Source organism: Halomonas elongata (assembly GCF_029081005.1).
GTDB lineage: Bacteria > Pseudomonadota > Gammaproteobacteria > Pseudomonadales > Halomonadaceae > Halomonas > Halomonas elongata_B.
The window spans coordinates 115343-161836 of the sequence record NZ_JAJQTQ010000008.1; the positions used below are offsets into that span (position 1 = coordinate 115343).

Here is a 46494-nt window from a genome sequence, read left to right on the forward strand (position 1 = left end):
TATAAGTCCACACCCCCTGGCCATCTTCCGCCACGCCATTGGTCTCGAGCAGCGCGCCAAAGAAGACCGCCCAGGTCGAGATCGGAATCAACACGCTGATGGGCGCCGCCGTCGAATCGATGACATAGGCCAGCATTTCCCGGGACGTCTTGAATCGATCGGTGACCTTGCGCATCGAGGTGCCAACGGCCAGTGAGTTCAGGTAGTCGTCGACGAACAGGATGATGCCCATGATCCAGCAGCCCAGCAGTGCGCGAGGCTTGTTGGTGGTATAACGCATCAGCTTGTCCGCAAAGGCCCGGGAGGAGCCGGACTTGAGCAGTAGCGCAATGATACTGCCCATGAGGCCGCAGACCATGATGACCCAGGCGACGTCCTCATTGGTCATGACCGAGAGCAGGTCACCGGTGAGGCTGCTCAAGGCATTGCCGGGGTCGATCATCAGGGTGCCGATGAAGGCCCCCAGGACCAGGGGTTCGAGGGCCCTGCGTGTCCACAATGCGAGTATCAGGACGATTGCCGTGGGCAGCAGGACAAGGGGATTGTCATATTCCATCGTGTCTTACCTCAGCGGAATTGTTGTTGTACGTTCGTGAAGGAAACACTGCACAAATGTCTATGTTCAGCGTCTCCTGAATGACGGTAAGTAGCGGTTATTTGAGTTTTTCGAGCAGTTGGTAGTACCACATGCCGGCCGCGAGCAGCGTGTTGCCGAGACGGTCATCGAGCGGAATGCGAAGGTGTCGAACCTCGGCGAAGGCGTCGAATTCCTCGAGGGTTCCGGAAACGGCGTTGGCCATGATCTCGCCGACGATGTGCGAGGTTGCAATGCCGTGGCCCGAGTATCCCTGGGCGTAATAGACATTGCGGGAAAGCTTGCCGAGCTGGGGAATGCGGTTGATCACGATGCCCGCCATGCCTTGCCATTGAAAATCGATGGCAATGCCCTTGAGTTGCGGGAAGGTGTGCTCCAGACGCGGGCGTAGTTCGCCTGCGATATCCGCCGAATCGCGGCCGGAGTAGTTGGCCCCACCGCCGAAGAGAAGCCGCTTGTCGGCGGTCAGCCGGTAGTAATCGAGCACGAAACGCGTGTCGTAGACCGCCAGATCCTGTGGGTCGATGGCGTTCACCTGCTCGGGTGTCAGTGGCGCGGTGGTCACGATGCCCAGCGATGCCGGAAACAGCTTGCCCTTGAGCTGCTTGCGCTCGAGGCGATGGTAGGCGTTGCCGGCAAGGATCACGCTGTCGGCCGTCACTCGGCCGTGCTCGCCGACCACTACCGGCGTATCGCCATGCTCGATATCGACCACCGGCGAGTTTTCGAAGATCAGTGCTCCCAGGCTCGCCGCCGCGCGCGCCTCGCCCAGGCACAGGTTGAGCGGGTGCAGGTGCATGTTGTAATCGTTGCGGATCGCACCGTGGTAAAGGCTCGTGCCAATGACGCCGCGCAGCTCGTCGGCGTCGAGCCAGTGCACGTGCTCGCCGATGGCATGGTGCCGTGATGCTTCGAAATCCTGGCGCAATGCCTTGATGTGGCTGGGCTTGTAGGCCGCCTGCAGATGCCCGTGCTTGAGGTCGCAGGGAATCGCATACTTCTCGACGCGCTGCCTGATGATCCGATGCCCGCGCCAGCGCAGGTTCCAGACGAATGCCTCGGCCTCATCGCCCAGCGTGCGTCGCATTTGCCGGGTCATGGCGTCCTGGCCGGAGAGGCTGCCGGTCACCTGCCCGCCGTTGCGCCCGCTGGCCCCCCAGCCGATCCTGTTGGCCTCGACGATAGCGACACGGTAACCGCGCTCCGCCAGTTCGACCGCCGTGGACACACCGGTAAAACCGCCGCCGATGATGGCCACATCGGCCCGATGCTCGCTCTCCAGCTGCGGATAGGCAGACTCCTCGACCATCGAGGCGGTGTAATAAGAAGCGCAGCGTTCTTGTGTCATTCCTGCTCCTTAGAGGCGTGTCAGATAGGTCTGGTGGTCGATATCGGTGACCCTGGCCAGCAGGCTCCTCGCTTCGTGTCGCTTGACCCTGGCGTAGAGGTCCCGATAGGCCAGACCGAAGGTGTCGGCCATTGCCGGCGAGGCGGCGAAGCGCTCGAGGGCGGCCAGCCAATCGTGGTTGAGCCATTCAACGTGCGGCGAACCGGTATCGTCCTCGATGGGAGGCGGTGGCGCGATACGCTGCTCGAGCCCATGCAGGACGCCGCCGAGCAGCGCGGCGGCGACCAGATAAGGGTTGGCATCGGCACCGGCCACACGATGCTCCAGGCGCGCCCCGGCTCCACGCCACTCGGGGACGCGCACCGCCGCACCACGATGATCACGGCCCCAGTTGCACTCGATCGGAGCGAAGCTGTCCGGCTGAAAGCGCCGGTAGGAATTGGCATGAGGAGCGAAGATCGCCTGGGCGTCGAGCAAGCTGTGCATCACGCCGCCGATGGCCGCTTCGAGGTGCCCCGCACCGTTGTCCTGATCGAAGATATTGTTCCCTTCCGCGTCGATGACGCTGACGTGCAGGTGCATGCCTGATCCGGCCTGATCGCTGTACGGCTTGGCCATGAAGGTGCTGGCAAGGCCGTGATGCTTGGCGGCCTGCGCGACGAGGCGCTTGAAACAGAGCGCATCGTCGGCAGCGGCCAGGGCATCCGCGCGATGCCAGAGATTGACCTCGAACTGCCCTGGCCCGAACTCGGCAATCAGGGTATCCGCCGGGATCTGCTGGGCATCGGCGAACGTGCGGATGGTATCGAGAACGGGGGTCATGGCATCCATGGTGTCGAGCGCGTAGAGCTGCTGACCGCCGAGACGGCCCCCGGGACACAGGGACGCGGGGGGCATGGGCTTCAGCCTGTGCCGCTCATCCGCGTCGAGCAGGTAGAACTCCAGCTCGATCGCGAGTACCGGCGTCCAGCCATGACGATGGAAGCGCTCGATGATGGCCGCGAGGATGGCACGAGGATCCATGAAGCTCGGCATGCCGTGAAGATCGTTCAGGGTGGTCAGCACCTGGTAGCCACTCGCCCACGGCAGTGGCATCAAGGTGCGCTCGTCGGCCCGGCAGACGCCGTCGGGATCACCGATCGATTGGGACAGGCCAGTAAGCGCATCGTTGTCGTCACCCCAGATATCCAGCGACTGGGTCGAGAGCGGCAGACGGACCTGCCCGGCCAGCACCTTGTCGAGCTGTGCGGCCGGGACCCACTTGCCGCGCGGGATACCATTCATGTCGATGCAGAGGACGTCGATGCGCTCCGTGGCCTTATTGTCGTGGGTATGTTCGGTGCTGTTGGAACAGGGAGTCTGCGACATGGATGACTCTCGATCTTGTCATGATTATGTGTGATCACACTGGATGTGATCACAGTAGCAGCCACCCATGAAGCGCACAAGGCGCACCAGGGTTCGTGAACCGTCAAGCGAGTTGGGGTAAGCTGAAAGCCTATCCCGGCCCCTCACCCAGCAACAGGCTATGGCACCCTGAATGACCCCGGAACCGACCACCAGTCGCAACACTTTTTCGCCCGACACCGCCTCGACCCGACTGCATCGGGCCCTGCGCGTGCGTCTTTGCGAAGGGGGATTCACGCCCGGCGAGGTGATCTCGATTCGGCGCATTGCGTCGGAATACGATACCGGCACCATGCCGGCACGGGAGGCGGTACGCTGGCTGGTCACCGAGGGGGCGCTGATGTTTTCCGACAGCCGCAAGATCATCGTGCCCGAATTGAGCCACGACCGTTTCCACGAAATATTGTTTGCGCGAAAGAACCTGGAAACCGAGCTGTCACGCCATGCCTTCGACAATATCGTCGAAGCTGATATAGACGCCCTGGAACGGATCGATCAACGGATCAATGCCGCCATCGCCCAAGGCGATCTCGTCGACTACATGCGCGACAATTACCGGTTCCATTTCCATATCTATCGTCTCAGCCAGTCCCGGGTACTGCTGCCATTGGTCGAGATCCTGTGGCTGCAATATGGGCCGAGCATGCGCTACATCTGCACCCGCTGGGGGGCATCGAGCATCGCCGACGATTATCATCGTGAGGTGACGCAGGCGCTCAGGAATGGGGATCGGGAAGGGTTCTGCCAGGCGATCGCCGCCGATATCGAACAGGGCATGATGCTGCTGGAGTAGCCGTTCGCGCTGTCATGGGCTTCGGCTGTCGTGGTCGTCTTGCATCGCCGCCATGGCGGCGCGTGGGTCGCGGGGGTAGAAACGCTCGGGCTGGCGCGCCACGTGGGGGAAGAAGCGGGTGTCCTTGTAGGGCATCTTCATGAAGCCCGAGACGCCGAGCCCTTCGATCAATCCGACCGCATCGAGGATGTCATCGAGTCGTTGGCGAAATTCCGTTTCTCGGGACGGGTCGAGCAGGCGATAGTGGCTATGGATCTTGAGGTGCTCGGGCAACGCCTCGAAGATGATCATCCCGGTGTGGTGGATCCCGTTCAGGGCCTCGAGCGAGGTGATGATGGCCTCCGGCAATACCAGGAACTCGTCCGGGTCCGGCCCATCCTCGAAGTAGCTGTGCAGCCGGGAGCGGTCTTCCAGCTCGGGGACGGCACTGACCTCGTATTCGAGCCGCAGGTCCGGCGTGATCACGAAGGGACGATCCGGCCCCTCGCGCTCCAGGTGGAGGGTATCGCGGGCATTGAACAGGCAGCTCTTGAAGATGCCGCGCCGGTGAATGGCCCGGGCCAGGCTGACCATGTTGTTGACGGCGGCGACGAAGGCCGGCTTGAGCGAGGGATCGTGCAGGTTGAGCGAGGTGTCGATGTAGACGCCCTCGGCCTCCCAGCGGACCGCCAGGCCCCCCACGACCGGATAGTTGCCCAGTCGGCTCACCGCCGCCAGAAAGGCCTTCTCGGTCTCGCCCATGCCTTGCATGAAGTTCTTGTAGTAGCGATCGAGCTGGACATCATTGACGTCGCTCAGGGTTTCGCGACCGCCCTCCTCGCGCAGGAAGGACTTGCGCGAGCTATAGACCACGGTGTCGATCTCGCGACCGGCGGCACGGCTCCACACCGGCACCAGCGGCGTCTCCGGGGGCTCCGGCAGGTCGAGCATGACGAGCCTGGCCAGGCGCGGCATTTCGCGGGTGAAATGGTCTCCCGCCCGGCGTCGCACCTCGGGGTCCGGATCCAGCATGCCGTCGAGCATGCGGGCGAACTCCCGGGGAAGCCCGAGCGAGGTGGCCGGAATGGCCCGGTGGCCGAACCGGCAGGATTGGGCCGAGGCCAGCGCATAGAGCGTGCCGGCCGTGCCCTGCTCGTCGAAACGCGGCGATGACAGGGCACCGTTGAGTTGTTCCTCACCGATGAAGTAGACGTCGCCCAGCCGGGCATTGGTCTGTTGCAGGTTGTCCGACATCAGCTCCATGACGTTGGCGGCGACGAACTGCTGATTGGCATCGAGCTGAGCGAACACCGAAGAGCCCCAGTCGATCAGCGCGATCGTCTCGGCCTGCTCATCGAAGACCAGGTTGGAGGGCTTGATGTCGCCGTGCACCACCGGGCGCCCCGCCGGCCCGGTCTCGCGGCGCAACGCCCGCAGGATGCCGGCGAGTTGATCGGCGATGTGCACGATCAGCCGGGGTGGCAGGCGCCCTTCCCGCAGCGAGAGCTCTTCCAGATTGATGCCCGGCGCACGTTGCATCACCAGGATCGACTGGTTGCGCACGCGCTGGAAGACGATCAGCTTGGGAATCCGGGGATGGGCGACCTGCTCCAGCATGAAGGCCTCTTCCTCGAGGCGGTCCTGGATTCGCTGGGACAGGTTGACCCGGGTGAACTTGAAGACATACTGCTCACCGAGCGCGGTCACGCCGGCGAACACGAAGCCATAGGCGCCCTTGCCGATCAGTTCGATATCCCGGTAGCCGAGCTGCTCGAGCTGCGCCTTGCACAGCGCCACCCATTCGCGCAGCTTGCGCGCGTCGTGGTGGCTGAGCAGATAGACCGACTGGTCCTCCGGAATATAGAACTGCTGCAGGGGCGCCTGGGTCATCGGCGTTTCAAGGCAGGCCCTCTCAGGCCACCTCCAATGGTTTTGCCTTTTCGATGCGTTCGCGCCGCTTCACATCATGGGTCGCTTCCCAGAGATCCGACTTCTGCTGCAGGTTCAACCAGAATTGTGCAGAGTTGCCGAAGACACGACCCAGCATCAGCGCAGTATCGGCGGTCACGGCCCGCTTGTTACGACATAGCTCATTCACCAGACGAGGCGACACTCCCATCCGTTCGGCCAGCTTGGTCTGACTCAAGCCTAGTGGCTCGAGAAACTCCAGAGTCAGTACCTCCCCGACCGTCGTGGGCTTGCGGTTGGTCAGGATCATGATGTTCACCTGTAAGTATGGGGGTCTAGATAGAGGTCGTGGGCCTTCTCACCATCCCATTCGAAAATCAGGCGGTATTGCCGATTCACGCGAATGGAACACTTGCCCGCCAGTTTTCCCTCCAGGTATTCGAGGCGATTGCCTGGCGGGACCCGCAAATCGCCAAAATTCGTGGCGGCGTCGATGATATCCAGCTTTCGCATGAGCGCTGTCTCGATGGTGCCGGGGATTTTCTTATGCCACGTACCATCGACGAAAAACGCCTCAAGCCATGGATCACGAAAGCTGCCGATCATGCCAACCTCTTTTTTACACTATACCACCATACGGTATAGATTGCATCAACGACAGCGACCGCTCCATGGACAAAGCTTTCCCAGTCACAGCGGCATCCCTGCTAGCGCAACTCCAGCAACATCGTCTCCGGATCCTCCAGGAAGCCCTTCCAGACATTGCAGAACCGGGCGATGGTGCCGCCGTCGATCAGCCGGTGATCGCCGGCCCAGGTGGCGGTCATGATGGCCCGCGACACCACGTCCCCCTTGTCGTCGAAGCGCGGCAGCCACTGGGTCTTGCCGATGGCGACGATGGCCACCTCGGGGGCGTTGATGATCGGCGCGGCATAGGTGCCGCCCAGGGCCCCGATGTTGGAGATGCTGATGGTGCCATCGCGCAGGTCCGACTGGGTCACACGGCCGTCTCGTGCATCGGCGGTCAGCCGCTGGACCTCGCCGGCGATCTCCAGCAACGAGCGGTGCTCGACGCGCTTGACGTTGGGCACCATCAGGCCGGCCTTGCCGTCGACAGCCATGCCGACGTTGCAGTGCGGCAGGTAGTGGATCTCCTCCGCCTCGGCGTCGAGCCGGCTGTTGAGGATCGGATATGCCTCGACCGCCAGCGCCAGGGCCTTCATGAAGAAAGGCATCAGCGTCAGGCGCGTCTCGCTGGCCTCGGCACGCGGCTTGAGTCGCTCCCGCAGGGCCAGCAGCTCGGTGACATCGATCTCCTCGCCGTACTGGAAATGCGGGATGGTCGAGGCGGATTCCACCATTCGCCTGGCCATGGCGGCCCGTACGCCGCGCAACGGCTCGATCCGCGTTTCGGCCCTGACCTCGTCGGTGCCGAGCGCTGTTGCCGCGGACCTGGCGGTCGCCTCGTCGCCCCCCGTCTCCAGATAGGCCAGCACATCGCCCTTGAGCACCCGGCCATCCTTGCCGGAACCGGGTACCTGCTCCAGGCGCAGGTCGTTCTCGCGCAGCAGTCGCCGCACGGCGGGACTGGCCGGTATCCGGCCGTAGGCGCCCTGCCCCTTGCCCCGGCCACCGTCATCTCGACGCTCACTCGGAGACGGCCCGGCGCCGCGGGACGGTTCGGCGGCGTGCCCCGCCCGGGTCGATCCCGCCTTCCGTTCGGGTTCCTGTGACGTCTCCGTGGCATCGGCGTCCGGCATGTAGGCGAACAGCGGCTCGTGGACCCGGGCAGTCTCGCCCTGGGCAACATGCAGACGGCTCACTCGGCCCGATGCCGGTGCGGTGATCTCGACCATGGCCTTGTCGGTCATCACGTCGACCACCGGCTGATCCTCGTCGATGGTATCGCCTTCCTTGATGCGCCACTCGACGATCTCGCATTCGACGATGCCCTCGCCGATGTCCGGCAGGATGAATTCCCGGACCGGGCCTTCGGCTGCCGGAGACGCCGGCTCGCCTGACGCCACCTCCTGCTGCGACGGAACATCGGCATCGTTTCGATCGCGCGTTTCTCCCGCCGCCTCATCGTCCTCGGACTCATAGGCGAACAGGGGCTCATGTACCCGCGCGGTCTCGCCCTTGGCCACATGCAGCCGGGTCACTCGCCCCGTCGCCGGCGCGGTGATCTCGACCAGCGCCTTGTCGGTCATCACTTCGACCACCGGCTGGTCCTCGGCAATCTCGTCGCCTTCCTGGACACGCCACTCGACGATTTCACACTCCACGATACCTTCGCCGATATCGGGCAGCTTGAACTCGGTCATGATATTTCTCCCGTCCTTAATAGTTCACGCTGGCGCGGATGGCCTCGTGGATCTTGAGGTGGTCCGGCAGATACTCCTTCTCCAGGGTCAGCGGGAAGGGTGTATCCAGGCCGGTCACGCGCATGACGGGCGATTCCAGGTACAGGAAGCAGCGCTCCTGGATGGCGGCGGCGATCTCGCCGGCGAAGCCGCCGGTGCGCGGCGCCTCGTGCGTCACCACCAGGCGACCGGTCTTGAGTACCGAATCGGCCACGGTGTCCTCGTCCCAGGGCAGGATGGTGCGCAGGTCGATCACCTCGCAGGAGATCCCGTCCTTCTCGGCAAGCTCCACGGCACGGTCGATGACTTCCATCTGGGCGCCCCAGCCCACCAGGGTGACATCGGTGCCCTCCCGGGTGACCTCGGCCTCGCCGAGAGGCAGTTGATAGTCTTCCTCGGGCACCTCACCGGTGGAGGCGCGATAGAGCCGCTTGGGTTCGAAGAACAGTACGGGATCCGGATCGCGGATCGAGGCCAGCAGCAGACCCTTGGCCTCGTAGGGGTTGCGCGGTATCACGACCTTCAGCCCGGGCGTGTGCGCGAAGTAGGCTTCCGGCGACTGGGAGTGATAATGGCCCCCCGAGATGCCGCCACCATAGGGCGCGCGAAGGGTCAGGCCGCCGACATTGAACAGATCGCCCGAGCGATAGCGGAACTTGGCGGTCTCGTTGACGAGCTGGTCGAAGGCCGGAAAGATGTAGTCGGCGAACTGGATCTCCGCCACCGGCACCGAGCCCTGGGACGCCAGGCCATTGGCAAAGCCGACGATACCCTGCTCGACGATCGGTGTGTTGAAGCAGCGGGCGTGCCCGTATTTCTCCTGAAGATGGCTGGTGGCGCGAAAGACGCCGCCGAAACTGCCCACGTCCTCGCCGAAGCACAGTACCCGCTCGTCCTCGGCCATGGCGATATCCAGGGCGTTGTTGATGGCCTGCAGCATGTTCATGTTCGGCATTTCAGACCCCTCCCTGGTCGGTCGATGCACCGGCACTGCCCTTCACGTCCGGGTCCAGTGAACTCGCCCCCTTGGGATAGGCATCGGGATAACGACGGATATGCGCCTCCAGGGCATCGAGCTGGCGCTGCAACGCCGGGGTGACATCGGCGTAGACATCGGTCACCAGGGTCCCCAGGGCGGGTGGCGGACGTTTCTCGGCACGCTTCATGGTCTCCAGCACCTCGCGACGCAGTTCCTCCTGAAGCGACTGTTCCTCATCATCGCTCCACCAGTCGCGCTCGACCATCCAGTGCTTCATGCGCAGGATCGGGTCCCTTTCGCGCCAGGCCTCTTCCTCCTTCTTCGAGCGATAGCCGGATGGATCGTCGGACGACGAATGTGCCGCCAGGCGATAGGTCATGGCTTCGATCAGCACCGGCTTGTTCTGCTCCACCGCGATGCGACGCGCCTCTTCGGTGGCTCGGTAGACCGCCAGGATGTCGTTGCCGTCGATGCGGATCACGTGCATGCGATAGCCCAGGGCGCGGGGCGCCACGCCGTCGGCGGCAAACTGCTCGACGGTGGGCGTGGAAATCGCGTAGCCGTTGTTGCGGCAGAAGAAGATCACCGGGGCCTCGTGCACCGCCGCCATGTTCAGGGCGGCATGGAAATCGCCCTCGGAAGCGGCACCCTCGCCGAAGAACACCAGGGTGCACAGCCCCTCCCCGGCCAGTTTCTGGCCATAGGCATAGCCGGTAGCCTGGGGAATCTGGGTGCCGAGCGGCGACGAGATGGTCATGTAATGCAGCTTGCGGGAGCCATAGTGGACCGGCATCTGCCGACCCTTGCCATAGTCGAGCTCGTTGCCGAACAGCTGGTTCATGAACTCGTCGAAGCTGAAGCCCCGATAGACCAGTGCCCCCTGTTCACGATACTGGGCCATGATCATGTCGGCATCGTCGAGTGCTGCCGTGGCACCGACGACGGCGGCTTCCTCGCCGGTACACTGCATGTAGAAACTGAGCCGCCCCTGGCGCTGCGCCGCCATCATGCGCTCGTCCATCACGCGGGTGGCGAGCATGGCCTGATAGATGCGGTGCGCCTGATCCCGCTCGAGCGCGGGTGCATCGGCGCCCTCGATGAGCCGACCGTCCTGGGACAGGACGCGATAGGTAGGAATGCTGTACTCGTCCCCGGCCAGAAATTCCAGCGCGGAGGTTTCTCGCGTTGTTGTCATCGTCATGGTCCTTACCCCTTTTGAGGGCAGTGTTGTCTCTCCGGAAGCACTGATTCATTGCTGCGCTCGATATGCCGGCCGCTGGCGGTACTCGCAGTCCTCATTGACTGCCATGTAAACTCCGGATGCTGTGTTCCGGCGACGACCGGCCTCCCATCGCTCGCGACATCAATCAGTGCTTCCCTACTTCCTACAGCACCAGGGGATTGCCCCGGCACTGATCAACGCATCAATTTGACGTTAACGTAAACTGTCATTCAAGGATAGCCTCCCAAAGGACAATCGACGTTGTCTTCAGGATAGCGCATGACGACATCGGCCTATCGTCTTCGGCGGCGCCGCTTGCCCTGCCGCCCCTGGCTTTCGGCCGGTCACCGGCCTTGTGCGGACAAGTGCTCCACCAGCCGACGCGCCGGTAGCGGCAGTGTCGCGAAGGCTCGAAAACAGATCACCTGGTGGCGCATGGCCCAGTCATCGCTGAGCCGCACCCGGACCGTAGCAGTATGGCGTCGATATCGGCGGGCCGCCGACTCCGGCATGATCGCGAGTCCGACCCCATGTCCGACCAGGCGGCAGAGCGCCTCGAAGCCACTCATTCGCACCCTGAGCTTGAGACGTCGCCCGAGTGCCGCAGCATGGCCATCGAGATGCCCCTGCAAGGCGCTGCCGGCACGCAGCCCGACGAACGTCTCGTCCACCACGTCGGCGAAGGCCACTCGACGCCGCACCGCCAATGCATGAGTCTCCGGTACCACGAGTACCAGCCTGTCGACGTGGAAAGGCAGGAACTCCAGTGTCGACAGGCCAGCCTCCAGACCCGCCGCCTCGCTCACCACGCCGATGTCGGCCCGATTCTCGATCACCGCACGCACGACGTCCCGGCTTTCCCGCTCCTCGAGGGCAATATCGATACCCGGATGGTCGGTCAGGAACCCTGCCAACGGGTCGGGCAACGCTTCGGTCATCACTGCCGTATGGGCCATCAGCCGGACATGCCCCCGCAGGCCGAGCGAGAATTCACCCAGCTCACCATGCATGGCCTCGATTTGATGCAGAATGCCGCGCGCATGGTGCAGCAGCGAAAGCCCCGCCGGCGTGGCCGTTACCCCGCGACGGCCACGCTCCAGCAGGGCGCTGCCGAGCATGGATTCCATGCCGGCGATACGCGCGCTGGCCGACGGCAGTGCCATCGCCACGCGACTGGCCCCATGGGTGATACTGCCGGCTTCGGCCACCGCGACGAACAGGCGCAGGTCGATCAAGTCGAAACGCATCGTGCATGCCCCTTCATGCCTTCGTGGCATCCGAAGGCTGGCTCTGGATCTTCCAGATTGCCGGACGCCATGGCACGGCGCAATATCGCCCCATGACCGATCTCCTCGCACTCCCCACGCTCATCACCATCACCCTGGTCTTCCTGCTAGCGGGAACCGTCAAGGGCATCGTCGGCCTGGGCCTGCCCAGCGTGGTGATCGGGCTGTTGGGGCTGATCATGCTGCCGGCCGAGGCCGCCGCGCTGATGGTGCTTCCATCGCTGCTGACCAATCTGTGGCAGAGTGCCACCGGTCCCTCGCTCACACGCTTGAGCCAACGCCTGTGGCCTTTCCTGGCCGCCATCGTCGTGGGGGTACTGGGCATCGGTGCCTTGCTCCCGGGGCACGACCACGGCTGGGCGACCAACCTGCTCGGGATCGCCCTGTTCGCCTATGCGCTGTTCGGGCTATCGGCATCCAGCTGGCGTATCGGCGAGCAGGCGGAAGGCTGGCTTGGTGGGCTGGCCGGCATCCTGACAGGGGGGATCACGGCGATCACCGGCATCGCGGTGATGCCGACAGCCCCTTACCTGCAGGCCATCGGCCTGACGCGGGATGACCTGGTGCAGGCGCTCGGCCTGACCTTCACGATCTCGACACTGGCTCTCGGCGGGATATTGCTCGGTGGTCCCTTGACGGCATCGACGGCCACCGTCTCGCTGGTGGCCTTGTTGCCGGCGATGCTGGGCATGCGACTGGGCAAGTGGCTGCGCCAACGCATCGAGGCGCGGCGTTTCCGTGGCCTGTTCTTCATGTCGCTGATGCTGCTCGGCCTCCATCTCGCCCTGCGCGGCCTCGGCTGACGGCGACATGCCCGGCGTCCGCGGGGCTTCCGACCACACCGTCAGGCAGTCGACACCGGCTGCAGCCGCGCGAACAGGCTGTCCACGCTGAGCGCCAGCAGGCCGATCAGCAAGGCACCCTGCAGGACGTAGGCGGTATTGCCGTTGACGATGCCGGAGATGATCGGGTCACCCAGGTTACTCGCCCCCACCGTCGCCCCGATGGCAGCCGTGGCGATATTGATGGTCACCGACGTACGGATACCGGCCAGGATCACCGGGGCGGCCAGCGGCAGTTCGACCTGGCGAAGGCGCTGCCCTCCGGTCATGCCCATGCCGCGCGCGGCCTCGGTCACGCCGGGGTCGATGCCTTCGAGCCCGGCCAGGGTATTGCGCACGATCGGCAGCAACCCGTAGAGCAGCAGGGCCACGATGATCGGCAATGTGCCGAAGCCCAGTACCGGCACGGCGAGCGCCAGCACGGCCACGGGCGGGAAGGTCTGGCCGATGGAAGCCAGTTGGCCGACCAGGGGCAGGAAGTCGCGCCCGCCGGGGCGAGTCACGGCCACCGCCCCGCCCACGCCCAGCAGGATGGCCAGCAAGGCGGCTATGCCCACCACCAGCAGATGACGTCCCAGCAGGACGAAGAAGTCGGCCCGATCATAGATCACCGCCTGACTATCGGGTTCGACGAGGCGAAACAGCCCTTCCAGCCACCCCATACCCAGGCAGGCAAGCAGCAACAGCGACAACCACACCAGGGGAGCGAGCCAGCCATGCCGGCGCGACAACCGTGCACTACTCATGGCCCCGGGCTCCGACCAGGCGACGCAGGGACAGCTCACCGATGGGGATGTCATCGTCATCAACCACGGCAAGGTGCTCGACATGGCGCCATAGCATGATCGACAACGCCTCGCGCAAGGTGGCGTTCTGGGCGACACGTTCCTTGGCTACCAGGCGCGGGCCGAGCGGCGACATCCGCTCGCTGACGGGCAGCAGCGCGGCTTCCTTGAGGCCACGGTCCTCGCCGCCGAGCAGGGATTCGACGAAGTCGTCGGCAGGCTCGCGCAGCAGTTCGATGGGATGGCCCTGCTGGATGATGCGTCCCTGATTCATGACCACCAGGCGATCCGCCAACCGCAGCGCCTCGTCCATGTCGTGGGTGACGAAGACAATGGTCTTGTGCAGGCGGGCCTGCAATCGGGCCAGCTCGTCCTGCAGCGATTCCCGGGTGATCGGATCCAGGGCGCCGAAGGGCTCGTCCATCAGCAGGATCTCGGGGTCGGCGGCCAGCGCCCGCGCCACGCCGACACGCTGGGCCTGGCCGCCGGAGAGCTGGCTCGGGTACTTGTCGGCGAATTCCGTCATGGAAAGATCGAACAGGGCCATCAGTTCCTCGACCCGCTCGCGCACCTGACTGGCCGGCCACTTCAATAGCCTCGGCACCAGGCCGATATTGCGCTCGACGGTCCAGTGCGGAAACAGGCCGGTACTCTGGATGGCGTAGCCGATGCGTCGACGCAGCACTTCCTCGCGGAATTCCCGTACCGGTTGGCCATCCAGATGGATCTCTCCATCGCTGTGTTCGATGAGCCGATTGATCATGCGCAGGGTCGTGGACTTGCCACAACCGGATGTGCCGACCAGCACGCACAGCTCGCCCTTGCCCACGCTCAGCGAGACATCATCCACCGCCACGGCATCGCCGAAGCGTTTGGTCACGTGGATCAATTCGATCATGTCGCCCCTCCCGGGCGCAGCAGGTCGGTCAAGGCACCCAGCAGCGCGTCCGCCGCCAGCGCCATGACGAGAATCGGCAAGGCGCCGAGCAGCACCAGGTCCATGGCGGCCTGCCCGAGTCCTTGAAAGATGAAGGTGCCAAGGCCACCGGCACCGATCAGGGCCGCCACCGCCGTCAGGCCGATGGCCTGCACGGTGGTGATACGAATGCCCTCCAGGATCACCGGCAGCGCCAGCGGCAGGCGAACCTGTCGGAACACCTGGCCACGACTCATGCCCATCCCCCGCGCCGCGTCGATGACCTCCGGGGCGACCTCGTCCAGCGCCACATAGGTATTGCGCACCATGGGCAGCAGGCTGTAACCGACCAGCGCCAGCAACGCCGGCGCCCAGCCGATGCCGCTGACACCGAGCGCAGCCAGCCAGTCGAAGCGGCTCGAGAGCCAGGCCAGCGGGGCCAGAAGCAGGCCGAACAACGCCAGGCTGGGAATCGTCTGCAGGAAGTTGAGGATCGCGAAGCCGACTCGCTGCGCCCGAGGCCAGTGCCGCATCGCCATGGCCAGGCCGACGCCCAGCAAGAGGCTGAGGGAGACGGCCACGCCGACCAGCAGCAGGTGTTCGCCGATGGCCGACAGGAAGGCCGCACTGCGCCCCTGATACTCCTGGCGCAGCGCCAGGGGCTCCAGCCCGAACGCAAGACAGGCGGCGAGACTCGCCAGGGGGACCAGCAGCAGCGCCCAACCCAGCGCACGGGACATCGCCAGGCGGTTACGCAGTTCGATCAACGCCAGCAGCAGCAGGAACAGCGTCGCCCAGATGCCTCCGCCGATTCCCATGCGCGCCTGGGGCATGTCCGAATCGACCGTGAAGGCCGCCGCGACGATCAACCAGACCGGCAATGCCGAGAGCATCGCCACCACCAGTCCCACCGACCATCGCAAGCGGTTCGGCGTCGGGCGCCAGGCCAGTCCCAGGACGACGAGCAAGGGGGCGACGCTCACCGCCACCCCACCCCATCCAGCGACCCCGAGGGCATCGACGCCACGCCCGGGCACGATACGGTTGGGCGCCACGCTCACCGCATCGAGCCCCAGCCAGACGACCAGGGCGGCAAGCAACAGACTGATCAGGACAATGTTTGGCTGCATCGCCTCCCTGCGCACATCCGACCTCAGCTATCCAGGTTGTCGAGGAAGTCGGACGCCACCTGGGCCGGGTCGAGCCCCTTGACCGCCACGTCGCCATTGAGGCGCTGCAGGGTGTCACGGTCGAGGGCCTCGAAGACCGGTGCCAGCAGGGTTTCGATCTCGGGGTGCGCGTCCAGCACGCTCTCGCGCACCACCGGCGTCGGCTGGTAGACCGGCTGCACACCGAGGGTGTCGTCCATCACGACCAGATCCAGGGCCTTGAGGCCACCATCGGTCCCGTAGGTCATGGCGGCATTGACGCCACTGGTCTGCTGGGCGGCGGCCCGCATGGTCGCGGCGGTGTTGCCGCCAGAAAGTACCAGCAGCTGATCGTCGGCGAGATCGAAGCCATAGGCTTCCTGGAATGCCGGCAAGGCCTGGGGCGACTCGACGAACTCCGCGCTGGCCGCCAGCTTGAAGTCGCCACCCTCGTCGAGATAGTCCGCCAGGTCCTCGAGACTCGCGAGGTCATGTTCGCGAGCCAGCTCGCCCCGCACGCTGATCGCCCAGGTATTGTTGGCCTCCGCTGGGGTCAACCAGACCAGGCCGTTGCGTTCGCGATCCGCATCCTTGACCGTCTGGTAGGCCTGCTCGGCATCCTTCCATGCGGCGCTGTCGGCCATGTCGAAGAAGAAGGCGCCATTGCCGGTATATTCCGGATAGAGGTCGATTTCCCCTGCCGTGAGCGCCTCGCGCACGATACTGGTGGTGCCGAGCTGCAGGCGATTTTCCACCTCGAGGCCGCCATTCTCCAGGCGCTGCAGGATCAACTGACCGAGCACCGAGCCCTCGGTATCGATCTTGGAGGCCACCACCACCGGCGAATCATCGGCCTGGGCCACGGACAGGGTCATCAAGGTACCGGCCGCCGCGGCGGCGAGACGCGTCAGTACAGGGTTCATCATTAGCACCTGCTGGCTGTGTATGTATCCTGAGAGTATAAGGCCCGACTCAACGGACTGTCAGAACGGCATCTCAACGCCGTAGCGAGGGCGCATGCCACCCCACGATACCGACTTCCTGGAACACTGGCAGCACCCTCTGGTCAGGGATCTGGCCTGGTTGCTGCTGGCCCCGGACCTGCTGGCCCTGGCCTGGCCGGGCCGTCCGACTCGGGCGGCGCTCGGCCTCGGCAGCATCGAGGCGCTACGCGGCTACCTCGATACCCAGGCGGCCCTTCCCGAGGCCCTCGAGACCAAGGCCGGCGCTCCCGGCGCGACACGCCTGGGACACTACCACGAACGACTGTGGCAGCACCTGCTGGAGACCGCCCCGACGACTCGACTGCTGGCGCATAACCTGCCGATCGCGCGCGAACGCCGCACTCTGGGCGAACTCGACCTGCTCTACCGGAATGACGGCGATCGCACGCCTGTGCATCTCGAGGTGGCCATCAAGTTCTATCTGGGTCTGCCGGAGGGACCCGGCGAGGCGCACGACCAGGCTCGCTGGATCGGTCCCGGTGGCCTCGACAGCCTGGCCATCAAACGAGCACACCTGGAGCGCCATCAGTTGCCCATGGCGGACATGCCGGAGGCGCAGCTCGCCATGTCGCAGCGGCTCGGCGTGGCCTTCGGCGGTCGACTGCATCAGCGGCTGGCGATGCCCGGCGTGCTCTTCTACCCCTATCGACACCAGGTACCGGCGCCTCGTCAGGCCCATCCCGCGCATCAGCGCGGGCTATGGCTGCACTGGCGAGACTGGCCGTCCATTGCCGCGACACTGCCTGCGCAGACGCGAGGCACCTGCATGGGCAAGCCACACTGGCTGGCCCCGCCTCGCCAGGAAGCACTGATGCCACTCACGGCGCTGTCGGCCTGGCTCGACAGGCACTTCGCCAGCGGCGGCGCACCGCGCCAGATCGCCTTGCACGACCCTGTCCGCGGCTGGCGACGCCTCTTCGTGGTCGACGACGCCTGGCCACGCCAGGTGCCGCTGCCCCCCGGCCCCTCTTGAACCGCGACGGACAACGTCCTTTCCCCTCGAGCACCAACGCTCTGCTCCTGGTAAAAGCTCTCCAGCAGACAAGCCAAAAGAAGGTGCCCATGGCATGGGGCAGAAGGCTCGACACAGGGTCGGCGTGATGGGCGATATGGGGCGCGACTCTCAATCGCCGGCAGAGCGACGAGACCATGAGCGTTCCAGGACACCGAAAGCCAGGGTGATCAGGCCGGCCAGGATCAGATAGATCAGGGCCATCAACAGCAACGGCTCATAGACCAGGTAGGTCTCCTGCCGGATACGCCCGAACACGGCATAGGTATCCACGGCGGCAATGGTGGCGACCAGCGGCGTGGCCTTGAGCTGGATGATCAGCTCACCGTTGAGAGTCGGCAACACGCGCTGCACGGCCCGAGGCAACCAGATGCGCCGCAGGATCGCCAGCGGGTGCATGCCGAGCGAGCGTGCCGCCTCCAGCTCGCCTCTCGGCACACCGGCGAAGCCACCGCGCATCACCTCGCCCTCGTAGCCGGCGAACGACAGTGTCAGGGCCACGAAGGCGTAAGGCCAGGCCTCGGTGAGATAGGGCCACAGCCAACTCCCGCGCACACCTGGCAGGTAGGGAAACAGTGAGCCGAGTCCGTAGTACAGCAGCCAGATCTGCAGCAGCAACGGAGTGCCACGAATCAGGGTACAGAAACAACGGGCCAGCCAGGCCAACGGACGGGGCCCCGTTGCCTGCACCAGCCCGAGGGGAATCGCCAACAGGAACCCCGCCACGCTGGTGGTCACCAGCAGCACCAGGGTCAACCAGAGTCCGCCCAGAATGGCGTCACGGTAGTCGAGCAGCCAGTCCCAGCGCATTTGCAGCGCCATCATCGTGACACCCAGCACAACGATGGCGATCAATACGAGACGATGCGGTGGCAGGCGACGTTCAGCCATGTGACATCCCCCTGGTGGCACGGTGCTCCAGCGCCTTGAACACAAGGTTCGAGATCAGGGAAACGAGCAGGTAGAGCACACCGGCCGCACACAGAAACAGCAGATGGTGTTTGGTGGCGCCGGCCGCCTGACGCGCTGCCAGGGTCAGTTCGGTGAAACCGACCACCGCCAACAACGCCGTATCCTTGGTGGCAATCAGCCAAAGATTGGAGAGCCCCGGCAACGCCCCCGGCAGCATGGCCGGCAAGGTGATACGCCGGAAGGTCTTGGCGGCCGACATACCCAGAGAGTAGGCCGCCTCGATCTGGCCATCGGGAATGGCGCGAATCGCGCCGCGCATCACCTCGGTGGCATAGGCCCCCTGAACCAGGGCAATCACCGCGATGCCGGCGGCAAAGGGACCGATTTCCACCTCTCCCTGCCCGACCATGACCAGCAGCTGGTTAAGTGCCTCAGGCACGGCGAAGTAGAGCAACAGGATCAGCACCAGTTCCGGCACCGCACGAATGACCGTGGTATAGCACGCCAGCAGATCGCGGGTGACGGGGCCGCCGGAGAGCTTGCCGGCAGCCCCGGCCATGCCGATCAGCAGCCCCAGCAGATAGCCGCCCCCCGCCACCTGCAGCGACAGCCATAGCCCGTCGAGCAGAACGCCGCCCCAGCCGGGCGGCGCCAGCGCGAGCAGCTCCGCCATGCTCATGTCGCGATAGTTCATGGCTCAGAACGACTCCTTGCCAGATCCGTCATCACCCTCCACCTCAGGCGTCGGGCTCACCGTAGATATCGAAGTCGAAATAACGGGCGGTAATCTCGTCATAGGTACCGTTGGCCCGAACCTCGGCGATCCCTTCGTTGAGCCGGTCACGTAGAGCGTCGTCTTCCTGGCGGATCCCGAAGCCGATACCTTCTCCCAGGGTCTCCGGGTCCTGGGCTACATTGCCCTTCATCTCACAGCACAGTTGGCCTTCATCGCTGGCCAGAAACTGCTCGACGATCAGGCGATCGGCCAGGGTGGCATCCAGGCGCCCGGCGAACAGGTCCTGATTGGCTTCATCCTGGGTCTGATACTGCCGCAGGGTTGCCTCGGGGAAATGCGCCTGGGCATAGGCCTGGTGGATGGAGGCGGACTGCACTCCGAGCGCCTTGCCGGCGAGACCTTCGGGCGTTGCCTCCAGCGCGACACCCTTGGCACCGGCCAGCGCCGCGGGCGTCTGGTAGTACTTGTCCGAGAAGGCAATGGTCTCGCGACGCTGGTCGGTAATGCTCAACGACGCAGCGATGAAGTCGATCTTGTCGCCGGTCAGGGCGGGGATCAGGCCATCCCAGGAGGTCGTGACGATCTCGCACTCCAGCTCGGCGGCTTCGCAGACCGCCCGGGTGATGTCCACTTCCCAACCATGCAGATCACCGCTCGCATCCAGCGTGGCGAAAGGCGGGTAGGGTTCGGTCGCGAAGCCGACACGGGTCACCTCGGCATGCGCCAGCGGGGCCAGGCAAAGCGAGGTCAGGGTAGTCGTCAGCAGCAGTCGTTTCATTGTCATTCTCCTTGGGATGGACTGACCGAGCCCAGGAAGCGCTGCAGTCGCTGGGCAGTCGGGGCGCCGAACACCTGTCCGGGCGGCCCCTGTTCGGCGATCTCCCCCTGGTCGAGGAAGATGACCCGGTCCGCCACATCGGCGGCGAACGCCATTTCATGGGTCACGATGATCATGGTGCGACCCTCCTTGGCGAGGTCGCGTATCACCGTCAGCACCTCCCCTACCAGCTCAGGGTCCAGCGCCGACGTGGGCTCGTCGAACAGCAGTGCTTCGGGGCCCATCGCCAGGGCCCGGGCAATAGCACCACGCTGTTGCTGGCCACCGGAGAGTGTTGTCGGATAGGCCTCCCGGAGGTGGTAGAGGCCGACTCGTTCCAGCAGGGCCCGGGCCTCGTCGCGCGCTTCGGTTCGCGAACGCTTCAGCACCTGGATCGGTGCCTCCATGACATTGGCCTCCAGAGTCATGTGTGGCCATAGGTTGAACCCTTGGAAGACCATGCCCAGGCGTGCCCTCAGGCGACGCAACTGCCGGCGATCGGCGGGTTCATGCCGTGCCCCCTGGCCACGGAAGGGAATCGTTTCCCCCAACAGGCGCAGCGATCCGGAGGTGGGCGTCTCGAGCAGGTTGAGGCAGCGCAGTAGCGTGGACTTGCCCGAACCGCTGCTGCCGATCAGCACGACGACGTCCCCCCGTCCGGCGGAGAGATCGATGCCCTTGAGGACCCGGTCGTCGCCATAAGCCTTGTGCAGATTCTCGACCTCGATGACGGCGTCGCTGTGGAAGGCGGTAGTGGTCGATGAATCGCTCACATCGGGTCTCCGGGATTGTGCCTGTTGTTATGCGGTTGCATAAACTATGCATCTGTATAAGATGCGAGTCAACGATCCCAACCTGCCATGGAGCCTGCCCATGTCCCGCTATGGATGCCAATCGATGGCCGCCCCCATGACCCGCGTGCTGATGCGCCGTCCCGGAGCGAGCCTGAAGCGAGCCGACCCCGCGGAATGGCATTACAACGACCATTTCGATGCCGACAAGGCAATCGCCCAGTACGATGCCTTCACCGAACTGGTGCAGGCCTCTGGAAGCGAGATCGTATGGATCGAGGACGATGGCGATGGCCTCTCGGATGCCATGTTCACCCGCGATGCCTCGCTGATCACACGTGCCGGCGCCGTGCTGTTCCAGATGGGCAAGCCTCTGCGCGCTGCGGAACCCGAACTTCACGGGCGCCATTACGAGGCGGCGGGCATTCCGGTGCTCGGACGCTTGACCGGCGACGCCTGCATCGAAGGGGGCGACACCCTCTGGCTCGACGACAGCACCCTGGTCGTGGGCATGGGCTTTCGCTCCAATCGCGAGGGCGTACGCCAGTTGAATGCGCTGCTCGGCCCGCACGGCATCGAGGTGCTGGGCTTCGACCTGCCGGTATGGGATGGCGAGGCTGCCTGCCTGCACCTGATGTCGGTCATCTCACCGCTCACCGACGACCTCTATCTGGTCCACCCCAAACTGATTCCGGCTGCCCTGTGGACCCTGATGAAGGCCCGTGGTATCACCCTGGTGACGGCTCCCGAAGCCGAATTCCATGACTCCCTGGGCCTTAACCTGAACGTCATGCCGCTCGCGCCCGGCGATTGCCTGATGATCGACGGTTTCCCTGGCACCAGGGCCGTGATGGAGCGGCACGGGATTCGAGTACGTACCTTCGCCGGTGATGCCCTGTGCATGGCCTGCGAGGGCGGCCCCACTTGCCTGACCAACCCGATCCTGCGCGAGGCCTGACCCATGGCGACCCGGCGTACCGGCAACGACCGCGAGAGCGTCCTGATCGACGCCACCCTCACCTGTATTGCGCGGGAGGGCATCTCTGCAGCCACGGTACGCAACATCGCCGATTATGCCGGCGTCACCAACGGCCTGATCCGCTTCTACTTCAAGAGCAAGGATGGCATTCTCCAGGCCGCCTACCGGCGCTTCCTGGAGCGCCTCTTCGAGGCAGCCCACGGCACCATCGGCGGCGACATGACGGCGTGCGAGCGTCTCGAACGCTACCTGCTGGCCAACCTTTCGCCGCCCATCGTCACCCCGGACAGCCTGCTGCTGTGGGCCAACTTCCTGCCCCTCACCCATTACGATGACGCCATGGCCGACATCCGTCGGCACTGGTATACCCGCACGACTCTCGCCTTCCGCGACCTCATCCACGGGGCACTGGAAGAACACGGTCATGCACCGAGCGACACCGAGCTGCGCCGACTCTCCGTCGCCGTCAACGGTCTTATCGACGGCCTGTGGATCGAGGGCTCCCTGTCCACCGAGACCCTCGACATCAACGAGCTTCAGACCATCGGGCTTGATGCCACCTCGCGACTGCTGGACATCCCGGCCTCCCATTCGCCGAAAAGGTAAGCATTGTCGCGCGTCACCTCCGGGACACGCACCGGTGACGGCCCACGGTCGTTGATCGCCGACAGGGACGCTCTCACCGAGCCTTCATCCGCCCGCCGTGCCTTTCGGTGACTGGTTGAACGAAGAACAATTAAGAAACAGTGTTTGCAAACAGTGTTTTTATACTACTCTGAAAGGCAAGGGTCGAGGGCTGAGCCGGTCCAGCACCGGGTATGTGCCCACTCTCACGCCCTGATACATGGCGAACGAGAATCGCTTGCCATGACCGTCAAGCCGTTCGGAGGGATGCAGTATGAACCCGGTATCGCTGTTGCCCCATCTTCCCATTGGGAACCACACCCTGCCCAGAGCGCGCCCCATGCGTCGAAACGCACGCATCGAGCTGCTCCACCGACCACGTCCCCGTGCTCATGACAAAGTGGAAGTCGGCTGCCTCTCCCATACCCCTCACGAAGATCTGGGGCCAATGGATCTGGTCAATGCCAAGCGTAGGCTCGATTTCTACTCACGCTGGCACGGGCTGGAAGAGCCTCGCCTGCAGATATGGAAAGCACCCTGAACTCTCGCTCAGCACGAGTCGCCGACGAAGGAGGGACGTGCTCATGAACACCGGAACGTCACTCGCCCCGCGCTGGCAGCATGTCCACGCCGATTGGTGGCAGGACGATCGGGGCAACGACATCCATCGCGTCGAGATCGACGATGATGCTCTCTACCACTGCCACCTTGCCGGATCGCCACTGCCGTGGAGCGCAGTAACCAGAAGCCTGGACGAAGCCATGGGCATCGTCGACGAAGGGCCGAGTCCTTCCTCTCTCGACGGCGCCAGAGGCACGGCGGCTTCCCTTTCCGAAACGCAGCGAAGGTCCCGTCTCTTCAGCCGATCAAACAGTCAGGCATGACATTGGCCCGGCATGCATCATGTCGGGTTACTCGCGCCCCTACGCCAACAAATCACCTGCCTGCGTCAGCGTGGGGCGGGCGACAATCAACGCGATCAGGTGAATTCGACTTTGATTGTCATGTTGACAGCATTCAGCCACCGGGCGCCTCGAACACCCAAGTGGTGCCTTCACGGCTATCCTTGAGCACGATGCCGAGCGCGGCCAGTTCGTCGCGGATGCCATCGGCGCGGGCGAAATCGCGGGCCTTCTTGGCCTCGGCACGCTCGGTGATCTTCGCCTCGATCTCGGCGTCGGACAACGGCAGCTCACCGGCGCCTCCCTTGAGGAAGGTGGTCGGGTCCTGCTGCAGCAGGCCGAGCACACTGCCCAGTCGCTTGAGCTCGGCGGCCAACGCCGGGGCTTCGTCCGGCGACTCCTTGCGTGCCCGATTGAGCTCGCGGGCCAGGTCGAACAGCACCGACATCGCCCCGGCGGTATTGAAGTCGTCGTCCATGGCCTCGGTGAACCGACGGTCGAAACTCGGATCGACCGCCGTGCCCCCGAGCTCCACGCCGTCGAGTGCCAGCCCTTCGAGAGCATTGTAGAAACGCTCCAGCGACTTGCGGGCATCGGCCAGCGAGTCCGGGGCGTAGTTGATCGGGCTGCGATAGTGGCTGGCCACCAGCAGGTAGCGCACCACTTCGGGATCGTGATGCTCGAGCACCTCGCGGATGGTGAAGAAATTGCCCAGTGACTTGGACATCTTCTCGTGCTGCACGCGTACCGCGCCGGCGTGCATCCAGGTGTTCACGTACGGCTTGCCGGTGGCCGCCTCGCTCTGGGCAATCTCGTTCTCGTGGTGCGGGAAGGTCAGGTCGGGCCCGCCGCCATGGATATCGAAGGTCTCGCCCAGGCAGCAGGTGGACATCGCCGAGCACTCGATGTGCCAGCCCGGCCGCCCCGGCCCCCAGGGCGACAGCCAGTCCGCCTCGCCCGGCTTGGCAGCCTTCCAGAGCACGAAGTCGAGGGGATCTTCCTTGTGCTCTTCCACGTCGACCCGGGCCCCGGCACGCATGTCGTCGGGGTCGCGGTTGTTGAGCTTGCCGTAGTCGGCGAACCGGCGTACCCGATAATAGACGTCGCCATTGGTCGCCGCGTAGGCGTAGCCCTTGTCGATGAGCGTCTGGATCATGGTGACGATCTCATCGACATGCTGGGTGGCACGCGGTTCGGAATCGGGCCGCAACACGCCGAGGCGCCCTTCGTCCTCGTGCATGGCATCGATCATGCGGTCGGTGAGCGACTCGATGGTCTCGCCGTTCTCCTCGGCCCGCTTGAGGATCTTGTCGTCGATGTCGGTGATGTTGCGCACGTAGGCAACGTCATAGCCGCGCGCGCGCAGGTACCGGGTAATGACGTCGAAGGCGACCATCACCCGGGCATGGCCCAGGTGGCAGTAGTCGTAGACGGTCATGCCGCAGACGTACATCCGGACTCGCCCCGGCTCGATGGGCGTGAAGGTTTCCTTGCGCCGCGTCAGGGTATTGTAGATCTGCATGTCAGCCCTTCTTCTTGATCTTCGCCCAGGTATCCTTGAGTCCCACCGTGCGGTTGAACACCAGGTGGTCGGGACGGCTGGCGTAGCGATCGGCGCAGAAGTAGCCCACGCGCTCGAACTGATAGCGGCCTTCCGGCTCGGCCTCGGCCAGGCTCGGCTCGCCGAAGCCCTGGACGGTGACCAGCGACTCGGGATTCAGGTGCTCGAGGAAATCGGCGTCACGATCCTTGTCCGGCTGCTCGACCAGGAAGAGGTTGTCGTAGAGCCGCACTTCCATGGGCACGCCGTGGGTGGCGCTGACCCAGTGCAGCACGCCCTTCACCTTGCGGTCCTCGGGGTTCTTGCCGAGGGTGTCGAAATCCACCGAGCAGCGCAGCTCCGTCACTTCGCCGTCGTCGTCCTTGATTACCTCGTCGCAACGGATCACGTAGCTGTTGCGCAGGCGCACTTCCTTGCCCGGCGCCAGACGGAAGAACTTCTTGGGCGGGTCTTCCATGAAATCGTCGCGATCGATATAGACCTCGCGGGTGAACGGCACGCGGCGCGTCGGCATGTCGTCACGGGCGGGGTGGCCGGCCACCTCGTACACTTCCTCATGATCCTCGGGCACATTGGTCAACACCACCTTCAGCGGCTTGAGCACGCACATGGCACGCGGCGCATTGTCCTCGAGGTCGGAACGGATCGCGTGAGTCAGCATGGCGATATCCACCAGCCCGCCGTCGGCGCGGGTGACACCGATCATCTCGCAGAACTTGCGAATCGAGGCCGGCGTGTAGCCGCGGCGACGCATGCCGGAGATGGTCGGCATGCGGGGATCGTCCCAGCCGTCGACGATACCCTGGTCGACGAGCAGCTTGAGCTTGCGCTTGGACGTCAGGGTATAATTGAGATTGAGCCGAGCGAATTCGATCTGCCTCGGTCGCGACGGTACCGGCAGGTGCTCCAGGAACCAGTCGTACAGCGGCCGATGATCCTCGAACTCCAGCGAGCAGATGGAGTGGGTCACGCCTTCCAGGGCATCCGACTGGCCATGGGTGAAGTCGTAGGACGGATAGATCTTCCACTTGTCGCCGGCCTGATGATGGTTGGCGTGGCGGATGCGGTAGAGGATCGGATCGCGCAGATTGATGTTGGACGACGCCATGTCGATCTTGGCCCGCAACACTTTCTCGCCCTCGGCGAACTCGCCGACACGCATCCGTTCGAGCAGGTCGAGGTTCTCCTCGACGCCGCGCTCCCGGTACGGGCTCGGCTTCCCCGGCTCGGTGAGAGTGCCGCGATACTCGCGAATCTCGTCAGGCGAAAGGTCATCGACATACGCCTTCCCCTCACGCACCAGGTGCTGGGCCCAGGCATACAGCTGATCGAAGTAGTCGGATGCGAAACGCACCTCGCCGGCCCATTCGAAGCCCAGCCAGTTCACGTCCTCCTTGATGGCATCGATGTAGGCCTGCTCTTCCTTCTCCGGGTTGGTATCGTCGAAGCGCAGGTTGCAGTCGCCACCGAACTGCTCGGCGAGCCCGAAATTCAGACAGATCGACTTGGCGTGGCCGATATGCAGGAACCCATTGGGATGCGGCGGGAACCGGGTGACGATCTTGTCGTGCCGGCCAGCCTCGAGTTCCTCCTGGATCTGGTTGCGAATGAAGTTCGGCGCGCTGGTGGTCTCGGTCATGTTGATTGGGCAACCTCTGGTTGAACGCGGGCCTGTCGGGCGTCACCGGGGTATCCGGCTTCGCGCATCGACGCAAAACCGCTATTATAGCGCCACGCCCATGCACGGCGCCAAGGCGTCTGCCCCGAAGACAGGAAATCGTCATGATCACGCTGCAAACCAATTTCGGCGATATCGTCATCGCCCTGAATCACGACAAGGCGCCGAAGACGGCAGCCAACTTCGAACGCTACGTTCGCGAAGGCTTCTACGACAACACCCTCTTCCATCGGGTCATCGACGGTTTCATGGTCCAGGGCGGCGGTTTCGACCTGGATTTCAACCAGAAACCGACCCATGAGCCGATCGAGAACGAAGCCGACAATGGCCTGGAGAACCGTGTCGGTGCCCTGGCCATGGCCCGCACCCAGGATCCGCACTCGGCCACGGCCCAGTTCTTCATCAATATCGCCGACAACGACTTCCTCAACCACCGCGGCAAGAACCTGCAGGGTTGGGGATACTGTGTCTTCGGTAACGTCGTCGAAGGCATGGATGTGGTCGAGCGTATCAAATCGGTCAAGACCACGCGCCGCGGCATGCATGCCGACGTGCCTGCCGAGGATGTCATCATCCAGAGCGCTCGCCTCCAGGATGCCACCGACTGACCCTCGGTCGCCTGGTGATTCGCGCCCGCCTCGGCGGGCGTCGTCTTTGCTCTCCATTCGCCTCCGCCCACGGAACACGACATGGCCACCCTGCTGATTTCCGACCTGCACCTGCACCCCGGCGCCCCGGCGATCACCGAAGACTTCCTGCGCTGGCTCGATGAGCGGGCCAGTGGTGCCGACGCCCTCTATATTCTGGGCGACTTCTTCGAGGCCTGGATCGGCGATGACCTGCTCGATCTCGGCGACGCCGACCCGACCGGCACCTCCGCCCTTGCCTGGCGCGTGGCCTCGGCCCTCAAGGAACGCGCCGATGCCGGCACTCGTCTCTACCTGATGCATGGCAATCGCGACTTCCTGCTCGGCGAGCGGTTCGCCCGTGAAGCCGGCGCTACGCTGCTTCCCGACCCAAGCCTGGTGACCCTGGGTGACGAGCGGGTTCTGCTGATGCACGGCGACAGCCTGTGCACCCGCGACGAGGCCTACATGGCTTTCCGGGGCCAGTCGCGTGATCCCGAATGGCAGGCACAGATTCTCGCCATGCCGATTCCCGAGCGCCTCGAACTGGCACGCCAGTTGCGTGAGCGCTCCGGCGAGGCCAACTCCAACAAGGCCGAGGACATCATGGACGTGACACCGGAAGAGGTCGTGAAGACGCTGCGTGAGCACGACGTGACCACCCTGATCCACGGCCACACCCACCGTCCCGACGTGCACGACCTGGACGTCGATGGGCACGCCGCGCGTCGCTTCGTGCTGGGTGACTGGCAGCCGGGCATCGGCTGGGAAATCGAGGCCGCGCCTGGCCGCGACCCGGTATTGCGGCGCGTCATGCTATCCGAGTGACCCTCAGCTCGAGGCGGCGGCAGGCAGCTCCCCGGCCGCCTCCGGCGATTCCGGATTGAGTTCGGTGGGATTGTCACGGCCGGGGTACCAGGGCACCCGCCCCTCGAGCACACCGGTTTCCTCGATGATGTGCGCCACCGTGGTTTCCTGCCGGTAGGCCATGATATGGGCGCCACTGACGCCTTCGATCTCGCGCACCTCCTGCAGGATGTCCCGACACAGGCGCGCCCCCTCCTCGCGCTGATTGCTGGCCCCTTCCAGGCGCCGGATCACGGCGTCGGGAATGTATATGCCGGGCACGTTGTCGCGAACCCAGCGTGCACTGCGCGCCGAAGGCAGGGGGCCCATGCCGACCAGCACATGGACACGGTCGGGCCCTTCCAGCAGGCCGAGATCACCGACCTCGGCCATGAAGTCCCGCAGGACAGCGACATCGAAGCAGTACTGGGTCTGAATGAAACGCGCGCCGGCCGCCACCTTCTTGGCCAGGCGCTGGGCGCGCGAGGCCCGCGGCGGCACGAAGGGATTCGCCGCCGCGCCGAGGAACATGCGTGGCGGGGAATCGATCGGGCGCCCGCTCTCGAAACAGGACTCGTCACGCATCCGGCGCGCCATCTCGAGCAGCGACGGCGAATCGAGATCGAAAACCGGTCGGGCATGGGGATGGTCGCCGGCCTGGACACCGTCCCCCGTCAGGCACAGCAGGTTGCAGGCTCCCATGGCCGCCGCGCCCAGAATCTCGCCCTGCATGGCGATCCGATTACGATCACGGCAGGACATCTGCAGGATGGTGGCATAGCCGACCCGCGTCAGCAGCGAGCAGACGCCGACGCTGGACATGTGGCAGTTGGCCCCGGAGCCATCGGTGGCATTGATGGCATCGACATAGCCATCGAAGATCGCGGCACGTCGCAGGACCTCCGCCGGATCCGCGGAATCCGGCGGATCGATCTCGGTGGTCACCGCAAAGCGCCCGGCCCGCAGGACCCGTTCGAGCCGACCGGGGGAAACATGCCCCGGCAGCACGGGCAGTGAATAGCCGGGAACCGGCTCGTCATCGAACTTCATCGCCGGCCTCCTGCCTTTGCATCATGCTCGCCCCGGGCCACGCGCAGCCAGGAGGAGGTCCCTTCCAACGAAGCGTCCAGGGGCAGTTGCACGACATGGATGCGATCCCCGTGCTTCATGCGCCGACTGCCCTCCCAGGCATCCAGCCACACGCAGCGCATCTCCGGTTTCACCTCGCAGCCACCGTCCTCGCGCACCCCGCCACAGGGGCCGTTGCGCAGCCGCTTGGGACAATTCATCGGGCACGACATACCGGTCGAGCTGAGCACGCAGTGGCCACACATCTGGCAGTCGAAGAGCAGCCCCTTGATCAGCCGTTCGAGACGAGCCATCGGCGCCTCGAGACGCGCATAACCGATTCGCTTCAGCAACGGCGCCGAGCGCTGGAGCATGACCTCGAACCCCGCATAGAGAAGCTCGAAGGCGCGGGCGTGACGTACCACCCAGCGTCGCACTCGATACATGACGGCATCCTGATAGTTCGCGGAATTTCTCCGCCGAGACGACTCTTGACTCGTAGCCTAGGAAGAGGCAAGCCAGAGCACATCCATCAGGACGACAATGACGTGTGCGTCACCGTCGTGTCTCGAGGCAGGCGGTCAGGGACCTTTCCAGGCTCGTCGCATCGGGCATGTCATCCGGTTCGCCCAGCAACTCCAGCCGCGAATCATGCCGCCAGACACTCGGCCGAATCTCCGCCGCTCCCGATGCCCGGTTGTAGAACAGCCAGCCCCGATCGGTATGAAATACTCCCTTGACCCGCAGCATCGTCGGCAAGGACGCCAACCGCGTTTCCAGGGCATGGCGATCGAAGCGATCCCGGGGATGCCAACGCCAGCCCAGGCTGGCATGCCCGAGGGCGTTGCCCGGCTCGAGCACCGGCGTTCTTCGCCCTGGCTCGCTCGAGACGCCCCGCTGCATCGACGCGGTGTGGTGATGCGAACTCGGCGTCGCGACCGCCTCGCCGACGCCGGGCTCGGCCGAGAGCAGCAACTCGCTCGGCAGACGACCATAGGGGGCTTCGCGCACCCAACGACGCGGTGGCCAGAATCCCTCCAGCCAGTGCCGTGCCGCTGCCGTCTGTCGAGTGCTGGCGAGGTCGGTCATGGTCAAGGCCACTGCATCGGCCATGCGCAGCTGGTCGAGAAAGGTCTCATGCGCCATGGCGCGGGCATCATCCAGCCGGCGAGGATCCAGCACGGCCACCACGCCGCGAATATCGAGCGCGTCGGCAAATCCTTCGTCGCGCAACAGATCCAGCAGACCTGCGGGATGCCCCAGTCCCGAGGGCTCGATGATCAGGCGATCCGGTCGGTGACGACGCAACAACCTGACCAGCGTGGCGCGCAACACCACGGCTTGCTGGCAGCAGAGACAGCCACCGGGCAACGCCTCGACGATCAGGTCATCGTCCGCATCGAACATCGCCTGGTCGATACCGACGCGACCGAATTCATTGATGACCACCGCCCAGCGCTCGCCCGTCGGCTTGTGGGCCAGCAGATGATGGATCAGCGAACTCTTGCCGGCACCGAGGAAGCCGGTGATCACGTGTACGGGGGTATCGGCGAGTGGAGTGGGCATGGGCTATGAGGTGTGAGATGCGCGATGCGAGGTGAGAGGTGAGAGGTGAGAGGTGAGAGGTGAGAGGTGAGAGGTGAGAGGTGAGAGGCAAGGAATGCTGGAAGGGAAGCCGTTACCGAGAAGCGTGAGGGATGAGGGGCACCTCCCCCCTCATCCGTTCCTCGTCATCTCTTCCTCCTTACCTCGGAGGATCAGAGCCGCTCGATTTCCGACTGTTCGCGCAGGAAGTCGAGCAGGCCATTGACGGCCGCCTGGGAGCGAAGCTGCTGTGCCATGCGTGCCACGTAGGCCTCGCTCTGCTCGTTGACCTCGCCATCGGCGACCTGGTCCAGGGCGATCAGCACCACGCGCTGCCCATCGACCGCACGACCGAAGACGGCTTCATCGCCCTCGGGGTGCGGCAACCGGAAGACCGCGTCCACGACCGGCTGCGCGAGCTCGGTATCGTCCTGACGGCTCAGGCCCTCGGTCCGACGCCAGTCGATCGCCGGTGATTCGCCGGATTGCAGGGCCTCGATCAGTCGATCCGCCTCATCCTTCAATGCGTCGCGCGTCTTGCGTGCCTGGACGGCGTCGGCCACCTGAGGACGCACGTCCTCGAGCGGCAACGTCGTGGCCTCGCGATGGTCGAGTACGCGCAGGACCATACGGCGGTCCTCATCCAGCTCGATGACCTCGCTGTTGAAGCCCTCCTCGAGCACATCCGAGGTGAAGGCCTGACGCATCACGCCCGGCTCGGAGAGAACGCCCGAGACATTCTCGCGGCTGACCCAATCGCTGGTCTGGCGCTCGAGCTCCAGATCCTGTGCCACGCTCTGCAGGTCTTCGGCGGCAAAGCTCTCGTCGATCAAGCGCTGGGCCCGATCATCGAAGGTGGACGCAACCTGCTCACGGGCAACCTCAAGAGCCAGGCGATCACGCGCTTGCTCGAAGGAAGGCCGATCCAGCTCGGTCACCTTGAGCAGGTGCAGACCATTGCCGGTTTCGACGATGTTCGATACCTGCCCTTCTTCCAGGGAGAACGCCGCCTCGTCGAAGGCCTCGCCGAAGAAGCCACGGCTGATGACCCCGAGATCGCCTCCCTCGTCACGGGTCGAGGCATCATCGGAGTATTCGGCGGCCAGGTCGGTGAAGGACGCTCCTTCGGCGAGCTGCTGTCGCGCCTGTTCGAGTCGTGCCTCGGCCTCTTCCCGCGTCCGCTGATCACCGAACTCGACCATGATGTGTGATACGCGGCGATCGGCGTCGGCGGCTTCGGCCTTCCAGGCATCGCGCAAGGCTTGCTCGCTGACATTCACCTGCTCGGCCATACGCTCGCGATCCAGTACGACATAGGCCAACTTGACCTGTTCCGGCCGCTGATAGTCGTCGGCATGCGCCTCGTAATACGCTTCGAGTTCTTCGTCGCTGGCCTCGGGGCGGCTCTCCAGGTCATCGGCGGTCAGGGCATGGTGGCGAAAGCTGCGGGCTTGGCGTTGCAAGGCGGCCAATCGCTGCTCTTCCGTCTCCAGGCTGAACTCGCTGGCGGCCAGGCCTTGTTGCAGCTGACGCCGCTTCATGTCCGAACGCAGCTGGTCGCGAAACGCCAGCGGCGTGAAGCCGGCACTGGAAAGACGGTTCTGGAACAGTTCCTGGGAGAAGTTGCCGTCCTGGTCCTGGAACTCGGGCAAGCTGACGATCAATTGATCGATCTGACTCTCGGAGAGGTGCATGCCCCCCTCCTCGGCATGCTGGGCCAGCAGGCGCTCGGAGATCAAGCTGTCGAGCATCTGGCCACGCAGCTCGCGCTCCCGCTCGGGAGGCACCTGGCCACTGCGGATGGCACGCTGGACCTCGAGCTCCAGTTGCTGGCGCGAGATCGATTCGCCATTGACCTTGGCGACATCGTCCCCGTCGTCGCCCAGCAAGCCGACCAGCGACTCTGCACCGAACAGTGCCATGGCCACCACCACGGTACCGATGATGATCTTGGCGCCCCAGCTCGCGGAGCGGTCACGAATACTTTGCAGCATGCAGGCCTCTGCTGAATGAAGAGTGTCGGAACGCGCCACATTATACGCATCCTCGAAGGCCTGGCGACCCTCGGCACGCGAGGTCGTCAGCACCCTCGACGCCCGGGCCAGGCGTCAAAAACAAAACAGGCGCACCGCTGAGCGATGCGCCTGCATGGGACCCGACGTCAACGGTGGTCGGCGATACGCGACACCTTAGTTGACGGAATCCTTTAGCGCCTTGCCGGCCTTGAAGCTCGGCACCTTGGCGGCGCTGATCTGGATCGGCTCACCCGTCTGCGGGTTACGGCCGGTGCGTGCCGCACGCTCCTTGACAGTGAAGGTACCGAATCCCACCAGAGACACGCTATCGCCTTTCTTCAGGCTATCGGCCACAGCGTCTACCATGGCATCCAGCGCGCGCGAAGCAGCGGCTTTGGGAATATCGGCAGACGCGGCAATGGCTTCGATCAGCTCGGATTTATTCACACTTCACCCCTTGACTGTTTCGTAAATTGGCTCTAATCGGCGAGACTTACGGCTGAATGACGCGATCACAGCATAGCGATAGTTTATAGCAATGCGATGAAAGACATGTCAAGCGACCATCCCTGATAATCCCCATCATGCCGGGCTTTTCGCCTCGGCATGATAGCGAAAAAACGTCAGTGTGTACTGATCATCGAGTGAGAAGAGGCCGTTTCCTCCGCTCTAGTTTCCTCGTTATCCGAACTCACTTTTTCGGTTAACGCAACATCAAGAACCTCATCAATCCAGCGAACGGGCCGGATATCAAGCGCATCCTTGATGTTATCAGGAACCTCCTTCAAGTCGCGGCGGTTCTCCTCCGGTATAAGCACCGTCTTTATACCACCCCGCCTGGCCGCCAGCAATTTCTCCTTGAGACCGCCGATCGGGAGGACTTCACCACGCAGATTGACCTCGCCCGTCATCGCGACGTCACAACGCACGGGTCGACCAGTGTAGGCCGAAATCATGGCGGTGACCATGGCGATACCGGCACTCGGCCCATCCTTGGGGGTCGCCCCCTCGGGCACGTGGATGTGCAGGTCTTCCTTCTCGAAGCGTTCTGGATCGACGCCGAGCGAGATAGCCCGGGCACGGACCACCGTCTGGGCGGCACTGACCGACTCCTTCATCACGTCGCCCAGCGAACCGGTCTTGTCGAGCCGCCCCTTGCCGGGCGTGACCACCGATTCGATGTTGAGCAGCTCGCCCCCCACCGAGGTCCAGGCCAGGCCCGTCACGCGGCCCACCTGGTCTTCCTGGTCGGCCAGGCCATAGCTGTAGCGACGCACGCCGGCGTAGGCCTCGATATCCGCTGCCGAGAGATGGTCGGGGGCCTGGGCCCCTTCCTTGCTCTCCTGCTCGAGACGCTGGCGCAGCACCTTGCGGCAGACCTTGGCGATCTGACGCTCGAGCTCGCGCACACCGGCCTCCCGGCTATAGTAGCGAATCAGCTCCAGCAGGGACTCGTCGGAAAACGACAGTTCGTCCGCCTTGAAGCCGTTGGCCTTGAGCTGCTTGGGCACCAGGTAGCGTCGCGCGATGGCCTGCTTCTCGTCCTCCGTATAGCCCGGCAGACGGATGACCTCCATCCGGTCGAGCAGAGGACCGGGGATGTTCATCGAGTTGGCCGTACAGATGAACAGCGTCTCCGAAAGGTCGTAGTCCAGCTCGAGGTAGTGGTCGCTGAACTTGTCGTTCTGCTCGGGATCCAGCACCTCGAGCAGCGCCGAGGCGGGATCGCCGCGATGGTCCATGCCAATCTTGTCGACCTCGTCGAGCAGGAACAACGGGTTCTTGACCCCGGCCTTGCTCATGCGCTGGACCATCTTGCCCGGCAGCGAGCCGATGTAGGTACGACGGTGGCCGCGAATCTCGGACTCGTCGCGCACACCGCCGAGCGCCAGGCGCACGTACTTGCGATTGGTCGCGCGGGCGATGGACTGCCCCAGCGAGGTCTTGCCCACCCCGGGAGGACCGACCAGGCACAGCACGGGGCCCTTGAGCTTCTTGACCCGTTTCTGGACGGCCAGGTATTCGAGAATGCGTTCCTTGACCTCTTCCAGGCCATGGTGGTCCTCGTCCAGGACCTGCTGGGCGTGCTGAATATCGTGGCGCACCCGGGTACGCTTCTTCCAGGGCACCGAGGTCAACCAGTCCAGATAGGAGCGCACCACCGTGGCCTCGGCAGAAGATGGCGACATCATGCGCAGCTTGCCGAGCTCCTGCCTGGCCTTCTCCGCCGCCTCCTTGGGCATGCCGGATTCCTCGATGGCCTGCTCGTACTTGTCGGCCTCGTTGGGCACGTTCTCGAGCTCGCCCATCTCTTTCTGGATGGCCTTCATCTGCTCGTTGAGATAGTACTCGCGCTGGGACTTCTCCATCTGGTCCTTGACCCGCGAACGAATACGCTTCTCGACCTGGAGCAGATCGATCTCGGACTCGATCAGCGCCATCAGGTGCTCGACCCGGTCGCGCACCCGATCCATCTCCAGCAGTTGCTGCTTGTCGTCGATCTTCAGCGAGAGATGGGCGCAGATGGTATCGACCAGCCGGCTCGGATCCTCGATGCCGGACAGCGAATTCAATACCTCGTTGGGCACCTTCTTGGACATCTTGACGTACTGCTCGAACTGATTCAGCAGTACGCGGACGAGGGAGTCCTGCTCGCGCTCGGTCAGTGGTTCGCTCTCGCGCAGCACCACCTCGGCACGGCTATAGCCGTCGTCGACGGCCTGAATGTCACGGATATCGGCCCGAGACTCTCCCTCGATCAGCACCTTGACGGTACCGTCGGGCAGCTTGAGCAGCTGCATGATCTCGGCCACGGTGCCGATGGAGAAGAGGTCCTCGTTGTCCGGATCGTCCTTGCTGGCCTCGCGCTGTGCTACCAGCAGCACGCGCTTGTCGGCTTCCATCGCCGTTTCCAGCGCCTGGATGGATTTCTCCCGGCCGACGAACAGCGGAATGACCATCTGCGGGTAGACGACCACGTCCCGCAGCGGCAAAAGGGGCAGACTAAGAGTCTGTTCGGCGTTCTGCTGCATCGCAGACGTTCCTCAAACGATTCGGGTGAATACCAAGGGAATGGGGACGATACCCCGACATTGCAAGGTCGTGGCGACGGCGCGGCACAGAAAAGGGCCGCCAGGCGGCCCTTTTCGTCACGACTCCCTGTCCGGGCCCCGGCAAGGGACCGACCGGCTCGGCAGGCTAGCCGCTGGTTCCGTCGACCCGCGACTCGTCCTGCTGGGAATAGATCAGCAGCGGTTCGCTCTCGTTGGCGATCACCGAGGCATCGATCACCACCTTGGACACTCCCTCGATGGAAGGAATTTCATACATGGTGTCGAGCAGTACCGACTCGAGAATCGAGCGCAGACCGCGCGCCCCGGTATTGCGCGCCATGGCCTTGGCAGCCACCGCCCGCAGGGCATCCTCGCGGAAATCGAGCTCCACGTTCTCCATGTCGAACAGACGCGCATACTGCTTGATCAGGGAGTTCTTGGGCTCGGTGAGGATCTGGATCAGGGCATCCTCGGTCAGCTCGGTCAGGGTCGCGATCACCGGCAAGCGGCCAACGAATTCGGGGATCAGCCCGAACTTGACCAGGTCCTCCGGCTCGACATCGAGCAGAAGATCGCCGACGCCCTTGGTCTCATCCTTGCTCTTGACCTCGGCATTGAAGCCGATACCGCCTTTTTCGGCACGGTCGCGAATGACCTTGTCGAGACCGGCGAAGGCACCACCGACGATGAAGAGCATGTTGGTGGTGTCGACCTGCAGGAACTCCTGCTGAGGATGCTTGCGCCCTCCCTGGGGCGGCACCTGGGCCGTCGTGCCTTCGATCAGCTTGAGCAGCGCCTGCTGAACGCCCTCCCCCGAAACATCGCGGGTAATGGACGGGTTGTCCGACTTGCGCGAGATCTTGTCGATCTCGTCGATATAGACGATGCCCCGCTGGGCCTTGTCCACATCATAGTCGCACTTCTGCAGCAGCTTCTGGATGATGTTCTCGACATCCTCGCCCACGTAACCGGCCTCGGTCAGCGTGGTCGCATCGGCGATGGTGAAGGGAACATTGAGAAGCCGCGCCAAGGTCTCGGCCAGCAGGGTCTTGCCGCTACCGGTCGGACCGATGAGCAGGATGTTCGACTTGCCGAGCTCGACCTCATCCTTGGCGCCATAGCGCAGACGCTTGTAATGATTGTAGACCGCCACCGACAGCACCATCTTGGCGCGGTCCTGGCCGATCACGTAGTCATCGAGAGTGTGACGAATCTCGCGCGGGGCGGGCAGACGCTCCTCATCGCTCTCGGCATCGGCATCGAGAACTTCCTCGCGAATGATGTCGTTGCACAGGTCGACACACTCATCGCAGATATACACGGACGGACCGGCAATCAGCTTGCGCACCTCGTTCTGATTCTTGCCGCAGAACGAGCAGTACAGCAGCTTGCCGTCTTCGTCCTTGCCTTTGCCGTCGGCCATTCGCGTACCTCTCTCACAGCGGCGGCCCTGAGACCGCCGGGAATCACGTAATCAGAGCGTGGTGAATTTCACGCTATCAGGATGTCGGCCGCTTATCCAGCACGGCGTCGATCAGGCCATATTCCGCCGCCTGCTCGCCGTTCATGAAGTTGTCGCGGTCGGTATCCTTGGCGATCGTCTCGAACTTCTGCCCGGTGTGATGCGCCAGGATCTGATTGAGGCGCTCACGGATACCGAGAATCTCGCGGGTGTGGATCTCGATATCGGACGCCTGACCCTGATAGCCCCCGAGGGGCTGGTGGATCATCATCCGCGAGTTGGGCAGGCAGTAACGCTTGCCGTGGGCACCGCCAGCCAGCAGCAGCGCACCCATGCTGGCCGCCTGGCCGATGCACACCGTCGAGACGTCCGGCTTGATGAACTGCATGGTGTCGTAGATCGACATTCCCGCCGTCACGGAGCCACCCGGCGAATTGATGTACAGGTGGATATCCTTGTCGGGGTTCTCGGATTCCAGGAACAGCAACTGCGCCACCAGCAGGTTGGCCGTATAGTCCTCGACCGGGCCCACCAGGAAGATCACGCGTTCCTTGAGCAACCGGGAATAGATGTCGTAGGACCGCTCGCCCCGCGCGCTCTGCTCGACCACCATCGGCACCAGGCCGCCGGCGGATTGGATATCGAACTCGTTACTCATCTGGGTGATGTCCTTGCATCCGATGTATGGAAGCGGCGGCTGACGCTTCGTCCGACCGGGACCGGACGAAGCGATCGGGAAGGATCAGGCCTGACTTTCGTCGGCCTCTTCCTCGGCTTCCTCGTCACCACCACCTTGTTGCTGGGCTGCGGCGAGCGCCTCCTGGTAGCTCATCTCCACGTCCTTGACGCTGGCCTGTTCGAGCAGCACATCGACAGCCTTCTCTTCGAGAATGGCGGACTTGACCTGATTCTTCATCTGGTCGTTGCTCATGTAATACTCGACGACCTGCTCGGGCTCCTGGTATTGCTGCGCCAGCTCCTCGACCTTGGCCTTGATTTCGTCATCGCTGGCATCGAGCTCGTTCACCTTGATGACTTCGGCCAGCAGCAGGCCGATCTGGACCCGGCTCTTGGCCTGCTCGGCGAACAGTTCGTCGGGCAGCTGGCTGACGTCGAAGTCCTCGCCGAGGCCGAACTGCTGAGCCGCCTGACGCTTCAGACCATCGGTTTCCTGCTGGATCAGCGCCTGGGGCACCGGAATGTCGTTGGCCTTCTTCAGCGCCTCGAGCACCTGCTGCTTGACGCGGTTGTCGACGGCCTGCTCGGCCTCGCGCGTCATGTTCTTCGAGATTTCCTCGCGGAACCGGTCCAGATCGCCATCCTCGACACCGAACTGCTTGACGAACTCGGCATCCACCTCGGGCAGCGACTGCGCCTTGATCGCATGGACCTTGACCTTGAAGGTCGCTTCCTGACCGGCCAGTTGCTCGGCCTGATAGTCTTCGGGGAAGGTGACCTTGAGTTCCTTGTCGTCCCCGGCCTTGGCGCCGATCAACTGCTCTTCGAAACCGGGGATGAAGCTGCCGGAGCCGATCACCAGCTCGTGACCTTCGGCACTGCCGCCCTCGAACGGCTCGTCACCGAGATAGCCCTGGAAGTCGATGGTCAGCTGGTCGCCATCCTCGGCGGCACGCTCGACCTCTTCCCAGCCGGCATTCTGCTTGCGCAGGGTCTCGATCATCTCGGCGACGTCGGCATCGACCACTTCGACGACAGGGCGCTCGACCTCGGTGCCCTCGATGCTGGCCAGCTCGACTTCCGGGTAGATCTCGAGAGTCGCGGTGAACTCCAGATCCTTGCCGGTCTCGTTGACGTCGGCTTCGATCTGCGGATAGCCGGCGGGATTGAGGTTCTCGTCGGTGATGGCGCGGACGTAACGCTCACGCATCACCTCGCCGACCACCTCATTGCGCACTTCGCTGCCGTAACGCTGGCGGATCACCGACATCGGGACCTTGCCCTTGCGGAAACCATCCATGCGCACGGTCTTGGCGGCGTCCTGGAGACGGGCAGCGACGGCCTCATCGATTTCGGCGGCCGGCACCTGCACCTTGACGCGGCGTTCAATCTGGGAGGTCGTATCGACGGAAACTTGCATGAATTGTCCTCTACACCGACGGGGGCGTTGGTTCTGTGGATAGCGTTGAAACGTTCAAAGGAGGGAATTCTATGAATCCCGCTACGCACTGGCAAGCGCCATGCCCTGACAAATGAGGGCTAACCAGCATACTTCAAGGGGAATTCGGGAAAAGAATTGCCTGCAGGGCCGCGAAAAATGCGCAACGAGGCAGCAATCGCCGCTGTCATCGGGCCTGAAAGGGAAACTCATGGAATACATCAGAGGGAGGCAATGGGGTGGATGATGGGGATCGAACCCACGACCACCGGAGCCACAATCCGGGGCTCTACCACTGAGCTACATCCACCACTGCCTGGGTAGGGTGTGTCGACTGGGGTGGATGATGGGGATCGAACCCACGACCACCGGAGCCACAATCCGGGGCTCTACCACTGAGCTACATCCACCATGGACGACACTGCTCGACCGTTTCGCTCCGCCAGACGGGAACCATTGAACATGGCGCGCCCAGCAGGACTCGAACCTGCAACCTACGGCTTAGAAGGCCGTTGCTCTATCCGGTTGAGCTATGGGCGCATTCTACGTTCCCAAGCGCCTTCCCGCAAGCTATCGAAGAAAAATCTTACTGATCAATCAATAGCTTGTGGTCGGGGTGGAGGGATTCGAACCCCCGACATCCTGCTCCCAAAGCAGGCGCGCTACCAAACTGCGCTACACCCCGCCGGCTCTTGCACGGCCCTGACGTCGCCGCAGAGGCCTCGTCAAGCGCTGCGTATTCTACGGAACTTTCCCCCACCGTCAAGTCGATAGCGTCATTGCCTTCGCTTTGCCTGGACGCCTGGTCATGCGAAAATTCCCTCCTTCATCCATCCGACCGCCAGAGGGAAGCTCGATGACCGCCCAACTGATCGATGGCAAGTCCATTGCCGCCCGCGTCCGTCAGCAGGTTGCACGCCAGGTGCAGGCACGCCACGAGGCCGGCGCGCGCACCCCCGGACTCGCTGTCGTCCTGGTGGGCGAGGATCCCGCCTCCCATGTCTATGTGCGCAACAAGCAGCGCGCCTGCGAGGAAGCCGGCATCGCGTCGGTCAAGCACCGGCTGCCCGCCGACACCTCCCAGGAAACCCTGGAAGCACTGGTCGATGACCTGAACGCCGACACCACTATCGACGGCATTCTGGTCCAGCTCCCCCTTCCCGAGCATATGGACCCGCGTCCTATCCTCGAGCGCATCCACCCGCACAAGGACGTCGATGGCTTCCATCCCTACAACCTGGGACGGCTCGCCCAGCGCCTTCCGCTACTCAGACCCTGTACGCCCAAGGGAGTGATCACCCTGCTGCAGGAAAGCGACCTCAATGTACGCGGGATGGACGCCACCGTGGTCGGCGCCTCCAATATCGTCGGCCGCCCCATGTCGCTCGAACTGATGCTGGCCGGTTGTACCACCACCGTCTGCCATCGTTTCACTCGCGACCTCGAGGCCCACGTACGGCGTGCCGAGCTGCTGGTGGTGGCGGTGGGCATGCCCGGCCTGGTCAAGGGCGAGTGGGTCCGCGACGATGCCATCGTCATCGACGTGGGCATCAACCGCCAGGAGGATGGCAGCCTGATCGGTGATGTGGAATTCGAACCGGCCGCGGCCAGGGCCAGCCACATCACGCCGGTGCCCGGCGGCGTCGGACCGATGACCGTCGCCTCGCTTCTCGAGAACACCCTGGTGGCCGCCGAGATGCACGACGCCATGGCGCTGGGTAAAGAGTGAAGGGTGAAGGGTGAAGAGTACGTGATGGTGCGGCGGGGAAAGGGCCAGGAAAAGCTCCCCGGGTCACGAAACCGACGGTACTACGCCATGCACCCCTGCCCCGTGCACCTTTCGTCGCACTCCGGTAGAATACGCTCCTGACTTTCCACCGACTCGCGAGGTTCCTCGATGAGCGACAAGATGAACGTCGAAAGCTTCAACCTCGACCACACCAAGGTGAAGGCACCTTATGTTCGCCTCGCTGACATCAAGACCGGCCGGCATGGCGACACCATCCACAAGTATGACCTGCGCATCTGCCAGCCGAACAAGGCGCACATGGAGATGCCGGCGCTGCACTCTCTCGAGCACCTGATGGCCGAGCTCTCGCGTAACCATTCGGAACAGGTCGTCGATATCAGCCCGATGGGCTGCCAGACCGGTTTCTATGTCGCCATGATCAACCATGACGACTACGACGGAGTGCTCTCGCTGCTCGAAGGCACCCTGAAGGATGTGCTCGAGGCCGACGAAGTGCCGGCCTGCAACGAGATGCAATGCGGCTGGGCCGCCAGCCACAGCCTGGAAGGCGCCAAGGATCTGGCCCGCGATCTGCTGGCACGACGCAACGAGTGGACCCAGATCTTCGCCGAAGAAGGCTGATTGTCTGCTGCGCTCGGTATCCTGGCCGTCGGCGGTGCTCGCAATCCTCATTTAGTACCACCTAAACTCCGGTTGCTGTGCTCCGGCGACGACCAGCCTACCTTCGCTCGCGACGACAATCCGCGCTTCTTCCCTGTACTGAACCGTGAGTTAACTCAACCCCTTCACGCCCGACACAGCGGAGAACCGGATAAGATGAAACGCATCGGCATCATCGGCGCCATGTCCCAGGAAGTCGCTCAACTCAAGGCGATGCTGGAGGACTGCGAGACACGTCACCACGTAGGAAGCACCTTCCACTGTGGTCGTCTGCATGATGTCGAAGTGGTGATCCTGCAGTCGGGCATCGGCAAGGTGAATGCCGCCGTCGGTACCACCCTGCTGCTCGACATGTACCAACCCGAGGCGATCATCAACACAGGATCCGCCGGTGGTTTCGGCGAGGGGCTCGAGATCGGTGATGTGGTGGTATCCAGCGAGGTGCGTCACCACGACGTGGATGCCGTGGTCTTCGGCTACGAGCACGGACAGGTGCCGCAGATGCCGGCCGCCTACCTGCCCGACGAGCGCCTGATGCGGGTCGCCCGCGAAAGCGTCGAGGCCATGAACGAGGTCAAGGTGGTCGAGGGGTTGATCGCCACCGGCGACGTCTTCATGGCCTGCCCGGAGCTGGTGGAGCAGACGCGCTCCCGCTTTCCCACCATGCTCGCCGCCGAGATGGAAGCCGCAGCCATCGCCCAGACCTGCCATCTCTACGGCTGCCCCTTCGTGGTGATTCGCGCCCTCTCCGATATCGCCGGCGGCGGCGACAACCACCTCTCCTTCGAGGAATTCCTGGTCCGAGCCGCCGATCACTCGACGCGCATGGTCACCGCCATGGTGGCCAGGCTCGCCGAACCCGCGACCGCCGACGCGACCGCCGAAGGCTGAACCACCGAGAGCCCCAACGCCGAGACGCCCCGCCAGAGCCGACCTCTGACGGGGCGTCTTCTTTTGCCCTCTTCTCTCTTCTACATCATGTTTTCAGCTTCCACCCCAGCGTCTCGCCTCCCCGCAGCGGCACGATGTCCTGCCCCTCCAGGTAAGGCAGCGTCTCCGGTACCGTCCAGGGTTCACGCACCAGGGTAACGGTCTCGGTATTGCGGGCCAGGCCATAGAAATCCGGTCCGGCATGGCTGGCGAAGGTTTCCAGCCGCTCCAGGGCGCCGGCTTCCTCGAAGGCGGTGGCATACAGCTCGAGGGCCACCGGTGCCGTGTAGGCGCCGGCACAGCCGCAGTCGCTTTCCTTGTCGCCCTTGGCGTGAGGCGCGCTGTCGGTACCCAGAAAGAACTTGCCGCTGCCGGAAGTGGCGGCTTCCACCAGCGCCTGGCGATGCCGTTCACGCTTGAGGATCGGCAGGCAATAGTAGTGGGGACGAATCCCGCCGACCAGCATGTGGTTGCGGTTGAACAACAGGTGATGGGCGGTAATGGTGGCGGCCACGTTGTCCGGTGCAGCGGTGACGAAGGCGGCGGCATCGGCGGTGGTGATATGCTCGAACACCACCCGGAGCGTCGGGTGCCGATCCAGCAGGGGCTTCATGACACGTTCGATGAACACCGCCTCGCGATCGAAGATATCGATATCGGCGTCGGTCACCTCTCCGTGTACCAGCAGCGGCATGCCGAGACGGGCCATGGCGGCAATGGCCGCGTCACAATGGGCCAGGTCGGTCACTCCGGCGGCGGAATTGGTGGTGGCACCGGCAGGATAGAGCTTGACGGCATGCACCTGCCCGCTGGCATGAGCCCGTTCGATTTCCTCGGCACTGGTGCGGTCGGTGAGATAGAGCGTCATCAAGGGGTCGAAACGCGCCCCCTCCGGTACCGCCGCCAGGATGCGCCGCCGATAGTCGAGAGCCTGCTCGGTGGTCGTCACCGGCGGCTTCAGGTTGGGCATGATGATGGCACGCCCCATCTGGCGGGCACTGGCGGGCACCACCGCGGGCAGCACCTCGCCGTCACGCAGATGAAGGTGCCAATCGTCCGGGCGGGTCAGGGTCATCGAGTTCACGGCGTATCCTGTGTTGGCGTGGGTTCGCGGCGCTTGAGTATACCGCAATGTCGCGCTCGCCTCAGCGACCCGCCCAGCCCCGACAGGGCTATCGCCGTTCAGCTTTGTCTCTCGGGGCTGATCCGTCGACAGGCCTAGCCAACACCGAGAAAAGTCCTTCACGTCGCGAGAATTTGACGTATCATCCCCGACGGAAAACAGCCGCGAGGACACCATGCCGAAGGTACGCTATTACGCCGATCTCGTCGCCATCCTGGCCGGCCTCATGTGGCTGATGGTCTACTGGTCGGTGAGCTACTCGGTGCATATCGGCAATATCGAGCCCTTCCTCGCCGCCATGCTGCTGACCGGCAGCCTGATCCTGATCAGCTTCATGCACCGCCCCACCCGGGTGATGCTGCGACGCTACCATGTCCGCAAGCGGCGCACGGAGATGTGGATGCACATCCTTGCCCTGCCGCTTACCCTGGCCTTTCTGCTCGCGATCGGCATCGATTACCTGATCACCCCCCTGAACGGTGAACAGAAGATGCTGCTGTTCAACGTCATGGCCACCGCCGGCTGGCTGGTCTTCATCTTTACGCTCGCCGTCAAGCTGCTCATTCATACATTCATCGAACGACGCAAGGCCAAGCGTTGAGTTCCGCTCTCTATTAACCCGGCAAGCTTTTATGTCGGGCCGGCGCAAGCCCGCGCCACACCAGAAGATCCGCGCATCTGCGCCAGCGTGGTGCGGGCGACAATCAAATAGATCAGGACGATCTATTTGATTGCCAGGTCAATAGAAACGATCGAAGCGATACGGCGCCATCTCGATCTCCGTCGCCTCGCCATCCATCATCTGCGAGAGCAAGCGACCGGTAGCAGGCCCGAGCGTGAAGCCATGATGGCCATGACCGAAGGCACACCATAGCCCTCGTTGCCCCGGCGCCGGACCAATGACCGGCTTCATGTCGGGCATGCATGGCCTGGCGCCCTTCCAGGGTGTCGACTCGAGACGCTCGCCCAGCGGGAAGAGTTCCTTGGCCCGCGCCTCGGCGGCCGCCAGTTGCTGGTGGTGAGGCGGTGCCTCGAGGCGTTCCAGCTCGGCACCCGTGGTCAGGCGAATGCCGGCCCGCATCGGTGCCAGCAGATAGCCCACTTCGGCATCCATCACCCAGTGATTCAGGCGAGCTCCGCCGGCGCTGCCGTAGTGCATGTGATAGCCACGCTTGACGAACAGCGGCACCGTCAGCCCCAGACGCTCGAGCCAGGCGCGCGACCAGGGCCCCATGGCAAGCACCACATCCGCCGCATGCCGATCCTGGCCATCGACCTCGACACGCCATCCCTCGTCATCCCGCGCCACATCATTCACCTGGCCACACAGCACACGCCCGCCCTCGGCCTCGAAGGCCCGCGCATAGGCCTGCACCAGCCCTCCCGGATCGGCCACCGACCAGGAATCCTGCCAGTGAACCGCCCCGGCCAGACCTGGTGACAGGTTCGGCTCCATGGCCGCAAGCTCGTCGGGCTCCAGGCGCCGGTAGTGAACGCCGAAACGGGCGTCGTTCGCCTCGGCATCCTCGAGCCGCACCGCCAGCTTGCCGGCATGGCGATACACCTCGAGCCAGCCATCTCGACGCACCAGGGACTCGGCGCCAGCGGCCTCGATCATGGGGGCATGGGCGTCGAGGCAGAGGCCGATCAAGGCGGCGTACTCGGGGATCAAGCGACGATAGCGGCTCGGGGCGGAGTTTCGCCAATACTGCAACAGCGGGCCCGCGGCACGCAGCATGCCGCCCGGGCGATAACGGATGTCGACTTCGCGATTGGGCAGCACCCGTGCCAGGGTGGCCAGATCGCGGGGAAAGGGATAGGGGCGCACCGCCTCACGCTGGATCAGCCCGGCGTTGCCGAAGGAGGTCTCGCGCCCGGGCTCGCGGCGGTCCACCAGCGTGACGTCGTGTCCACGTCGAGCCAGATGCCATGCCACCGACACCCCGACCATGCCGGCCCCCAGAACCATGATTTCCCGCGTCATCCGACTCTCCTCTATCGTCCCTTTTCCGTCATGGGTCGTGGTCCCGGGACCACGCCATGAACGATTCTATCAGGACGATGCCGACCCGGCCGCCTCAGTCGGTTCCGGTCTCGCCTTCGGCACGCTGCTCCTCCATCAGCCGGGTACGCACGAAGTCCGAATGGCTGACATGCAAGAGTTCGGACAGGCGACGAATGCGATGTTCTTCCAGCGCATCCTTTTCGCCATCGGCGAAGGCCAATGCCCACATCGACCTCACCAGTTCGACCCGTGCGTCATAATCGCACTCATCGCGCACCAGTCGAACGAAACGATGGTGATCCACCGCCGTCTCGGTCTCGCGCTGGGCCAGATCCATCAGTTCGGCAAGCGCATCATCGTCGAGCCCGAGGCGCTGCTCGAGCTCGTCACGCAGGGCCTCGAGCTCGGCCGGGTCGAGGCGATAATCGGCACGAATCACTTCGCACAACAGTGCCGCCGTCGCCAGGGCCAGGGTCGGCGGCTCCCGTGTCTCCGACGTCGCCGTCATGTCGTTGATCCAGCGCTGTAGTGACGCCAGCATGGTCATGTTCTCCTTGGGAAGTGCTGAACAAATCGACGAGCGGAGCGAAGTACAAGGCGCACGGAGCACAGGAACCGGAGCCTATGGGGTATAGGTGAGGATTCCGAGCACCGCGCACAAATTCGCCG

General features: G+C 64.0%; 44 protein-coding genes and 4 tRNA genes (1 of these 48 running past the window's edge). 12 read left to right on the top strand and 36 right to left on the bottom strand.

Annotation, left to right across the window (positions count from 1 at the left end):
- From LU493_RS08185 to LU493_RS08195, 3 genes are all read right to left on the bottom strand, one after another.
- On the bottom strand, window positions 1-556 hold the 5' portion of the coding sequence (locus LU493_RS08185; RefSeq protein ID WP_275287295.1) for a Na+/H+ antiporter NhaC family protein. 809 nt of this gene lie to the left of the window's left edge; 556 of the gene's 1365 nt are visible here — the first part of the coding sequence; the start codon lies at window positions 554-556; the stop codon falls past the left edge of the window.
- Between the two features lie 97 nt (window positions 557-653).
- The gene (locus LU493_RS08190; protein WP_275287296.1) at window positions 654-1943 is read right to left on the bottom strand and encodes an NAD(P)/FAD-dependent oxidoreductase; all 1290 of its coding nucleotides are present in this window, start codon (window positions 1941-1943) and stop codon (window positions 654-656) included.
- Between the two features lie 9 nt (window positions 1944-1952).
- Window positions 1953-3311 carry a glutamine synthetase family protein gene (locus LU493_RS08195; RefSeq protein ID WP_275287297.1) on the bottom strand — a complete coding sequence of 453 codons (1359 nt, stop codon included), beginning with the start codon at window positions 3309-3311 and terminating at the stop codon, window positions 1953-1955.
- Between the two features lie 172 nt (window positions 3312-3483).
- Here LU493_RS08195 and LU493_RS08200 point away from each other — a divergent pair, with 172 nt between their 5' ends.
- The gene (locus LU493_RS08200) at window positions 3484-4143 is read left to right on the top strand and encodes a GntR family transcriptional regulator (RefSeq protein ID WP_275287298.1); all 660 of its coding nucleotides are present in this window, start codon (window positions 3484-3486) and stop codon (window positions 4141-4143) included.
- 12 nt (window positions 4144-4155) lie between these two features.
- Here the strand turns inward: LU493_RS08200 and LU493_RS08205 are convergent, their stop codons facing one another.
- From LU493_RS08205 to LU493_RS08235, 7 genes are all read right to left on the bottom strand, one after another.
- Window positions 4156-6012: a protein kinase domain-containing protein gene (locus tag LU493_RS08205; protein WP_275287299.1), complete on the bottom strand. Its 1857-nt coding sequence runs from the start codon at window positions 6010-6012 to the stop codon at window positions 4156-4158.
- Window positions 6013-6034: 22 nt separating this feature from the next.
- Window positions 6035-6340 (bottom strand): HigA family addiction module antitoxin, encoded by a 306-nt coding sequence (locus tag LU493_RS08210; protein ID WP_275287300.1) that lies wholly within the window; start codon window positions 6338-6340, stop codon window positions 6035-6037.
- A 5-nt stretch (window positions 6341-6345) separates the two neighbouring features.
- Window positions 6346-6636, bottom strand: coding sequence for a type II toxin-antitoxin system RelE/ParE family toxin (locus LU493_RS08215; RefSeq protein ID WP_275287301.1), 291 nt, complete (start codon window positions 6634-6636; stop codon window positions 6346-6348).
- A 101-nt stretch (window positions 6637-6737) separates the two neighbouring features.
- Window positions 6738-8354 (bottom strand): dihydrolipoyllysine-residue acetyltransferase, encoded by a 1617-nt coding sequence (locus LU493_RS08220; protein ID WP_275287302.1) that lies wholly within the window; start codon window positions 8352-8354, stop codon window positions 6738-6740.
- A 16-nt stretch (window positions 8355-8370) separates the two neighbouring features.
- Window positions 8371-9348, bottom strand: coding sequence for an alpha-ketoacid dehydrogenase subunit beta (locus LU493_RS08225; protein ID WP_275287303.1), 978 nt, complete (start codon window positions 9346-9348; stop codon window positions 8371-8373).
- Window position 9349: 1 nt separating this feature from the next.
- Window positions 9350-10573 carry a thiamine pyrophosphate-dependent dehydrogenase E1 component subunit alpha gene (locus LU493_RS08230; RefSeq protein WP_275287304.1) on the bottom strand — a complete coding sequence of 408 codons (1224 nt, stop codon included), beginning with the start codon at window positions 10571-10573 and terminating at the stop codon, window positions 9350-9352.
- 365 nt (window positions 10574-10938) lie between these two features.
- Window positions 10939-11841, bottom strand: a complete 903-nt coding sequence (locus LU493_RS08235; RefSeq protein WP_275287305.1) for a LysR substrate-binding domain-containing protein — start codon at window positions 11839-11841, stop codon at window positions 10939-10941.
- Between the two features lie 5 nt (window positions 11842-11846).
- Here LU493_RS08235 and LU493_RS08240 point away from each other — a divergent pair, with 5 nt between their 5' ends.
- Complete coding sequence (locus LU493_RS08240) at window positions 11847-12683, top strand: sulfite exporter TauE/SafE family protein (RefSeq protein ID WP_275287306.1); 837 nt, start codon at window positions 11847-11849, stop codon at window positions 12681-12683.
- Window positions 12684-12724: 41 nt separating this feature from the next.
- On the opposite strand, the gene LU493_RS08245 is transcribed toward LU493_RS08240, so the two are convergent.
- From LU493_RS08245 to osmF, 4 genes are read right to left on the bottom strand one after another with little or no spacing between them, the layout of a single operon-like run.
- Window positions 12725-13468, bottom strand: a complete 744-nt coding sequence (locus tag LU493_RS08245) for an ABC transporter permease (RefSeq protein ID WP_275287307.1) — start codon at window positions 13466-13468, stop codon at window positions 12725-12727.
- The gene (locus LU493_RS08250; protein ID WP_275287308.1) at window positions 13461-14405 is read right to left on the bottom strand and encodes an ABC transporter ATP-binding protein; all 945 of its coding nucleotides are present in this window, start codon (window positions 14403-14405) and stop codon (window positions 13461-13463) included. Before LU493_RS08250 ends, LU493_RS08245 begins: the two co-directional genes overlap by 8 nt.
- Complete coding sequence (locus LU493_RS08255) at window positions 14402-15553, bottom strand: ABC transporter permease (RefSeq protein WP_275287309.1); 1152 nt, start codon at window positions 15551-15553, stop codon at window positions 14402-14404. Before LU493_RS08255 ends, LU493_RS08250 begins: the two co-directional genes overlap by 4 nt.
- A 23-nt stretch (window positions 15554-15576) precedes the next feature.
- Complete coding sequence (gene osmF / locus LU493_RS08260; RefSeq protein WP_275287341.1) at window positions 15577-16494, bottom strand: glycine betaine ABC transporter substrate-binding protein OsmF; 918 nt, start codon at window positions 16492-16494, stop codon at window positions 15577-15579.
- A gap of 94 nt (window positions 16495-16588) precedes the next feature.
- Here osmF and LU493_RS08265 point away from each other — a divergent pair, with 94 nt between their 5' ends.
- On the top strand, window positions 16589-17548 hold the full coding sequence (locus LU493_RS08265; protein WP_275287310.1) for a DUF1853 family protein: 960 nt from the start codon (window positions 16589-16591) through the stop codon (window positions 17546-17548).
- A 150-nt stretch (window positions 17549-17698) separates the two neighbouring features.
- Here the strand turns inward: LU493_RS08265 and LU493_RS08270 are convergent, their stop codons facing one another.
- Genes LU493_RS08270 through LU493_RS08285 form a run of 4 tightly spaced genes read right to left on the bottom strand, consistent with a single transcriptional unit; the run spans window position 17699 to window position 20825 of the window.
- A complete protein-coding gene (locus LU493_RS08270) occupies window positions 17699-18478 on the bottom strand; it encodes an ABC transporter permease (protein ID WP_275287311.1) in 780 nt (259 codons plus the stop codon).
- Window positions 18471-19193, bottom strand: a complete 723-nt coding sequence (locus LU493_RS08275; protein WP_275287312.1) for an ABC transporter permease — start codon at window positions 19191-19193, stop codon at window positions 18471-18473. Before LU493_RS08275 ends, LU493_RS08270 begins: the two co-directional genes overlap by 8 nt.
- Before the next feature lie 43 nt (window positions 19194-19236).
- Entirely contained in the window at window positions 19237-20013 is a 777-nt protein-coding gene (locus LU493_RS08280) for a transporter substrate-binding domain-containing protein (RefSeq protein WP_275287313.1), read from the bottom strand.
- Between the two features lie 2 nt (window positions 20014-20015).
- Entirely contained in the window at window positions 20016-20825 is an 810-nt protein-coding gene (locus LU493_RS08285; RefSeq protein WP_275287314.1) for an amino acid ABC transporter ATP-binding protein, read from the bottom strand.
- A gap of 100 nt (window positions 20826-20925) precedes the next feature.
- On the opposite strand from LU493_RS08285, the gene LU493_RS08290 reads away from it, so the two are divergent.
- The 3 genes from LU493_RS08290 to LU493_RS08300 all read left to right on the top strand — a co-directional run bounded on the left by LU493_RS08290 (window position 20926) and on the right by LU493_RS08300 (window position 23330).
- Window positions 20926-21801, top strand: a complete 876-nt coding sequence (locus LU493_RS08290) for a dimethylarginine dimethylaminohydrolase family protein (RefSeq protein WP_275287315.1) — start codon at window positions 20926-20928, stop codon at window positions 21799-21801.
- Between the two features lie 3 nt (window positions 21802-21804).
- Window positions 21805-22428: a TetR/AcrR family transcriptional regulator gene (locus LU493_RS08295; protein ID WP_275287316.1), complete on the top strand. Its 624-nt coding sequence runs from the start codon at window positions 21805-21807 to the stop codon at window positions 22426-22428.
- 602 nt (window positions 22429-23030) lie between these two features.
- On the top strand, window positions 23031-23330 hold the full coding sequence (locus LU493_RS08300) for a hypothetical protein (RefSeq protein ID WP_275287317.1): 300 nt from the start codon (window positions 23031-23033) through the stop codon (window positions 23328-23330).
- Between the two features lie 133 nt (window positions 23331-23463).
- On the opposite strand, the gene cysS is transcribed toward LU493_RS08300, so the two are convergent.
- Both cysS and LU493_RS08310 read right to left on the bottom strand, forming a co-directional pair.
- Entirely contained in the window at window positions 23464-24870 is a 1407-nt protein-coding gene (gene cysS / locus LU493_RS08305) for a cysteine--tRNA ligase (protein WP_275287318.1), read from the bottom strand.
- 1 nt (window position 24871) lies between these two features.
- Entirely contained in the window at window positions 24872-26548 is a 1677-nt protein-coding gene (locus tag LU493_RS08310; protein WP_275287319.1) for a glutamine--tRNA ligase/YqeY domain fusion protein, read from the bottom strand.
- 143 nt (window positions 26549-26691) lie between these two features.
- Here LU493_RS08310 and LU493_RS08315 point away from each other — a divergent pair, with 143 nt between their 5' ends.
- Both LU493_RS08315 and LU493_RS08320 read left to right on the top strand, forming a co-directional pair.
- Window positions 26692-27195, top strand: coding sequence for a peptidylprolyl isomerase (locus LU493_RS08315; RefSeq protein WP_275287320.1), 504 nt, complete (start codon window positions 26692-26694; stop codon window positions 27193-27195).
- Window positions 27196-27276: 81 nt separating this feature from the next.
- Window positions 27277-28041: a UDP-2,3-diacylglucosamine diphosphatase gene (locus tag LU493_RS08320; RefSeq protein ID WP_275287321.1), complete on the top strand. Its 765-nt coding sequence runs from the start codon at window positions 27277-27279 to the stop codon at window positions 28039-28041.
- A gap of 3 nt (window positions 28042-28044) precedes the next feature.
- On the opposite strand, the gene LU493_RS08325 is transcribed toward LU493_RS08320, so the two are convergent.
- From LU493_RS08325 to LU493_RS08385, 13 genes are all read right to left on the bottom strand, one after another.
- Window positions 28045-29109: a methylenetetrahydrofolate reductase gene (locus LU493_RS08325; protein ID WP_275287322.1), complete on the bottom strand. Its 1065-nt coding sequence runs from the start codon at window positions 29107-29109 to the stop codon at window positions 28045-28047.
- The gene (locus tag LU493_RS08330) at window positions 29106-29573 is read right to left on the bottom strand and encodes a methylenetetrahydrofolate reductase C-terminal domain-containing protein (RefSeq protein WP_275287323.1); all 468 of its coding nucleotides are present in this window, start codon (window positions 29571-29573) and stop codon (window positions 29106-29108) included. Before LU493_RS08330 ends, LU493_RS08325 begins: the two co-directional genes overlap by 4 nt.
- Window positions 29574-29682: 109 nt before the next feature.
- The gene (locus LU493_RS08335; RefSeq protein WP_275287324.1) at window positions 29683-30693 is read right to left on the bottom strand and encodes a CobW family GTP-binding protein; all 1011 of its coding nucleotides are present in this window, start codon (window positions 30691-30693) and stop codon (window positions 29683-29685) included.
- Window positions 30694-30884: 191 nt separating this feature from the next.
- Complete coding sequence (locus LU493_RS08340; RefSeq protein WP_275287325.1) at window positions 30885-32705, bottom strand: SurA N-terminal domain-containing protein; 1821 nt, start codon at window positions 32703-32705, stop codon at window positions 30885-30887.
- A gap of 195 nt (window positions 32706-32900) precedes the next feature.
- The gene (locus LU493_RS08345) at window positions 32901-33173 is read right to left on the bottom strand and encodes an HU family DNA-binding protein (protein WP_013332105.1); all 273 of its coding nucleotides are present in this window, start codon (window positions 33171-33173) and stop codon (window positions 32901-32903) included.
- Window positions 33174-33349: 176 nt separating this feature from the next.
- Window positions 33350-35758 (bottom strand): endopeptidase La, encoded by a 2409-nt coding sequence (gene lon, locus LU493_RS08350; protein WP_275287326.1) that lies wholly within the window; start codon window positions 35756-35758, stop codon window positions 33350-33352.
- A gap of 166 nt (window positions 35759-35924) precedes the next feature.
- Window positions 35925-37202: an ATP-dependent Clp protease ATP-binding subunit ClpX gene (gene clpX / locus LU493_RS08355; RefSeq protein WP_275287327.1), complete on the bottom strand. Its 1278-nt coding sequence runs from the start codon at window positions 37200-37202 to the stop codon at window positions 35925-35927.
- A 76-nt stretch (window positions 37203-37278) separates the two neighbouring features.
- Complete coding sequence (clpP, locus tag LU493_RS08360) at window positions 37279-37899, bottom strand: ATP-dependent Clp endopeptidase proteolytic subunit ClpP (protein WP_275287328.1); 621 nt, start codon at window positions 37897-37899, stop codon at window positions 37279-37281.
- A gap of 84 nt (window positions 37900-37983) precedes the next feature.
- Window positions 37984-39339, bottom strand: coding sequence for a trigger factor (tig, locus tag LU493_RS08365; RefSeq protein ID WP_275287329.1), 1356 nt, complete (start codon window positions 39337-39339; stop codon window positions 37984-37986).
- Between the two features lie 253 nt (window positions 39340-39592).
- A tRNA-His gene (locus LU493_RS08370) sits at window positions 39593-39667 on the bottom strand.
- A gap of 25 nt (window positions 39668-39692) precedes the next feature.
- Window positions 39693-39767: transfer RNA gene (locus LU493_RS08375), tRNA-His, on the bottom strand.
- A gap of 53 nt (window positions 39768-39820) precedes the next feature.
- Window positions 39821-39897 (bottom strand) — tRNA-Arg (locus LU493_RS08380).
- 68 nt (window positions 39898-39965) lie between these two features.
- Window positions 39966-40042, bottom strand: a tRNA-Pro gene (locus tag LU493_RS08385).
- A 171-nt stretch (window positions 40043-40213) separates the two neighbouring features.
- On the opposite strand from LU493_RS08385, the gene folD reads away from it, so the two are divergent.
- The 3 genes from folD (at window position 40214) to mtnN (ending at window position 42658) form a co-directional block, all read left to right on the top strand.
- Window positions 40214-41086 carry a bifunctional methylenetetrahydrofolate dehydrogenase/methenyltetrahydrofolate cyclohydrolase FolD gene (gene folD / locus LU493_RS08390; protein WP_275287330.1) on the top strand — a complete coding sequence of 291 codons (873 nt, stop codon included), beginning with the start codon at window positions 40214-40216 and terminating at the stop codon, window positions 41084-41086.
- 168 nt (window positions 41087-41254) lie between these two features.
- Window positions 41255-41728: an S-ribosylhomocysteine lyase gene (locus LU493_RS08395; protein ID WP_275287331.1), complete on the top strand. Its 474-nt coding sequence runs from the start codon at window positions 41255-41257 to the stop codon at window positions 41726-41728.
- A 195-nt stretch (window positions 41729-41923) separates the two neighbouring features.
- The gene (mtnN, locus tag LU493_RS08400) at window positions 41924-42658 is read left to right on the top strand and encodes a 5'-methylthioadenosine/S-adenosylhomocysteine nucleosidase (RefSeq protein WP_275287332.1); all 735 of its coding nucleotides are present in this window, start codon (window positions 41924-41926) and stop codon (window positions 42656-42658) included.
- Between the two features lie 85 nt (window positions 42659-42743).
- Here mtnN and pyrC read toward each other — a convergent pair whose 3' ends face one another.
- Window positions 42744-43781, bottom strand: coding sequence for a dihydroorotase (pyrC, locus tag LU493_RS08405; protein WP_275287333.1), 1038 nt, complete (start codon window positions 43779-43781; stop codon window positions 42744-42746).
- A 214-nt stretch (window positions 43782-43995) separates the two neighbouring features.
- On the opposite strand from pyrC, the gene LU493_RS08410 reads away from it, so the two are divergent.
- Window positions 43996-44421: a hypothetical protein gene (locus LU493_RS08410; protein ID WP_275287334.1), complete on the top strand. Its 426-nt coding sequence runs from the start codon at window positions 43996-43998 to the stop codon at window positions 44419-44421.
- Between the two features lie 138 nt (window positions 44422-44559).
- On the opposite strand, the gene LU493_RS08415 is transcribed toward LU493_RS08410, so the two are convergent.
- Both LU493_RS08415 and LU493_RS08420 read right to left on the bottom strand, forming a co-directional pair.
- Window positions 44560-45804, bottom strand: a complete 1245-nt coding sequence (locus tag LU493_RS08415; RefSeq protein WP_275287335.1) for an NAD(P)/FAD-dependent oxidoreductase — start codon at window positions 45802-45804, stop codon at window positions 44560-44562.
- Window positions 45805-45898: 94 nt separating this feature from the next.
- Entirely contained in the window at window positions 45899-46366 is a 468-nt protein-coding gene (locus LU493_RS08420) for a TerB family tellurite resistance protein (protein ID WP_275287336.1), read from the bottom strand.
- Window positions 46367-46494: the final 128 nt, after the last annotated feature.

Bases quoted from the DNA above. Each gene is read 5' to 3' on its own strand.
- clpP (WP_275287328.1), bottom strand. From the start codon at position 37,899: ATGAGTAACGAGTTCGATATCCAATCCGCCGGCGGCCTGGTGCCGATG.
- LU493_RS08200 (WP_275287298.1), top strand. From the start codon at position 3,484: ATGACCCCGGAACCGACCACCAGTCGCAACACTTTTTCGCCCGACACC.
- LU493_RS08220 (WP_275287302.1), bottom strand. From the start codon at position 8,354: ATGACCGAGTTCAAGCTGCCCGATATCGGCGAAGGTATCGTGGAGTGT.
- LU493_RS08195 (WP_275287297.1), bottom strand. From the start codon at position 3,311: ATGTCGCAGACTCCCTGTTCCAACAGCACCGAACATACCCACGACAAT.
- LU493_RS08340 (WP_275287325.1), bottom strand. From the start codon at position 32,705: ATGCTGCAAAGTATTCGTGACCGCTCCGCGAGCTGGGGCGCCAAGATC.
- LU493_RS08190 (WP_275287296.1), bottom strand. From the start codon at position 1,943: ATGACACAAGAACGCTGCGCTTCTTATTACACCGCCTCGATGGTCGAG.
- LU493_RS08215 (WP_275287301.1), bottom strand. From the start codon at position 6,636: ATGATCGGCAGCTTTCGTGATCCATGGCTTGAGGCGTTTTTCGTCGAT.
- LU493_RS08320 (WP_275287321.1), top strand. From the start codon at position 27,277: ATGGCCACCCTGCTGATTTCCGACCTGCACCTGCACCCCGGCGCCCCG.
- LU493_RS08395 (WP_275287331.1), top strand. From the start codon at position 41,255: ATGAGCGACAAGATGAACGTCGAAAGCTTCAACCTCGACCACACCAAG.
- tig (WP_275287329.1), bottom strand. From the start codon at position 39,339: ATGCAAGTTTCCGTCGATACGACCTCCCAGATTGAACGCCGCGTCAAG.
- LU493_RS08330 (WP_275287323.1), bottom strand. From the start codon at position 29,573: ATGTATCGAGTGCGACGCTGGGTGGTACGTCACGCCCGCGCCTTCGAG.
- LU493_RS08325 (WP_275287322.1), bottom strand. From the start codon at position 29,109: ATGAAGTTCGATGACGAGCCGGTTCCCGGCTATTCACTGCCCGTGCTG.
- osmF (WP_275287341.1), bottom strand. From the start codon at position 16,494: ATGAACCCTGTACTGACGCGTCTCGCCGCCGCGGCGGCCGGTACCTTG.
- LU493_RS08420 (WP_275287336.1), bottom strand. From the start codon at position 46,366: ATGCTGGCGTCACTACAGCGCTGGATCAACGACATGACGGCGACGTCG.
- LU493_RS08250 (WP_275287308.1), bottom strand. From the start codon at position 14,405: ATGATCGAATTGATCCACGTGACCAAACGCTTCGGCGATGCCGTGGCG.
- LU493_RS08225 (WP_275287303.1), bottom strand. From the start codon at position 9,348: ATGCCGAACATGAACATGCTGCAGGCCATCAACAACGCCCTGGATATC.
- LU493_RS08210 (WP_275287300.1), bottom strand. From the start codon at position 6,340: ATGATCCTGACCAACCGCAAGCCCACGACGGTCGGGGAGGTACTGACT.
- LU493_RS08205 (WP_275287299.1), bottom strand. From the start codon at position 6,012: ATGACCCAGGCGCCCCTGCAGCAGTTCTATATTCCGGAGGACCAGTCG.
- LU493_RS08315 (WP_275287320.1), top strand. From the start codon at position 26,692: ATGATCACGCTGCAAACCAATTTCGGCGATATCGTCATCGCCCTGAAT.
- clpX (WP_275287327.1), bottom strand. From the start codon at position 37,202: ATGGCCGACGGCAAAGGCAAGGACGAAGACGGCAAGCTGCTGTACTGC.
- cysS (WP_275287318.1), bottom strand. From the start codon at position 24,870: ATGCAGATCTACAATACCCTGACGCGGCGCAAGGAAACCTTCACGCCC.
- LU493_RS08270 (WP_275287311.1), bottom strand. From the start codon at position 18,478: ATGGCTGAACGTCGCCTGCCACCGCATCGTCTCGTATTGATCGCCATC.
- LU493_RS08265 (WP_275287310.1), top strand. From the start codon at position 16,589: ATGCCACCCCACGATACCGACTTCCTGGAACACTGGCAGCACCCTCTG.
- LU493_RS08295 (WP_275287316.1), top strand. From the start codon at position 21,805: ATGGCGACCCGGCGTACCGGCAACGACCGCGAGAGCGTCCTGATCGAC.
- LU493_RS08410 (WP_275287334.1), top strand. From the start codon at position 43,996: ATGCCGAAGGTACGCTATTACGCCGATCTCGTCGCCATCCTGGCCGGC.
- LU493_RS08255 (WP_275287309.1), bottom strand. From the start codon at position 15,553: ATGCAGCCAAACATTGTCCTGATCAGTCTGTTGCTTGCCGCCCTGGTC.
- LU493_RS08240 (WP_275287306.1), top strand. From the start codon at position 11,847: ATGCCCCTTCATGCCTTCGTGGCATCCGAAGGCTGGCTCTGGATCTTC.
- lon (WP_275287326.1), bottom strand. From the start codon at position 35,758: ATGCAGCAGAACGCCGAACAGACTCTTAGTCTGCCCCTTTTGCCGCTG.
- LU493_RS08310 (WP_275287319.1), bottom strand. From the start codon at position 26,548: ATGACCGAGACCACCAGCGCGCCGAACTTCATTCGCAACCAGATCCAG.
- LU493_RS08275 (WP_275287312.1), bottom strand. From the start codon at position 19,193: ATGAACTATCGCGACATGAGCATGGCGGAGCTGCTCGCGCTGGCGCCG.
- LU493_RS08335 (WP_275287324.1), bottom strand. From the start codon at position 30,693: ATGCCCACTCCACTCGCCGATACCCCCGTACACGTGATCACCGGCTTC.
- LU493_RS08290 (WP_275287315.1), top strand. From the start codon at position 20,926: ATGTCCCGCTATGGATGCCAATCGATGGCCGCCCCCATGACCCGCGTG.
- mtnN (WP_275287332.1), top strand. From the start codon at position 41,924: ATGAAACGCATCGGCATCATCGGCGCCATGTCCCAGGAAGTCGCTCAA.
- LU493_RS08300 (WP_275287317.1), top strand. From the start codon at position 23,031: ATGAACACCGGAACGTCACTCGCCCCGCGCTGGCAGCATGTCCACGCC.
- LU493_RS08245 (WP_275287307.1), bottom strand. From the start codon at position 13,468: ATGAGTAGTGCACGGTTGTCGCGCCGGCATGGCTGGCTCGCTCCCCTG.
- LU493_RS08230 (WP_275287304.1), bottom strand. From the start codon at position 10,573: ATGACGATGACAACAACGCGAGAAACCTCCGCGCTGGAATTTCTGGCC.
- LU493_RS08415 (WP_275287335.1), bottom strand. From the start codon at position 45,804: ATGACGCGGGAAATCATGGTTCTGGGGGCCGGCATGGTCGGGGTGTCG.
- folD (WP_275287330.1), top strand. From the start codon at position 40,214: ATGACCGCCCAACTGATCGATGGCAAGTCCATTGCCGCCCGCGTCCGT.
- LU493_RS08280 (WP_275287313.1), bottom strand. From the start codon at position 20,013: ATGAAACGACTGCTGCTGACGACTACCCTGACCTCGCTTTGCCTGGCC.
- LU493_RS08235 (WP_275287305.1), bottom strand. From the start codon at position 11,841: ATGCGTTTCGACTTGATCGACCTGCGCCTGTTCGTCGCGGTGGCCGAA.